We start from the raw sequence: 55,501 nt of genomic DNA on the forward strand, positions 1-55,501 counted from the left end.
AGCAAAATGGTGGAGCAGGTGTGCCAGATTGAACACTATCGCCGGGAGCTCCGCAGTCGTGGACGGGAGCTGGACAGCGAAACGGCGGCGAGAGAGTGGATTGAACGCTTCGGCAGCCAGTTTGCGGATATCTTTTCTGGCCCCCACTGACGAGTTTTAGCGGGCCGCCGCTCAGGCCTCATCATCCACATCGCTAAGACTGAAATTGGCGCCTTCGATACCGCTCTCAAGGCGCATTCTCACGGCCAGATTATTGCTGGAATCTGCATGGGCCAGAGCCGTCTCCCGGGTGATCTTGCCCTGGTGATAAAGCTCAAGGATGGCCTGGTCGAACGACTGCATGCCCTGTTCCGGGCTTTTTTCCATGATTTCCCGAATGTTTCCCAGCTCTCCCTTGTTGATCATGTCCCGGATAAGCGGGCTTGCCAGCATGACTTCAACGGCGGCGATCCGTTTCTGATCCAGCCCCGGCAGGAGCCGTTGGCCGACAATCGCTTTCAGGTGCATGCTCAAATCCATGAACAGTTCGGTGTGGGCATTTTCCGGGAAGAAATTAACGATGCGCCTTAGGGTCTGATCAACATTGCCAGCGTGCAGGGTGGAGATGCACAGGTGGCCTGTTTCGGCATAGGTGAGCGCGTGCTTCATGGTTTCGCGATCGCGGATCTCGCCAATCATGATCACGTCCGGTGCTTCACGCATGGCCCGGCGCAGGGCCGTTGCGTAGGAGTTGGTATCGGCTCCTACTTCGCGCTGGTTGACGATGCTGCGCCTGTGGCGATGCGTGTACTCGATGGGGTCTTCGATGGTGAGGATGTGGCCGGTACGGGTCTCGTTCCGGTGTTCGATCATCGATGCCAGGGTGGTCGACTTGCCTGAGCCTGTGGCGCCAACCACCAGAATCAGCCCTCTGGGCTGGTTGATCAGGGTCTTCAGGATCGGTGGCAGGCCGAGGCTTTCAATGTCGGGGATGTCCATCCGAAGGTGACGGATAACCACCGCGACTTCCCCGCGCTGGAGGAACACGTTGACCCGAAAGCGCCCCCTGTCTCTGAGACTCAGGGACATGTCCAGTTCTTTCTCCCGCTCGAATTCCGCCTTTTGCTGATCGTGCATGATCGAATAGGCCAGTTCTTTGACGGCGCCGGGCGGCAGGGGTGTCTGGGTGATGGGGTGGCTGTGCCCCTCGACCTTCATGACAACAGGCGAGCCGGTGGTCAGAAACAGGTCTGAAGCCCCTTTTTCGATCATTTCAGTCAGGAAGGCTGCTAAGTCCACGACGGTCCTCGGGGTTGGTGATTTGCAACTGTGATTATTGTAGCCACAACAAAACGAAAGGGGTCAGAACGATTGTTAAATAATTGCCGGGCCTCTGTTCTCTCTTTTTCAAAACATGATCTGTCGTAATCGGTCAAGCTCAAAAGTTTGGTTTTGATGCATGGTGCCTCTTTAAATTTTGTGAGTTTTGCTAAGCAAACTCGGGAGGACTGTGCATGACCCCATTAAAACTGAGTTTCTCTCTCAACGTCGTCTGCGTCGTTTTCCTGATCGGTTTAATGAGTGGTTGCACGGGGGAGAAAGACGTCGCTGAGTCTGACACAGATGCCGATACCCGTGACCAGGGCGAACGGCCTGAGGTCAACCTGAGTGCCGCTGACAAGGTGTGCGATCTGCTTTCCGCCCCAATCAACATTCAACCCATTGAGGGCATCCGTGGGCGGGAGATTGTGGACAGCATCAGCACTATGCTCAAAACCGCACAACTGTCGGATGCGGAATTGCTCGCTTCCACTGTTTGCCTTGAGCACATCACCGCGATCATGGGGGAGTGGTTACTCGCGAACGGGCAGGTTGCGACGCTTGCACCAGACGTATTCTGCGACTTGATACTCTGGCATGCGGTCGAGGAGTTGGAGCACAAGTCGGTGGCGTTCGATGTCTATATTCAGTGCGTGGGAGATCGTGAGTTGCTTCGGCGGGTCATGGTGTTCACTTTCCTGAGTTTTTGTTTCGGCTTGCTAAGACTGCAGTGCCGCCTTCTGTGGTGGGAGAGGAAGCTGCCTTCATTTCGTGATATCCGCGGAACGTTCAAATTTAACTTCGGTAAAAGTGGCGTGATTCGTCACGTTCTGGCGCCTTACCTGAAATTCTTCAGTAAGGACTTCCACCCGAATAACTCGGATGAATCGCACCTGATCCGGCAATGGATGCGGGACTACCCAGAGCTGGCTGAGGCCGTACTGAAGTGATTTCCCGCAGCCAGTGCCAGACCGAACTGACGAAGCCCTAACCCGTGGAAAACGGTGTGGCGGCGGTGAGTAGAGGCTGCCGCCACTCTTTCCTCAAGTCAGATCTGCTTGTAAACGACCTCGGACAGTGCACTGCGGTTGCCATCGGTATCCAGGGTGCGGATGGCAAAGTACCAGGTGCCCGCCGTCAGTTCATCCACCAGCAGCTCGTCCACCGAGGCATCGCCGATGGCGAGGCTGGTGTCCAGGCTGTCGGCGCTGGTGCCGTAGACCACCTCAAAACCTGCGATCTCTCCCATGGCCAGGCTTTCTCCGTTCACCCGGGTCAGTGGCGCGGTCCAGCTCAGCAGGGCAGAGTTCGCTGGCTGGGTCTCGGTTGCTGTGCCGGTCTCGGTTCCCGTCCCGTTATCCGCCACGGTATCGCCGGTATTGTCGCCGCCAGTAGCGCCGGTCTCTGGAGTACCCGTGGCGGTGTCGTTGGTGGCATCGCCGTTATCGGCAACGACGGTTTCGGTGTCGCCATAGACATCGGCAATGGTCTTGAAACGCTGAACGTAGCGGTACTCAACCACCACCAGTTTCTGGCTGATAACGCTGGATTCGACGGTGGTCTGAAGCTCTGATGCCTGCACCGCAGCCGCACTGACCAGGTCCGCCAGGGCCACGTTGAAGCCATCGCCCATCAGACTGAGCTGGCCGGTTTCACTGGCCTGCGCGGTCATGTTGTTGAGGACATCGGAAATGGAGTCCCACTGGGGGTTGTCGTTAACCAGCGCCAGGAAGGCGGCGTTGGTGATCGCTACTTGTACGGCATCAGCTGACACGCTGCTCATCTCGTCAAGTCGGGTCAGATCCGGAGGAGCAAGCCGCAGGGCGCCGGCGCTCAGGCCGAACCAGTTTTCAACGGTGGTGTAGGCACTGGACAAGGCTTCCGGCGACAGGCCGCTGGCATCGCGCGCGGCCAGGGTTACCGCCAGGTGAGTCAGCGGGGTCAGATAGACGGCTTCTGTGGTCAGGTCACCGGCACCGCTGAGAGTAAAGTTGCTGTCCAGAGGCAGAGGCTGGCCAAACGGTACTGGGGCCGCGCCTGCCTGGTCGCACTGAGGCACTACGTCGCAGATCATGCGGGTATTGCCATCGGCGTGAAGTTGCACCAGGGCCCAGCCATCGGACTTGCCCCGCAGTTGCAGCTCATAGCTGCCGTCATCGGCGGTCAGGGTGGGTTTGGTGGTCTGTTTCTGTTGTGTGTAGTAGCCGGCGCTGTCTGCCACCAGACGGCTGGCGGTCACCACACCTTGCTGAATCACGCCTTTCATGGCGGAGCCTGCAATCGCAACGCTTGGTTCAGCCGTGCTCTGAGATTGTGTGGTGTTGGTGCCGGAATCCTGGCCGCAGCCTGAAAGCAGTGCGACTGCCGGGATGAGCCAGAGACCGTGTTTCGCCAATTTGTCGCCGCTATACAGCATAATTTCTCGCCAAATAATTGATGACTTCAAGGGAATCATAGGATCTGGCGATGCCGTTATGTGTGGACTGGTTCCTGTTTTCTGGTTCAGATCCGTCAGGAATTTGGCGCTCACGGAGGGATACATGCTGAGACTAACGGTTACGCAGCCAGATGGGTTAAAAGGTCGGCTAACTCCGTGTTTTTAAAGGACTGTGTTCGTCTGACGCCAGGTGCGTCCGGGACGGTCCGGGGAGCAGGGCGTGGCTGGTGATTACAAATTTAAACAGTGCCCATGCTGTCTGGTTGGGCCTTAAGGCCGCTGGGAGTCGCGGTAGTTGGGGGAAGGCGTGTGATCAGCCTCACGTTCGGGACGAGTCTGTACGCGGAAGGGGGCGCCGTGAGGCTTTCTGAAGGATGCTGAGCGGAAAGCCTAACCTGTACATGCCGGACACCAACGACCGGGCGGGCCTTTATCACCAACACCTAAACAGAAAGGCCGGTAATGGCCGGCCTTTCTGTTTATGACGTGTCCTGACTCCCGCTAACCGCTGGAGCAGGCTTCCTGTCTTGTCGGAGGTTAGGTACGTTCGATCTCCAGAGCCTTTTCGATGGTGCTGAGTTGTTTGCGGGCAAGCGCCAGGTTGGACTTATCACGCTGAAGCACCAGGTAGAAGAACATGGTCGTGCCGACCATGCGGATCAGGTGATACTGACTGTCCAGTGTGATCAGGATGTCTTCAATACGGTCAGTCAGACCCAGTCGGTCGCGAATATTCTTCTTGGCGCGCACCACTTCGGTGTTGCCTGCAGCTGCGAGCTCAAGGTCAAAGCCAGGCTGGCCTGCGTTTCCGAGGCACATGCCACTTTCAAAATCTACGAGAGCCGCACCGACTGAGCCGTCGATTGAGAGGGCTTCTTCCAGTGAATCCTTGATAGTTGCCATGGTTAGCTGAGCTCCAAATGTCGATTATTGGTCTTGTTCATCTGAATACCTCCGGCGCTTTGATTAGCGGCACGGAGAGCTGGTCAGTATGGTGTTTTAAAGGCCTGTGGGCCGCAGCAGTGGATCTGCCCGAACCCTGTGCCCATCGTCCCCGCTGTTGTTGCCGTCGGTCAATACTGCTTCGGCAGATAAAGGGAGGTAATTGGTGTACTAATGAAGGGTTCTTGTTTCTGCTGTAACGGCGGGTAAAAACGGGTAACCGGAGATGGGTTAGGTGACGATGGGGCCTGACATTGGAGAGGATCCGTATCGTGTTCATTGTCGATATTGTGTGACGCAGTTCACAAATGTGACGGGGCCGTCAGTCGATCTGGCCATCGTAGTTGAGTGGCTTTTTTGTTGTGATTCGGGAGCACGTGACACCTTGTCATCGATGAACAACAATAAAAGAGAACACTCATGGACACTAGAACAAAACTGTTGGTGGCCGCTGTTGCGGCTGTACTTTCCGGTTGTGGCGGCGGTGGCAGCGACAGCGACAGCAGCCAGAACCAGGTGCTGGCTCCGGTAGTCGGTCAGGAAACCCACGAGCGCGGTGGTCCCGTTGTGGATCCCGGTCCCGTCGAAATGATTGCCAACGCGGCCATTCAGGTGTTGTCAAACCGTGCGGACCTGGTCAGTGCCGGCGACGCCCTTATCGACATTCACATTCCGCAGCCTGAGGACCGTGACGGAGCAAAACTGTTCCTGAACGGTTCACAGATCCATCCGGAGCTGGTTCCGGTAATCGATCAGGACGGAGTAAGCCGGGCCCTTGTCAGCGGCCTTGCGATAGGTGCGAATGAACTGAAGCTGGTGCTGCCCGGAAACGGCGTTGTCACGGCCAACATTACCAATCACCCGGCCGGTGGTCCGGTGTTCTCGGGGCCTCAGGTCGAGCCATGGACCTGTACGAACGGGGCCGCCGTTGACGACCAGTGTAATCAGCCCCCGCAGTATCAGTTGCAATATGTACCCGCGTCGACCTTTGACCAGTACATGACGAACTTCGACCCCCAGTCGCCGGGTATCCCGAATGCCTTTGTCCCTTACGATTCTGAAAATCCGCCTGCTGACGGGGACATTGCGACGGTCACCACCGATCACGGTGTGACCGTGCCCTACATCGTGCGGATCGAGACCGGGGTGCTCAACCGGGATCGCTACCAGATCATGTCCCTGTTCCAGCCCGACCAGGGCTGGACCGGAACCCATCCCCAGCCTCAGTGGAATGGCAAGGTGCTGATTCACCATGGAGGTAACGTCGGGGTCAGCTTTGCGATGGGCAATCCGCCGAACGGCGACATTTCCGGCACCGCTCCGGATGGCTTTGAGGGCGTGCTGGGCGACAGTATCTCGGTGGCGCTGTCCAAGGGCTTTGTCACGCTCTCTACCGCTCAGGCGAACCTCGGTCACAACGTAAACCTGGTCACGGCGGCTGAGTCGCTGGTGATGAGCAAGGAGCGTATTGTCGAGCAGTATGGTCCCATCCGTTACACCATCGGTACCGGCTGTTCCGGTGGTGCCATTGCTCAGCAGCACATTGCCAATGCATATCCCGGCATCTACCAGGGACTCATCGTTCAATGCTCTTATCCGGATGTCTGGACCACCGCGACCCAGTTTGCCGACTACAACCTGCTCAACGAGTACTTCGGTAACCAGATGCCGGAGTCTCCGGAGGATCTCGCGAGTTTCTTCGAGACCCTGCTGACATCCGAGTACCTGTTGCTGCAATGGCCAGCGCTGTACGGCCATTTGCCGGTCAACCCGGTGGTGTCGGATTTGGCGTTCTTTCCATCAGCGTATCCGGATCAGGAGAGCTGCCCGGGTCTGAACGGCAAGGCGGAGGTCTACCACAAACAGGACCGCCCCGATGGCTTGCGGTGTGGCTTGATTGATTACATGGCAACCCAGTTCGGAACCCGTACGCCGGAGGTGTGGTCACCTAACGAGCAGTTGCTGTCGCGTGGCTTTGGCGGCATCCCGCTAGACAATGTCGGGGTGCAGTATGGCCTGCGTGCGTTGCAGGACGGCACGATTACAGCCGACCAGTTCCTGGCGGTCAATCGTGAGATTGGCGGTTTTGATGTCGATATTGATTATCAGGCAGGGCGCACCGTTGCCGATCCGCTGGCATTGACCAACGCCTATCGTACCGGTGCTATCAATACGGCTGAAAATCTGGCGAACCTGCCGATCATAGACCTGCGCGGACCAGACCCGGGTATTGCCCACGACGCTTATCACTCCTGGCAGACTCGTGCCCGGCTCCAGACGGTTCAGGGCCATGCCCGTAATCACACCATCTGGTACGGTGCCTTCCCGATCGCGGGGGACTCGATCTATGCCACCGAAGCCCTGTATGTCATGGACGACTGGCTTGCCGGTATCGAAGCGGATAACAGCGCTGGAGGCATCGCCGATAAGGTCATCGCAAACAAGCCGCTGGAAGCCCGTGACCGCTGCCTGTCTGTGTCTTCATTGCTCAGTGAGCACGGCCCGTTTGTGCCTTACACCGGAAACCTGCTGACGCCAAACCCCACCTGGACCCAGGCGGACATGCTGGCGTTTCCGGAAGTGCCGGCAGAACTGGGGCAGATTCTGGACATCATGACCGGTCAGGTTTGCGGTTTGGAACTGGGTGATCTGGGCCTGCCGCCGATCATTACCGATCCGCTCAGCCCGATTACCAGCGAAGTGGTCGCGGCACAGCAACTGGTGGTCCAGACGCGCTTTGGAACGCCGCGCACGGTTGCTGGTGATTCCATCGAAACCCTGGCCAACAAGTGCCAGCTCAAACCGGTGGACCCTGCGGATTATCCGGTGAACATCCTGAACGGTACCTACGATTCCGAAGCCATGGCCAGAGAAGTAGCGACAATCTTCCCGGACGGTGTCTGTGACTACAGCAAGCCCGGTGTTGGTACGGTGCCTACTCAGACCTGGCTGCAGTATGGCGGTGAAGCCGAGCGGATTGTCGGGGGCGAGCCCCTGGCAAATAACGCAGATCTGGTCTCTGGTTGGGCAGCGCCTTCGTTTGAGGTCAATCTCGCGCCGAGGAGTGATCTCTGAGCATCGGTTGCTAACCCCCTTTGGAGGCCTGCCTTGTTGCGGCCTCCAGTTCATACCTTTCCTGTAACGCCAGGCCGTATTCCTGATTTACCCGGCATGTAGCCATGCTATGCTTCGTCGTGACCCTGTCATTTACAGTCCATCACCGGGTTACCCGTTTCGCACTGTCGTAGGCAATCCGTGAACGATGATTCCCACGTAAATATCATCCGTCTTCACCTCGCGACGATCACCCAGTTGTTCAATTCGCTGGACCCGTCGCCGTTTGTGGGGCGGGACCTGGATGTGAATGCCGAGTCGTTCATTATAGAATGGGCGGAGGAGCATCCTGCCCACGGTGGATTTCGCCTGGAGATCCAGGTCAACGAGTGTCAGGACGTCGGTGCGGCCCGTGATCGGGTGCTGCGAGCGGTTCGGGCCTATTTCAGTGATCGGGAGCAGGTGGTCCGGCGGGATTTTCGCCGGCTGATGGGCCAGGGTCGTCTGAGTCTGGTGATCGGTCTGGCCTTCCTGGCGGTATGCCTGGGTGTGAGCCGGATGATTGAAAGTCAGGCTCCCGGGAATGGCTTGCTGATTCTGGCCAGTGAGAGTCTGTGGATTGGCGGATGGGTGGCCATGTGGCGGCCCATGGAAATTTTCCTCTACGACTGGTGGCCATTGCTGCGGCGTATCCGTTTGCTGCGGCGGCTTGCGATTATGGATGTCCGGCTTGAGGTGGTGGCGGATTTGTCCCCGCGACCAGGTTAAACATGTTGTCCAAATGACTCGAGGTCAGTTCATGCTTGCACGGATCGCGTTACTGGTTTTTCTGCTCCCACAATGGGCGTTAGCCGAAGATTTATGGGAATTCGACGTCGTGAACCAGACCGGTTACGACATCTATTACGTGTATGCCAGCCATATCAGCGGCGAATGCTGTTTTTGTGATGATGCTCTGGGCGATAACATCCTGGCGAACGGTGAGACCTTCACGCTCTTATTCACTCCTTCCGCCTACCGTTCGCCACGCTTTGACGTCCGCGTTGAAGATGTTGATGGTGATACCTACAGTTTCATGGACGTGGATGTCACCGGGCCAGCGTTGGTGATCACTCTTGATGACCTGGATTGAATCGCAGGAGGCCGTGGGGCGGCTAACCCTGCAAGAGTTGCGTTAGATCAGTCAAACCGTTGCATAAGAAAACTATACTGAGAGTAATAGGCGTCTTAACCGTGGAGGTTAAGAATGATGTCGTTACTCAAGGTGTTTTGCCTGCGCTGTTTATTGGTCCCGTGCGGTGTCAGTGCAATCCTGTCGACGTACGTTCAAGGGGAAAACCTGGTGATTGCTACCGGCGAATGGCCCCCCTACGTGTCTTCGGATCTGGAATATGAAGGGGTGACAGCCCGCATCGTACGGGCTGCCTTTGAGGCTGTTGGGGATACGGTGGATTTCACGTTCTATCCCTGGTCCCGCACCCTGCTGGTATCAGAGGAAGGCGAGGTGGATGCCAGCTTCCCCTGGAGTCATCGTGAGGAGCGGGCAGAACTGCATTTTTACAGCGATCCCATCGGTGAGTATGGTTACGTTTTCTTTCACCTCACCACCACCCCGTTCCGCTGGCAGCGCCTGGAAGATCTGGAAGCACTCACCATCGGGGCCACCTACAGCTACAATTACGGCGATGATTTTATCGAGGGAGCGGAGCGAGGCCTGTACAGAATTGAATGGGCCAGTTCGGATGAGCTGAACTGGCGTAAGCTGATGGCAGGCCGGATCGACCTCTTTCCCCAGGATCGTAAGGCCGGCTATGCCCAGTTGCTGGAGTTGTTTCCTGGCGACTCCCGCTTCAAGGTGACCCATAACCTGCTGCCACTCAAGCCGACGACCACTCTGCACCTGCTTTTACCCAAAAGCATCCCGGAAAGCGCGAACCGGCTTGAACGGTTCAACACCGGACTGCGGATGCTCACCGAGGATGGGCAGATTGAGCGCTATCTGCAGGAGTCCTGGCAGTAAGCCCGCCCAGGGCAGCGCCTGCGTGGTTCGGTTGAAGGTCTGTGAGGTGAACGGGGGGATTATCCTTCCGTATCGGCGAGTGTGAACTATCCTTTGCACATACCCCTTCATTTGTCGGCGATCGCCGTCAAAGAGGTTCAGTTATGGCTATGGTTGCATTGGTACAGCAGGCTCCCGTCATTCTCGATAAGGAAGCAACCCTTGAGAAAGCGGTGGCAATCATCGGGGAACTCGCTGCTCAGGGCGCGGAGCTGATTGTCTTTCCCGAAGCGTTTATCCCTGGCTATCCGGCCTGGATCTGGCGGCTCAGGCCCGGAGGTGACTGGGGAACCAGCGAGACGTTACACAAACGTCTGTACCGGAACTCCGTTGATGTCGGGGCAGGCGACTTGCAGCCGCTGTTCGCGGCTGCGAGGGAGAATCATGTGACGGTGGTCTGCGGATTGAATGAGCTGGACCCGTCAAACAGTCACGCGACGCTTTTCAACTCGGTGGTTGTGATTGGCCCGGAGGGGCGTCTGCTCAATCACCACCGGAAACTCATGCCCACCAATCCCGAGCGTATGGTCTGGGGTTTTGGGGATGGCAGTGGTCTCAACGTTGTCGAAACGCCGGTTGGCCGGGTGGGTGCTCTGGTCTGTTGGGAGAACTACATGCCTCTCGCCCGTTACGCGCTGTATGCGCAGGGCGTTGAGGTCTACATTGCGCCAACGTATGACAGTGGTGAGGGTTGGATTGGTACTATGCAGCACATCGCCCGCGAAGGCCGGTGCTGGGTGCTGTGCTGTGGTGTGGCTATTGAGCGGGCAGATTTGCCCGCGGACTTTCCGGAGCTGGATGCCCTGTATCCGCCGGAGGAGTCCTGGATCAATCCGGGAGATTCATTGATTGTTGCGCCGGGTGGCAGCGTTGTTGCCGGACCTTTGTCGGGAGAGAAGGGCTATGTGCTGTATGACATTGACCTGGAACAGGTCACAACGGCCCGGCGAGCGCTTGATGTGACCGGACACTACTCGCGACCGGATGTGTTTACCCTCGAAGTGAATAAGCTGCGCCAGCAATCCCTCAAAGTGACCGGTATCGATCCGAACCAGACCGGTGGTTCGGATCGTTAAGTGCCTGAGCGCGGCGCGAGGGCCGTGTCCACTCTGAGGCAGAGCCGGTCAGTTTGGCGAGCCCTCACGGGTATCCGGTCCTGTGTTATGCCACCAAAGTTCTTCCAGTGTAACTCTCAGGTCTCATATACACTGATAAAGAGCCTTTGCGAAAGTGGTCGCTCGAAAATAACAAAGAGAGGGAAGAATCATGAGCAAATATCAGGGCAGTTGCTTCTGCGGTACCGTTAAATTCCAGGTGTCTGGCGCGCCAGCCGCGATGGGGTATTGTCACTGCGATTCCTGTCGGCGCTGGTCGGCCGGGCCGGTCAATGCGTTTTCCCTGTGGCCTGCGGATACGCTGGAGATTCTGGCTGGGGAAGACCAGGTCGGCGAGTTCCACCTGACTGAAAAAAGCTACCGTAAATGGTGCCGTCAGTGCGGAGGCCATGTCTTTACCGATCATCCGGGCTTCGGGCTGGTGGATGTGTATGTGGCCAACCTGCCACAGCTGAAGTTTGAACCTGCGCTGCATGTGCACTATCAGGAATCGGTCCTTCCCATTCGGGACGGGTTGCCCAAGATGAAAGACATGCCCGCAGAGATGGGAGGTTCCGGCGAGACTCTACCGGAGTGATGGATTGGTCAGGGGCCGGCCTTTGGATATAACCGGCGACAATCCGGTTCCGGCCGGCGTTCTTGGCGCGGTAACGGCGGGAGGCGCCGCCCGGTGGCGGTCAGAGCTTCACGCAAACAAACAGAGCATTCCCGGAGACGGTATCCCAGGGCACGATGCGCTCATAGTCGTGCTCGAAGATGTGTACCTCAAAGTACGGTGCCAGCATGCTGCGGAGGTCTTCAAATCCCAGCGCGACCATGGGGTGTTCATCATGCCAGGCCTGGGACACATCTCCCGTGGTTCGGGTGATGCTGAGTTTCAGCGACTGGGCGTCGCCCTCGCCCGGGTAGTGCCAGCCAGACCGGAACGTAAAGGTGCTGTTGTTGTGTTCTGTGGTATGGCTGACAAAACGTCGGTTATCGATCCGGTTCTTATCCACCGCGTTGAAACAGAATACGCCGTGGGGGTTCAGTGACTCATGGGCGCTGCGGATACAGGCCGAGAGTTTCTCAAGGCCGGCACTGTAATGAATCGAGTACAGAAAGCAGGTAATCAGGTCGAAGCACTGGTCAAACCGGAAGTCGCACATATCCTGAAGGGCAAAGCTGGCCTCCGGGCAGCGTGAGTGGGCGAAGTCCAGCATCGGCTGGTTAATATCCAGTCCGCTGCTGTGGTAGCCGAAATCAATAAAACGCCGAACATGAGGACCGGTTCCGCAGGCCAGATCAAGGTGGTTGAGCCCCTCGTTGCCGAAAAGCTGATGCAGCCGGCGCACGCCGTTGCTTTGTGCCAGATAGTCGATATCGGCACACATCAGGTCGTAATAGCCCGACAAGTCGGTATACAGGGCATTCTTGGACATGGCTACCTGGCGCGCTGGGCGGCAAATTGAGGGCGCCGTATCGTATAGCAATTGATCAATTGCGGGAAGTAGAACGTCGTTATTCGGCAGGAGGGTGTCCGCCACAACAGCAATCACCGGCGTGATGCCTCAACGCCACCCCGGGTACCCGTCAATAACAGCAGGATTCCTTCCTATGTTTTCCAGGGCGATTGATCATCGCCCCCTGAACTTGGCTTCCCGTCGCTCCAGGAATGACTGGATACCTTCCTTTACATCCTCGCTGGCCATGACCGGTTGCAGGTCCGGGAACAGGCGCTGCTTGGCCACTTCCTGACCTTCACTCACGGCAATCTTGGAGGAGGTGAGACTGCCGCTGACGCCAAGCGGGGCTGCTTTGGCGATTTTCTCAGCGATCTCCAGGGCAACCCTGAATTGCTCGCCTGGTTCGACAAGTTCCTGAATCAGCCCCCACTGGTACGCCTGTTCCGCGGTCCACTCGTCCCCCGTGAGCAGGTAGCGCTGGGCATTGCCCCAGCCAATTTCCCGGGGCAGACGGATCGTGGCGCCGCCGCAGGCAAAGATGCCGCGCTTGACCTCCAGTTGGGCGAAACGGGTGCCCCGGGCGGCCACCCGGATGTCCGTGTTGAGCATCATTTCCACGCCACAGGTGTAGCAGATGCCCTGGGCGGCAAACACCACCGGTTTGCTGAGTCCTTCACCTGCGATATGGAAAGGGTCGAGCTCACCCTCGCCGGGTTCAATGCCGGTACCGTTGGCGAATACTCCGGCCCAGTCATCCAGCTGAAGGCCACTGGTGAAGTGGTTACCCAGTGCGTACACCAGGCCAACGCGCAGGTCCGGATCATGCTGGAGCTGGTAATAGGCACTGGCGATGTCGTGGTACATGGCCCGGTTCATGGCGTTCATCTTGTCCGGGCGATTGAGACCGATCAGCAGGATATGGCTCTGCTTTTCAACCTTGACGAGGCTCATCAGAACCACTCCTTCTTCATGTTGAGGCAGGTATCGTCCTGGTTGCGCAGCAGCACCAGGTCCTGGGCCACGGTGGGCAGTTCCCAGTGGAAGAAATACTGGGCGGCCTGCAGCTTGCCGTTGTAGAAATTACGTTCTTCGTCGTTGCTGGCGGAAACCAGCCCGAGGGAGGCGGCGTTCGCCTGGCGCAGCCACATCCAGGCAACGATGATGTTGCCGAACAGGTGCAGGTAGCAGGAGGCGTTGGCCAGCACCGGGTCCGGGTCGCCGCTCATCAGTGATTTGCCGAGGGTCTGGGTGACCTTGACCGCCTGTTGCAGGGTTTCACTGAGAGACAGGGCCCAGTTCTGGCCGCGTTCGCCAGTGGCGGCTTTCAGGTCTACCTGCATTTCCTGCAGCAGGATCTGCAGGCCGTGGCTCTGGTCCTGCCACAACTTGCGGCCGAGCAGGTCAAGGGCCTGAATGCCGTTGGTGCCTTCGTGGATGGGGTTCAGGCGGTTGTCGCGCCAGCATTGTTCGACCGGATACTCACGGGTATAGCCGGCACCGCCATAGACCTGGATGGCCAGATCGTTGGCCTTGGGGCCGTATTCGGAGGGCCAGGCCTTGATCACCGGGGTTAGCAGGTCAAGCAGCTTGCCTGCTTCCTGTCGTTTTGCTGCATCGGGGTGGGTATGCAGGTCATCCATCAGGCGTGCGCCGTACAGACACAGCGCCAGCCCGCCCTCGCTGTAGGCTTTCTGGGCCAGCAGCATGCGCCGGACATCGGCATGCTCAATGATCGGCACCTGCGCGCTTTCGGGGTTCTTTTCCGATGGTTTGCGGCCCTGGAGGCGGTCCCTGGCGTAGTCCAGGCTGTGCATGTAGCCACGATAGCCAATCACCGCAGCTCCGAGACCGACGCCGATCCGGGCTTCATTCATCATCTGGAACATGTACTTCAGGCCCTGGTGGGGTTCGCCAACCAGGTAGCCGTGGCAGGGGGCATCATCCCCGAAACTGAGGGCGGTCGAGGTCGTACCGCGGTAGCCGAGCTTGTGGATCAGGCCCGCCAGGCTGACCCCATTATGGTCGCCGGAATTGCCGTTCGCATCGACCCGGAACTTGGGTACGACGAACAGGGAAATTCCCTTCACTCCCGCCGGTGCACCTTTGATCTTGGCCAGTACCATGTGAACGATGTTTTCGGTGATGGACTGGTCGCCACCGGAGATAAAGATTTTCGCGCCCTTGATGAGGTAGTGACCCTGCTCCGTCGGAGTGGCAGACGTGCGGATGTCCGCTAGACTGGAGCCAGCATGGGGCTCGGTCAGCGCCATGGTGCCGCTGAAACGGCCTGATAGCATGTGGGGCAGGTAGCGGCTGCGTTGGGAGGCATCGCCAAACACCCGGATCAGGTTGGCTGCGGCGGTGGTCAGGAACGGATAACCCGCGGTACTGGGGTTGGCCGCGGTGAAGAAGCCGTTACAGGCAGCCATCACCGATTCAGGCAACTGCATGCCGCCGAGTTCGTAGTCGTGGCGGCTGGCGATAAATCCGGCCTGGGCATAGGCGTCGAAGGCCTGTTTTACTTCCGGCAGCATCTCAACCTTGCCATCCACGAACCGGGGTTCGTCTTTGTCGGCGGCGCTGTTGTGATTGGCGAACGTTTCCCGTGCCATCTTGTCGGCGGTTTCGATCACCGCGTCGAAGGTATCCTTGCTGTGTTCCTGGAAACGGTCGCGCTGCACCAGTGCCTCGGTATCGAGCACTTCGTAGAGCTGGAAGGTGAGGTCGCGGCGGTCAATCAGGGTATCGGTCATGAGGGGCTCCTTGTTATGGGACTAGACTCTCATACTGGGCGCCTGTCGGGAAACCGGCATTTCTGACATAATCATGGTCGATTTCGCCATCGGTGCCGGGGCTGACGTATCTATGCACACCATTTCTGTCATCGGTTTTGACGGGGCGCTGGCCAGCGCCATCACCGGGATGATTGACCTGTTTCGCCTGGCGGGGGTGACCTGGGCGCGGATTCATCGCGAACCGCCGAGCCCTCATTTCCAGACCCGTTTGCTGACGGCTGACGGAACTCCATGCCGCTGTATCAATGGCCTGACACTGCTGGCCGATGGTGGCTGGCAGGATATCAACCCTCACGACCAGGGCGATCTGTTGGTCATTCCTACCATTGGGGCCCCCATCGAGCAGGTATTGGTCGCGAACCCCGATCTGATCGACTGGTTGGGCACATGTGCTGGCGGTGATCCCGCTGAGGTGCGCCTGGCCAGTAACTGCACCGGGGCTTTCCTGCTGGCGGAAGCGGGGGTGCTGGATGGCCGTCAGGCGACCACCCATTGGGGCTTCAGTCGTCAGTTCCGTCAGCGCTATCCCGCGGTGGAACTGCATCCTGAGAAACTGGTGACGGTGGACGGACCGGTCGCCTGTGCCGGGGGTGGTATGGCCTGGTGGGACCTGGGGATCTATTTGGTGGAGCGGTTTGCCGGCCCCTCGGTGGCGCGGGAACTGGCCAAGGCCTTCGTGATCGACGCCGGGCGCACCAGTCAGGCGCCCTACAGCGTGTTGCAGACCCGTCGCTATCACTCTGACCAGGCGATTCTCAGGCTTCAGGACTGGCTCGAACAGCACTTTCGGGAGCCGGTCTCGCTGGCGGCCATGGCGGAGTGGGCCGGGTTGACTGAACGCTCCCTGTTACGACGGTTCAGACAGGCCACCGGAGACAATCCCACCACCTACCTGCAACTGCTGCGGGTGGAGGAAGCCCGGCGCCGGCTTGAGTCGACATCGGAGAATGTCGAAACCATAACCCGTGGTGCCGGCTACGAGGATGTCAGTTCCTTTAGCCGGTTGTTTCGCAAGCACACGGGGTTGTCTCCGGGGGCCTACCGGGCGCGGTTTCGCTAGCAACACCCGCAATGGCCCGCGGCCGGTTCTTCCTCACTGATGTTTGACGTTCATCTCAATTTCCGCATGGAATACTTCCTCGCCAGCGTCGTCGGTCACGGATACCGGCACCCGAATCATTCCCTCCTGAGTCCAGTCAAGTTCTGATCCGTCAGCGGTGGCGGTCAGGTCGGATTTCGCCTTTTTGAGGTAGCGGACCGACATGCCTGCTGGAATCCAGCGGGCTCCGGGGGGGATGGAGGCGTCGGTGAGCATGCCGCCGGCGAGTTCGGCCATGTTGCACATGGCGATGGCATGCACTGTTTTCAGGTGATTGGTCACCCGGCGACGTTTTTTCATGGTGACGACACAGCGTCCCGGTTCCAGTGTTTTTACCCGCGGGTTAATGCTTGAAAAGTAGGGCGCAGCCAGGCAGACGGCTTGGCTGAAGAGGGTTTTTCCAAAGGGCAGGCGAGTCAGTTGGGTAAAGGTTTTCAAGGTATCCATGGCAGGTGCTCCTATGTGGTGCGCGGTGGAATCCACTAAGCATGCCAGCTGATAGAATAAAGTTCTAGAATTAAATTCTATTATTGATCCTTCGGGTCGTGCTGTCGCTCTCCTGGGGAGCGACGGCCAGGCTTCTCCAGGCCGCTTCGGCAAACGCTTTGGCGTGTTCTTTCGGTGGCGTTTTGACGCGCCCTGACAGCCAGGCCCGACAGTAGTTCTCGGATTGCCCCAATAGCAAGGACGCGTAGATTTCCCGTGGAAGCGGAAGGATCAGGCCTTGTTCAACGCCTTTGGCAAGCCACTCCTGAAGGAATGCGTAACGCCCCTGGTTCTTGGCGGCGAGAGCGTCTTTCCAGGGGTCCTTGGACACGTTGCTTCGGGCCAGGAACAGGAAACGGGCAAGCTCGGGCTCTTGGCAGACCCACGCCATATAGGTCTGAATCAGGTCGGTGAGCGCCTGTTTGACGCTCTTCTCCTGCTGACGTTGGGGCAGCATGACTGCCAGCTGGTCGTCCAGGGCGATGAAATACAGCGCGGCAATCAGCCCTTCTTTGTTTGTGAAGTGGTGGTAAAGGGTGCCAACGCTGGCGCCGGACTGTTGGCGGATGGTGTCAATGGTTGTCGATTCCAGGCCATGCTCAATAAAGCACTGTAATGCGCAGCGCAGGATATGACGTTTATTGGCTTTGCGAGCGCCAGGCTCTACCCGTTCGAATGCATCTTGCACAATGTCTGTTCCAGGCAATCTTGAATGTGAAGGTATTCTAGAAGAAGGCTTTGCCAATCACCGAATCCGGCTTTGTTTTCCCTGGCCCTTAAACGAAAAAAAGGCAGCCGAAGCTGCCTTTTTCAGAGATTGTGTTGTCTAATTACAGAGCAACAACGTTCTCAGCCTGAGGACCTTTCTGGCCCTGAGTTACGGTGAACTCTACCTGCTGGCCTTCAGCCAGGGTCTTGAATCCGCCGCCTTGAATGGCGCTGTAGTGAACGAATACATCAGGACCGCCTTCGCGGGTGATGAAGCCAAAGCCTTTGGATTCGTTGAAGAACTTAACGGTACCGGTAGTAGTAGACATAGATAAAAATCCTGTAATCAATCAAATAATGTGTTGGTGCCCTCGTTGTGACGGCAATGCCAACGGAATGTGGGAACTAATAAACAGGCGTAATCAAAAACAGGACGGGAACTACTACTTCAGAGACGTCTTATTCGTGAATTGCTTTGCTAACTCTTTCCTACGCCGCTAACTGTAACCGGGTTTGCCTGAAATTGCGAAGCTTTTTTTCATAGGCATTTACCGCTAGCCAGAGCAGGGCCATCAACGCAGACGGGGACGGGGTTCTGGAACGCGCTACGGATTGTTCTAGAATGACGGTTTACCCGGCCAGCAACGACTCGAGGTTAATCTGATGATCAACGTCTGTACGGAATCCGAGCTGGCGGACCTGCTGCAGGCTCATTCTGCGGTGCTGTTGCTGTTTGGGGGAGCTCGTTGCGGTGTGTGCCAGGCCATCAAGCCCCAGCTCGAACGCTTGGGGCTGGATGAGTTTCCGCAGCTGGCGACCGCTTACATTGATTGTCAGGAGGCTGCGACAAGTCTTTGCGCGACTCGGAGCATCTTTGCGCTGCCGGTGGTTCAGTTGTGGTTCGATGGTCAGCGGTTTGCGGAGTTTGCCCGGGTGTTTTCCATCGGCCAGGTTCGTGCTGCGCTGGAGCGTCCCTACAGCGCCTTGACCGAAGACTGACGACAGGGTACCTGTTGCACACGGCAACCGGTATGCTGTTTCTGTACCACAGGGACCTGGAACGACAGGCTTTGGATCATCAACAAGTGGAGATCTGTTGTGCGACGTATTTTGGCAGGGATGTTAGCGATTATCGCGTTGTCCAGTCATGCGGACGAGTACCGGTTCGAAGACTATCCGGCTACGGAATCTTCTTCCCGGGTTGTTGAGCAACTGAGGTTGCCGGAGTCCGAGAGCGGATCGGTGTTTGAGATGTTCCTGCAGCGGGCGGTGGGGTCGAGCCCGAATTTTGCCGGAAAGTACGTGCTCACCTATTGGGGGTGTGGCACCAGCTGTCAGCAGGTCGCGGCGATTGATGTTGATAGCGGCGACGTTTTTTACCCCGGCGAGGGAGCGGCTTCCAATGGAGTTTGCTACCAGCTCGACAGTGCCCTTCTCATCGTTAACCCGATCGATAAAGAAGGGGCTGAACAGATTCCGGACTGGTTTCATACCTATTTCTATGAGATGACCGATCAGGGCTTCCGCCTGCTGGGCAAAACCCGGGAAGGGCTGTCATTTGACTGTGGGGCTCCCTGATATCTTCCGCCCGGCAGCCGGTGCGGCCTCTCTCCCCCTGGTAACGCTCATCCAGTCGCGGATGGGGGCGCCGGGTGATGACTCGGCTCATCAGAAGCTCTATCATCCGTGGCACTGGATGTTTCAATCTCACTTCACCCGAGCGATCACTTTCAATGAAGTTCCCTACGGTCACCGTCGTACTGGTTGCAGCCGCACTCGTGTTTGTCCTCTGGAACCAGACCGCTGAACAGCCAGAACCCATCAATCCTGATCGCTTTGCCAATCTGGCCGCCAACCCGGTGGAACGCAGTCTGGTGGTGGATTGGGTGGCAGCGCAGGTGCCTGAGTTGTGTCAGGAGGCCGCTGGGGAAGGCACAGATATTTCCGAATGTCTGGACACCAGCAAACAGCGCTCACCGGCCTGCCGTCGTGAGCTTTATGACCGCTTTCCTTCTCTCATTTCTTCCCAGGCCATGTTCCGGGACCTCACGATTTCAGCGATGAACTGCCTGGTCCCCCGTTCCGGGCGGGTTGAGTGACGTTTCAGTCCAGCTGTCAGTTGAAGTCGAATGCGCTGTCGCTCCAGCTGAGGTGGCAGTAGCCCAGTACCCCATAAGTGTAGGAGTACTGGCAGATTCGGCGTAGTGGCGCGTTCTGGGCGAGCTGAAGCCAGGGGTTAGCGACGGGCCGACCACCCTGGCGGACACTGTGCAGCAAAATGCGTTCAATCAGATAGATACGATCGATTGAGTAGGTACTGCTGTCATTTGCTACGAAGCACAGCTGCAGGCGTTTGCTGGGGACGATGGGGGCGTTAAACAGTCCGCTTACGTAATGTGAAGGGCCAAAGTCCGCGCTAATGGTTGCCTGACCATTCGGCGACTGGTCAGTGGCAACCCAGAACGGGTCGTTGTCGCTGAGGGGGCATCGGTTATTGAACAGGTACTGGTCTGACAGGGCAGAAAAGAAATCGTAATTGGGATTCTTGATCTTCCCCGCGTTGTTTTGCGCTGGCGGGCGAGGGATTGTGCTGGCGGTTAAACATTGCTGCTGTTGCTGCAGCCTGGCGGTTTGAGTGGCCTTGTCCTGCTGCGCAAGGTTACTTGCGTTCACGCTCTGGAGTTGTTGATTGATAAAGTTGGTGAGGCGCGTCCGGTCTCCGGTCAGGCGAAATCTGGCATCCTGGATATAGAGGTTGTGTAACGTTCTCGGAACGATTCGCTTCAGGTCCGCCTGCGTCATGTTTCGTAACGGAGTCCCGTTGGGATTGTAGCGATTGTACAGGTCTTGCCAGTAATGCCGGCGTGCCGACGCAATGGACAAAAAATCCGGGTCAAGGTAAAGGTAGGAGAACTGGTAGTCCATGGTTGCCAGCAGCCGTGGTGCATCCCCCCCAGTGCCGCTGTGCATATCAAGCAGGTCATCAAGCCAGGCCTGTCTTCGGGACGATTGCAGCGCGATGGCATGCCGGCGGGCAATTATCTTACTCGCAAGTCGTTGCTTTCTTTGTTCGTAGGTGGCCATGCCAGTGTGATCCTTACAGTGGCGTGATGAAGGCTGGGCCTGATTCTGGCTCAGGTTGCACTGCCGTCCATGTGCCCCGGGCTTGGGGTTTGATCCAGTTCATGGTCCCGTCCGTTTCCGGAACCTTTTCCGCCGGTCACGGATTTTTCCAGGCCCTTGGCCGCCTGGAGTGCTTCACCGGAGCCAGGCAGCATGAAGTCGGCGACCATCGCCTGGCCGGCTTCGCTATCCAGAACGTCCTCGAACGTTTTCAGAATCTTGCCGTAGATTTCCGCAGATCGTTGGCCTGCGGCTGTGGCGCCATCGCCGCTGATTTGTGCCATCTGGCCAGCCAGTGTGGCGGCTTCCTGCAGGCCAGCCATGTTGCGGAACATGTCGTTCTTCTGCAGCGCGCCCAGTATCTGTCCGATATGGGAAATATCGCCGACAGGCTGTGAACGCAGTTGTGCGATGGCGGCGGCAAAATCGCCCGGCGTCAGGTCCATGCCCTTGGCCCGGTCCCGGGAGTTGAGCGGATTGATCTTGGGCGGGAGGATCGGGATGGGTTCCTCTTTCCAGCGCCAGAATTTGGTTTCGTCGATGGTTTCTGCAGCGTTGGAACGCCCCAGTACGGCCTCCGCAAAGACGCCCGAAGTGGGTACGGCAATTTCCGGGCTGTCTGGGCTGGCGGCGCTTTCGGAAGGGCTGATGAAAGTTTTCATGAAGGTCGTTCGGCTCATTCTGGCCGGATGCTTGGCGTCGTCGGACTCGGTGTCCGTGAAGCCCCAGCGAAAGGCCAGGTAATTGCCGAACAGACCGACCGGCGACGGGTCCACCAGGGACGACAGTGCGCGGCCATCCAGTTTAATACCCTGGAGCAACAGGTAAATGCGGTAGGTGTCGAGTTGCAGCCAGATTTTCTGGGAAAGGATCAGGCTGTGCTTGATCAGGAAATCCTGGATGGGCACAAAGAATATGCCCATCTTCTTGCGCTCGGCCTCGACCTTTCGGGTGAGTTCCTTAACTTGCTGCCTGAGATTCCCTGCCTGCTCTGTCTGCAGGTCTCTGAAATTCTGGACTGTTGAATCGAAATCCCCTTTATTCGGAAGCACGGTCTTGATGGTTTCAAGGTAGCTCTGGGCGACGGGTTCGTCGGCCAACAGGCGTCCCAACGTGGTTATTGCTTGTGTAGCCGCTTTTTTGAACGCCGTGTCATCGACGATGTTTAAGGTTTGCTCAAGCAGATGAACTTCTTTGACAATGGTGTCTCTGTTGTCGAACGCAGTCTGTGTGGCGGCCAGCTCTTGTTGCAGCCGGGCATACTCCTGCTCGGCCAGTTTCTGTTTGGTGCTCTGGGGTGCTTTGAAGTCCGGGTCTGCCAGCGCTTTCAATTCTTCAATTCTAGGCTCCAGATCCGGATATTGCTGGAATAAATGGATGAGTGCCGGCAGCTGTTGACGGACCACATTGATGTCCGAGAAGTCCAGAACCTGCATGGGCAGGAATATGCAGCGATCCCAGGCATCCAGGCGGGTAGTGATGGCATAGGTTTGCAACAGCTCGAAGTATTCGATGTTCAGGGTGTGGCGATGGTTGTAGTTGGCCAGTACCCGGGTGGTCATATTTTCCGCTTCAGACTCCGTCACTTCCTTCACCACAGAGGAGCGACGGGAGCGCAGTGACTGGGACGTCTCGGCGGTTCGCTGGTTGAGCTGATTGCTGGATTCGGCCGCCAGATCCCGTTTGCCGGTACTGAACTGAGCCGTCAGGGCGGTACTGTGGGAAGACGCGCCTGAGGCGGTCACGGAAAAAAGCAGCCCGCCGCCGCTGACGCCCGTCTGGGCGCTGGAGGAAGAGCTGGTAATTTTCGACTGTCCGGCCTGTGCTTCCTCGGCGACCGCTTTCTGGACCTCATTGACCGCCCGGGACTGGTCGATGTCTGCGCTGACGAGCTCTCCCTGTTTAGTGTCTTGAGTGCTGCTCCCCCGGGTCCGGCGGGTCCAGTCCATGATGGCAACCTGCGTCACTTCACCCGGGGCCAGACACACAGAGTGGAGAAGGTTGCCCAGGGCCAGCCCCTTTTGTTGCCAGCTTTGGTGGTGCTTCAACAAGACGCCAAAAGCGATGTTCTTTTCCGGCTGGTTGCCGCATTCGGCGAACGGATCAAAAGGCCCCTGTTGGGGGATGCTGACGTCCCCCTCGGGTTGAGCGGCGGATGTATCAGGCAGCAGCGTATCGAGGATATAGAGTGACTGATAGGTGACCGGCTCGGCGATGGTGCTGGGGCCCAGTTCCGGCTTCAGGTAGTCGTCCATGTCTGAAAACGAAGACGTTTTATCCATAACGTGGCGTGTCCTTTCGTGAAAATCCCTGGGTACGATCTATGTACGGGGCAATCCTGGTCCGGAATTCCCACCGTGCGGCGACGCTGGCTTCAGACTAGTCGTGGATAATGGATCCGGCCAGGCAGCTATTCGCTCATGTGATCCATATCACTATCCAGAATGAGGTGTGCAAAGTCCGCGTGGTCCTGAGCGTGGGCATGAATTTCTTCAGCGGTTCCTGCCATCGCAAGCACCAGTCGTAAAATATCGTTCTCCGACTCGTTCTTGCTCAGTCGTCGCGCCACAATCGCGTCGTATACATCATTGGAAACGGTGATGGTCGTGGACATGGCGGTCTCCTCCGGCACCTCGTTTTCGGCGTGTCATTAGCTCAGTATGGTGTAGCGCGCTGAGAAATCCAGAACAAAGGGCGGGCAGAGAGAGGCAAAAGCAGAAGGTTTCCCGGTGAATCGCGTAGGGTTAGAACAGGCCTATCTGGGGGGGATGATTGTTCAGTTCCAGTCCTGCGACGTCCGGTAGGCGATCACGCAGCAATTCACTCCACAGAGCCGCCAGAGCCAGGGCATCACCATTGTCGGGCATGTGCATGAATATGTAGGGCTGTTGGCCTGCCTCAATCCAGCGGCCTGCCCGTTCCACCCAGGGGGCGAGGAAGTGCCGGTTGCTTTCCAGATCGGGGTGGCCGATATATCGAACGACTGCGGGCGCCTCACCCGGCAGCAGGTGCACCGGAACTCTGGGCTTCTTGCGTTGGGCATCGCGGGTGGCTTCGGTGTCGGGGGCTGCGGAAAACAGCGCGCGGCTATCGAAACAGACCCGGGCAATTCCCCGTTCCCGCAGCCCCCGGTTCAGCGCTCGTTCCTCCTCGCCCTTGCGAAAAAACGCCGGGTGTCGAACCTCCACGGTACAACTCAGGGATTCCGGCAGCGCGTCGGCAAAGTGCCAGAGCCTATCCAGTTGCTCGGGGCCGAACGCGGCTGGCAGCTGCAACAGGAAGGGCCCCAGGACGTCTTCAAGGGGCGCGATGACCTCCAGGAAGTCGTGTACCTGAGTCCCGAGCCCGGTGAGCAGGAGTTCATGAGTGATCGCCCGTGGAAACTTGAGGAGGAAGCGGAAATCATCGGCGACCTGTGACCGCCACTGGCGGCATTGGCTCTGGCTGGGGGTGGCATAGAAAGTAGTGTTGCCTTCCACGCAGTTGAAAACCTGGCTATAGCGCTCAAGGGGGCTGCGGCCGGGAGGTAATCGCGAGTTCCAGTTGGGGTGGTGCCACTGGGGGGCGCCCAGGTAATAGGGGCGTGTCATGGTAAGGGCTCGCCATAGAAATCCAGGGCGGTGAGGGCCGCCCTGATCCGCTCAACCGTTTGATTGCTGAGCTGTCGGTAGTCCGGGTAGGGCGTCAGCAGCAGACGCAATGCCGGGTCAATGGTCACCTCCGGACAGCCCGCCAGTGGCGCCGCCTGGTGGGTCAGGGGGGTAAAACGTCCGAGGTTGTCTTTGCCACCGATCCAGTGCCAGCGGGCATGGTTATTCAATTCCGGGTTGAAGCACAGGGCAGTGTTTTGGAACAGCGGGCCATCGCGGAACTGACGCCAGTCCTCAGCTGCCGGTGACGCTATCTTGGCCAGCAGGGTAACGATCTTGCGCCAGTGATTGGAGTTGGCCATGACCAGAGCCTGGGCGCTGGGGGTGTCTACCAGATGCTCCATATTGTTCGGGCGATGGGGCAGGTACAGAGCCAGGTGGGGCGTGTCGCTACCCAGTCGGTCGGTTTGCGGCATGTACACAGGTCTCACAGGGGCTCGGGCCAGGGAAGGGACTATTGTCCATGCTCACTGCTGTGCCTGCAAACCGGGCACCGATGCCCAGTGCCGGTCGGTGCCTTTGGGTCACCCGTGCGCCACTGGCAGTGGCGACCGCGGCTATGGTTGCAGGTAGTTGACCAGGGCTCGGCTGGCGCGTTTGAACGACCTGGCCAGTATTGCTCGGCCCACCGGTCCACTCAGTTTCAGTGGCAGGGCGGGTTCGTAGGCCACAGTATAGGTAAAGCGGGTGGTGTTGGGGCCCTTGGCCTCCAGTAGGTAATCTTCGACCAGGGTTTTCATGAAGGGCAGGTTGGTGGCGCTGAAGTAAAACGAAAAGCGCCGGTTCTCTTCCCAATTGAAAAAATATTCGTCTGCCTTCAGAGGGCCCAGATGGACGGTCCGGGTAGTGCCAACACCATAGGGTTCCGGACTGGTCCAGGTGACCTTATCGATAACGTGAAACCACTTCGGCCAGGCTTCTCCATCCTTGAAGACCGCAAACACCTGCTCAGGTGTGGCTGGCAGGTCGACAACATTGACTTCCTTGTAGGGCGCGCGATCCAGGTAATCCAGGTGGGCGGGTGTGCAGTTGGGCATGGCGTCTATCTCCTGAGTCAATCGGCTTGCTGGCCGGCCTTGGGCTGACAGGCTGGCTTCACAGTGCTATCGGCCGCCGGTTTTCGCTTCTGGTCGCTGGGCAGATTTTGTAGGCCGGGCAACGGGTGCAGCTCATGGCGGCGGCAATGGGGCAAAGGGTCATGATTGGATTCTCTCATCAGTTGTTCTGGTGTCAGGCGCTGGACGGTTCAGCCTCACGTCCTGAGCAACATGGGCGCCAGAGTCGAAAGGGCAAACTGGCGTGTGCTTTCATCGTCGTTCAGGGCGTTGTGCCCGCCGGGCAGAAGAACGAACGATGAGAAGAGGCGAGCGGCGATGTCGCCGGCAGCGTCGGCATCAAGATGGGTACCCAGACCTTTTGACTGGGCCCAACGAATGGTATTGGCCATAAAACCGGCGCCCAGCCTCAGCAGGGAGTGATCGTTCGCCCTCGCTGCAAAAATCAGGCTGCCCGGCTCATATTGGGTGGTACGGGAAATCACCGGGTGCTCACGGGCAAAGCGCATCGCGGCCACGAATCCCTCAACGAGCAGGGCTTCGGGGTCGTCGATGCCGGCAACGGCTTTTGTGAGGACCTGCATCATCTTGTTCGCTTCCCATACCACCAGCGCGTACGCCAGTTTGTCGCGATTTCCGAAGTGGCGGTAGATGGTCGCCCTGTTCCGGCGACACCGCCTGGCTACCCCCTCAATGGTCAACCCGTGCAGTCCTTGCGCAGCCGCCTCGGCCAGTGCAGCTTCCAAAATCCGTAGCTGCGGAGCTTCGTAACTGATGTCCCGGGCGGTACTCAACAGCTCACTGAAGTTCAGGTTGTGCAAAGGGGGTCTCCATTAGGCAAACTGGAGCAGATTGTTCGTTCCCGGGTCTTTGGGGGCATGGTCCTCAGGCTCGGCGGCTCGCTCTGCTTTGTGCTGATTATACTGCGCTCTCGGTGTTGGTCGATTGGCCGTGGCCCAGGCTTCTGCCGGCGTAACGGTGGTGGGGGATACCGGGGCAATATCAGCGAGGATCGGCGCGACTACCTTGGCGGTGCCTGGTGAGAGGGCTTCAATCATCCTGAGCAGCTGGTTGTCGGGTAGCAAGGCAATGGCCCCTAACAGCGGGCGCATCACCGATATCGCCAGCACATCTTCCAGTGCACTTTGACGAACGCCGCCAAGTTGCCGCATCCAACCGGGCAGGGTGGCGATGGTTGCTTTTCTGAACAGGTATCGCATGGCGGGGCGAAGTGGCTGTAACAGCAGGGGCAGGTCATCAAGCAGGAACGTGGTGGCATCCAGCAGGTGCTGAACGGTTTTTTGGGTGGCTTCCGTAGCCGCCAGGCGCGGCCTCATGCGGGTATAGTAATCGCGCATCTCCTGGCGATTGCGCGGCACGCTTTCAGGGTCGATGGTCTGGAACTCGGCCGCGATACGGCACTCGGCCCAGTATTGGTTTTCCTCTTCCTCGCTGAGCTTTCCAGGGCCAAAAACTTCGTAGGCGAGGAGCACGGAGTGCCATTGTGTCAGGTGGATCCAGAGTTGAGCTTCCGGGTCGTTAGCGTCGTAATAGCCGCCGCTGATGGGTTCCTTGCCGCGGATGTGGCTGTGAATCTTGAGCAGGATATCAGAAGCTTTTACCACGGTCGGGCTGTCGGCAAAGGCCACCGTGGACACATATTGCAGTGTTCGGTCATAGCGGGCTGCAGGGCGCTTCATAACGGCTTCGGTATCGGAGACTGACGCCATCAGGAAAGGCTCATACATCTCGCTGACGACGGTACGCTGAAAGCCGACGGTAAATGAGCTAGGGTAGCGAAACACTTTCCAGGTGACGGATCCAGGTCCAAAAAAACCATAGTTCTCGTAACGTTTTGCTGAGTTTCTGGCGATGGTCTTTGGCATTCGTGAGCCCCTTCTCAAGGAATAAAATGCAACACTATCACCATAAGTGTTGCATTTGTTGCTCCGGGAGGCGGCTGGCCTTATCTGGTCGACAGATGTCCCTCTTGGCGCCTCCTGTGCCCTGATCGCCTGCGCCGCCGATGCCGGTCAGCGCACTTCCATTTTCTTGAGGCGCATGAACAGGCGCAAGACCCTGACATACCCGGTTGGCATCAGCCGAACCAGGAAGTCCTGGGCGGCACCGTCACTGATAAAGATTCGCCCTTTACCTTTCTTCACACCCCGCAGGATCACCTGGGCTGCTTTGGCGGGTTGGGTGCCTTTTTGCAGGGTCTCGTGAAAGCGCTGGGAGCCGGTGTTCTGGTAATCCGCATTGAGGGTGATATCGGTAGCAATGGCGCCGGGGTGCACGGTGTGAAAGCTGATGTGACGAATACCCCGGATCAGGTGCTCAGCGCGGAGACTGTCGGTGAATCCGCGCACCGCGAACTTCGTGGTGCAGTACGGAACCAGGTAGGGGGCGCCGAGAATGCCCTGGCTGCTGGAGATATTGATGATGGCCGCTTCCGGGCGTTGAAGCATATGCTGGTAACAGCTCATCGTGGTGTTGATGACGCCCCAGTAGTTGATATTGGTGATTTTTTCGAAGTCTGAAGGTTTGACCTCACCAAAGGTCAGGTCGCCCAGAGCAACGCCGGCATTGTTGAACAGCAGATCGATGGCGCCGAAGCGCTCAATCACCGTGGCGATAAAGCGGTCCATCGCGTCCTTGTCGGTGATGTCTACGGTTTCGCTGTAATAGCGGGCGCCAAGAGAATCAAGATCCTGTTCGGTTTTCTCGAGCCTGGCGATGTCGCAAAAGGCAACGCTGGCCCCCTGGCGGGCCAGTTCCCTGGCCAGGGCATTGCCGATGCCGTTGCCGCCTCCGCCAGTAACGATGGCAACCTTTCCGGTAAATGACTTCATTATTGAGAGACCTGTCGTTCGGTAGGGGCGGCATTCAGGAAAATCTGGTAGCGCATAGCGGTGGAGGTTGGCGATTCCACCATGGGCATGTGGCCAATGCCATCCAGGATGTCGACCTCGATACCGGGCAGCTTCTCTTTCCACAGCTGAGCGGCACTGACATGAATAATGCGGTCATTAGCGCCCCAGACCAGTAGGGCAGGAGCGGACACCCGCTGGAGTTCCTCGGTTGTCAGCTCACGAGGATAGAATTCTTCAAAAATCTGCCGGTGTCTGTCGCGGTTCTGGATGTAGCCGATTTCCACGGTGTCCAGAACAATGCCCGGCAGATAGGGCGGTTGTTCCATGGTCATCCCGTAGAAATGTTCAAATTCAGCCGGGGTCGATGGCAGGAATGGGTTGCGGCCCTCGGCCCTGAGGGTGTCGGCCTCGCTGGGCACCGGGGAGTGCAGGCCGGCCGGATCAAACAGGGTTACAGTTTTGGTTTCAGCTGGGTAATTGATGGCGAAATCCGCAGCGATAAAACCGCCCATGGAGTTTCCGACAATGTGGGCGGAATCGATATTCAGGGCTGCCATGAGTTTGGCAATACGTTCGGACTGCGCCGCAATGCTGTAGTCCCAGTCGGGTGAAAAACCGGTATCCCCGTGCCCCGCCAGGTCTGGAATGACGACGCGGTACTCGTCGGTGAACGCGCGGGCAAAGCGAATCCAGACGTTCTTGTTTGCCGTGTAACCATGAATCAGGATGAGGGTGTCCCGGCCTTCAAGTTTATTGTCGAAGACGGTGAGACTCATCTCGCCGATATCCACCTGGTCTTGCTCCAGTCCATAGAGGTAAGCCTCGGCAAGCGCGCCGTTGGTGTAAATGAAATCCCCCACCCTGGTGGGGATGAGCACAACAACGGCTGCAAGGATAAGGACAAGGACCAGGCTAAGTCCGATGAATCGTTTCATGGTTTCTCCAGTTCAAAAAAGATGACGCGGTTCGTTGTCTGACTGGGCCGGGTCAGTTGCTGATGGCAACCCTGAGGTTGTTGGCAAAGGTGTGGACCTGCGATTCAAATTCCCGCTCTACAAATGGCTTCGCCATTGACTTAAGCAAACGGGGCACGGGAATGTCCAGTGCGCCACGGACTTCCAGGTGAACCTGGGTGTGCTGGCCAAGGCTCTTCAGCTGGAAAGCACCGTGGATCTGGGAATTGCCGAGACCGGGCAGTGGCTGCCAGAGGATCTGTCCGGAGGCCGGGTCGTTGGAATATTCGACTCCGTAGACTATCTGGTGGGAAAAGCCTTTGGCGTTTATCTCCCTCAGCCGCCACAGCCACTGGTTGTCCTGAAGTTGTTCAAGCCGTTCCAGGGTGGGGTAATGGCTGACGGTTTTTTGTGTGTCCAGGAGATACTCGAACACGGTGTCGTGGTCCGCCTGGATCGACACTTCCGTTTGGGAGTGGATGTTGATCACGGTCATGGGGTTCTCCGGCTTTTGATATTGAATCGACATCATGAACGACGAGTGGATCAAGCGTCTTGCTCAGGCGTGCCGCCGCTTGACCGTGGGTGTCATCCATGACGAATACCGCTCAGGCGAGGCTGTCGGCGCCTGCCGGGTTCACCCGCGGGGCGTCCTGGACCAGACTATGGTGTCCGGGTTTGAAGGTCTTGGCGAGGCGCCGGTAGGTAAAGCTGAAGCCTGGGAACATGGCGATGACATGGCCGCTCTTGCTTTGATACCAGCTGGTGCACCCACCGGCTTTCCAAACCGTTCGGTCCATCTCGGAGTGGATCATGCCGGTATAGTCGGCTTCCGCCTCCTCGGTGACTTCAATGGACTTTGAATCCGTCTTCATAACACTCTGGATGGCTTTGGCGATGTATTCGAGCTGGGCCTCAATGATGAAGATGGCGGAGGTGTGCCCGATCCCGGTGTTTGGCCCGGTCATGATGAACAGGTTGGGGAAACCGGGCAGCGCGGTTCCCAGATACGCCCTTGGGAATTCTTCCCAGGCTTGGGCAATGGTCTGGCCGTTACGACCGGTGACCGGATAGGAGATCACGCCGTCAGTGGCCTGATAGCCGGTGGCATATACGATCAGGTCTACGTCCAGTTGTTGGCCCTGGGTGGTCGTGATGCCCGTGTCGGTAATGGCAGCGATGCCATCCTCCTTGGTATGTACCTGCACATGGGACTGATCCAGTACCGGGTAGAGGGTGCTGGAAAGGATGATTCGTTTGCAGCCAATGGTGTAGTCCGGTGTCAGGGCCGCCTGCAAGGCGGGGGCGGTGATCTGTTGCTTGATGAACCGCTCCGCCTTTTTCTGGGCGAACACGTTAAGCAGCTTCTGGGAGTACTTGAAGCCAACCACCCGGGTTTCCAGTTGCCAGTAAATCAGCGAGCGCAGGAGCTTGTAGAGAGGTTTGATGCCGAGCAGAGTTTGTTCGAATTTGCTGAACTTCCGGTCCGGGCGGGGAAGGACCCAGTGGGGCGTGCGCTGGAACACGTGCAGTTCAGCCACGTCGTTGACCATGGCTGGGATAGCCTGGGCGGCACTGGCGCCGCTGCCGATGATGGCGACCCGCTTGTTGCGGTAGTCGTAGTCCCAGTCCCAGTTGTTGGTGTGGAAACTCTTGCCTTTGAAGCTATCGCGGCCGGGGAAGTTGGGGGTCATCGGGGTACTGAGTGGGCCAGACGCGTTGATCAGAAACTGACCGGAAAACTCGCCCTGGCTGGTGTGGACAACCCATTGCTGTTTACCTTCATCCCAATGAGTGCTTTCGACGTTGGTGCTGGTGCGGGTTTTCTGACGTAACCCGTTTTTGTCGATGACGTGATTGGTGTACTGCTGAAGCTCGGCCTGCTCGGCGAACATCTGGCTCCACGGGTAGGGTTCGGCGGCAATGGAATACAACGGTGACTGCACGTCCACCGCAGCGCCCGGATACGTGTTCTGACACCAGGTGCCTCCCATGAACGGGCGACGCTCGAGAATCACGAAGTCTTCGATTCCGAGCTTTTTCAGCTTCATGGCGGCGCACTGACCGCCGAACCCACTGCCAATAATGATGACGCGATAGCTGTTCATTAGCTTTCCTCAATCAGTTCTGCATTCCCGTGACGGGATTCTTGTTTGGATGAACTCAGAATGGCATGGACCATGGCGGGAGTATTGTCTGAGCGCACCAGCCCATGACCGCAGGTGCCAACGCCGACGGGTTCCGGGGCTTGGCCTGGCAAAGGCTTGCACCACCGCGGTGTGGGGTTGTGGACTCAGGGAGCGCAGATGTTGGCGAGCAGGATGGCGCCGTGAAGACTGGTGTTGGGAGCGGATCAGCTGTCAGGTGTAAGGCTGCGACGATAGACGCCGGGGGCTTCTCCAAACCAGCGTTTGAAGGCCCTGGCAAAACTGCTTTGCTCTGAAAAACCCAGCATGAAGGCGACGTCCAGAAGTGCCAGGTCGGGGGTCTCAATGTATTTGCAGGCCAGATCTTTACGAACCTGGTCAAGCAGATCCTTGAAGCTGCTTTCCCGCTTGTCCAGCTGGCGCTGCAGGGTTCGTCGGGAGACCTGCATTTCCTCAGCGATTTCTTCCAGAGAGGGGGCGCCCCAGGCCAGCTTGTTGGCGATCAGTTGTTTCACTTCAGCCAGCAGTGGATCGGTATCCGCCTGTTCCCCCTGCAGCTCTTGCAGGCGCTTGCGGGCCTGCAGTTCAAGGATTTGTTTGAGCTGCGGATCCGGCGTGGTCAGGTCGAGCTCATTGTACGTCGAATCAAAATAGATTCGTGCCACATCATGGCCATAGGAGGGGGAGACGCCAAACAGGGCTGTCTGTTCGTCGTCATTGGCGGGCCTCCCATAAGGCAGTTCAACGCGACAGGCCTTGTGTTCGGCGCCAACAACCTGGTCCTTCAGTTGAAACCAGCCACCCAGGTGGTATTCATACTCCTGTCGGCTTGGGTGTGGGAGGCCTGGGGGGATCGACAATTCCATGCAGGTCAGTCCTCCCTCGATATGGAACCGGGTGTCCAGTCCATTGCCGACCAGCGACTGGTAGCGGGTGTGCAGGTCGAAGGCTTCCTTGGCCCGGCTGCAGGTCAGCGCGAGCAGGCCGAGAATGCCGACGTGCTGGATTTTCATTTCCTGGCCGGCGTGCAGTCCCACATTGTCGTCGTTGGTGGTCGCGCGGGCGAGCTTGAAGAGGGGGGCGATGTGTTCATGGGCAATACGCAGGTCCGAGTTTTTCAGGTCGGACTCCTGAAGCCCAAGCAATGCCAGCATGCCTGAGCAGTCGAACCCCTGCTGAGCGGTGTAATCAAAGAGAGGACGAAAATAACCCAGGGAGGTCCAGTGCTGTGTTTTTGTTGTCATGGGGCTAATCTTCCAGACTCCTGATTTTTCGTCAACATGAAATCACCCGGCGAGTAGTGCCGGAAGCTGTTCGCTGGCGAAGTCTCTGAACGCCCGGACCCGAACACTGTTGCGCAGGTCTGAATGGCTTAGGAGCCACAACCCGATATCGACGCGAAACCGATCCGGTGCGAGCATTCGCAATGGCGCGCCTTGCGGCACCCGCAGCGGCGATAGCAGACTGACCCCCATACCGGCGTAAACGGCTTCGTAGAGCTCGCTGTAGTTATTGGTTCGCAGCACAATTCGCGCGTCGGGCACCAAGGCCTTCAGGTGCGCCTCTATGCTCCGGTCAGGGTCGCTTCCCGTCCAGATCAGCCAGGACAGCTGTGCGGGGTCAAGGCTGGCGCAACGTTTCAGGTAGTCCTCGTGGCCATAGACTCTCAGAGGCAGGCGCCCGAGCTGACGTCCGATCAGTGTGTCCGGTGGCTGGTCGGTTAAGCGCAGGGCGACATCGGCCTCCATTCGATTGAGGTTGCTAAAGTCGGCGGCGGCAGTGAGCTCAAGGTCGATATTCGGGTAGCGAAGGTGGAACTCCGTCAGAAGCGGGGACAGGTTAAGGATGCCGCTGTCCGGCTTACTGATACGGAGGGTTCCAGAGAGGGCGGTATCGCGACCACGAAACATGCGTTGGATGTCAGTGATCTTGTCATCGATGTGTTGGGCATGGCGTTGCAGTGCCTGCCCATGTTCGGTCAGCCGGTAACCATGGCTGAGGCGGTCGAACAGCCGGATTCCCAGTTCCTGTTCCAGTTTTTCCAGGCGCCGGGCGACCGTGGAATGGTTCACCTGCAGCCGCTTTGCGGCACTGCTCAGTGACCCGGAGTGGGCAACGGCAAGGAAATATTCAAGATGGCTCCAGTTCATCTGTGCATATTTGCACAGACTGTGTGCCGAAGTCGATAATTTACGGGCAGAGAGGGCAGGGGCATACTCCATCACTCAGTGTATGTAAAAGGAGCAATGCCATGGCGATCCTGCCGTTCAAATCCAATCACGAGCCGCTGGCCTTTGACCTTGAGGGGCGGCGGGCACTGGTGATCACCACCAGCCAGCGTACGCTGGATACCCTTGATCCTGTGACCGGTGAGGTGCTGAAGCGTGGAAAGCCGACTGGCGTCTATGCGTCGGAAATGACTGAGCCCTACTATGTTTTCAAGGATTCCGGGCTTCATGTGGATCTGGCCAGTATCCAGGGCGGAGCTATTCCCATTGAGGCCCAGTCGTTATGGCTTCCGGTGCGGACCCGGTATGACAGCCGGTTTCTGAAAGACGAGGTTGCCCGCCATCAAGCTGAACATTCATTGTGTATTGCTGATGTTGATGTCGGGGATTACGACATCCTGTTCATGGCCGGCGGTTGGGGAGCGGCCTATGACCTGATGCAGAGTCCGGCACTGAATGCTCAGATCTCCCAGGCGTACGCCGAGGGCAAGGTTCTGGGCAGCGTCTGTCATGGTGCGCTGGGTTTTATCGGGGCGGTGAAACCGGATGGCAGCCCGTTGGTTGAGGGCGTGAAACTGACCGGCGTCACGAACCGGCAGCTCAAGGCGCTGGGGGTGACCCATACGCCAAAGCACCCGGAAACGGAGCTGCGCAATGCCGGGGCCAGCTACGAGTGGAGTCATCACCGAATCACAGACCTGTTTGCCAATCACATTGCTGTGGATCGTGAGCATGGCATTGTCTCGGCACAGAACCAGAAGGGCGGCGCAGAAGCCGCGGAACAGGCGCTGGCAATGCTGGCCCGACGACTCAGTCGCTGACGGTCAGCGGCAGGGCCGCGGCGAGACGGCCTGGCGGTGGAATGGCTATGCCTGGTTCTGACGCTGGCGGTATTCGCCCGGAGAACAGCCCATCCAGCGCCGGAAGGCTCGGGTAAAGCTGGCGGTGTCGTTATAGCCCAGGTGGATGGCGAGCTCGTCCAGTTTCATCTGGCTGCCATCGAGCATCTGCAGGGCGAGCTGGCGTCGTTCCTCTTCAACCAGGGCGCGGAAGCTGGTGCCCTCCTGATCGAGCCTGCGGCGCAGGCTTCGCGGTGACATGGACACGGCGCGGGCGACTTCATCCAGGGACGCCACCAGCCCGAGTGAACCGAGCAGTTGCTGGCGAACCTGACCCGCTACGTCGTCTGTATGCAGCCGCTGGAGCCGTTGCCGGCATTGATCGTCGAGCATGCGCACCAGGTGAGGGTCATAGGTCGGCAGTGGGCGGTCGGCATCGGCGCTGCGTACCAGGATGACGTTGCGGTCACTGTGATAGCGAGCCTTGAAACCGCACAGCTGTTCGACCTCACGGGCGTCGAATTCCGGGCCACGAAATTCAAGGCCAATGAGTTGCATGTGGGAAAGACTGAGCTCTTTCAGCAGGTTGATACCTGTGGCCATATCCCGGTCGCGGAGAAACTGGCGCAAGTGAGCGGGAATGGGTTCGGCATCCATACCGATACCAAAGCGACCGGGTTCATCGACCGGCACAATGCGGCAGTAGGCGGTGCTCAGCGGCAGGTAGCGTACCGCCAGGGTGACCGCTTCCCGCAGGGTCCGGCTGGTGCGCAGGGCAAACCCCCAGATGCCGAAGGTTGCCAGGTTGTACTGCTGGCCAAGGCGGAAACCGAGCGCGGGGTCATCAGGCAGGGCCAGCATGAGGTTCTCGATCAGCCGCATTTCCTGGCCGCGGGTGATCAGCGCCTCGCCATCCACCAGATCATTGAGGTTGATGCCGGTGCCTTGCAGGCAGGTATCCTGATCCACGCCCAGTGTGGCGGCGAAGCCGATCATGACCTGGGCGATGGTGACGGGATGGAGGATGTTTTCAAAGCTTGGCATGGCAGGCAGTCTATCCCGTCCCCGGGAGTTTGCACAGCCGTGCCTGAGCGTTGGCCGGATATGTCAGGCGAATGGCCATTGCAGCCCTGTCGATGTGGCCTTGCGGCGACTAGATTAGCAGTCAGACTCCCGACGTATCCGAGGTATCACATGTCACAGGATCTGGCTGTACTCAATAAACAGGCAATTGCCGCTGCCAAACAGTATATGGGCCATGTTGCCTGGGTCACGGTAGCCCTGACGCTATTGGTGGTCGGCGGGTTTGTGCTGAACCTGGCCCTCTTCGCTGCAGGGGCCTACGCCTGGTGGGTGGCGTTGCCAATTCTGGCCATACTGACGTATGCCTCCTATACGCCGCTGCATGAGGCCGCCCATGGCAATGTCCATGGCAGTCGGGATGGCCTGAAATGGCTCAATGATCTATGCGGCTATCTGGTGGCACCCATGATTGCCGTGCCCTATGCATCTCATCGCCATGAGCATTTTACCCACCACCGCTACACCAACCAGCCTGACAAGGACCCGGATTATGTGGTCAGCGGCATGTCGCGGGGGCCGGTGAGCTTTATCCTGACCGTTGTGAAATTCCTGTGGGTCCAGAACAGCTTTTTCGTCAAGCATCAGTGGGGCTCCGCATCGTTGAAAGATCGCGTTATTTTTTGCGCGGAAGTTCTGCTGTCTTTGGGCTGGCGGGTGGCATTCCTGGCACTCGTCGATCAGCCCGGTGCGGTGGCGGTAGTGCTGGTGGGCTACCTTGCCGGTGCCCTGTTCACGGCCTACTGGTTTGCCTATCGCCCCCATGTTCCGTATCAGGATTCGGCCCGTTATCGCAATACCAACAGCTTGATCATGCCGCGGTGGATGAAGCCTCTGGAATGGTTCTGGCTGGGGCAGAACCTGCACTCCATTCACCACCTGTTTCCGCGGGTTCCCTTTTACCGCTACCACGCCCTCCATCGTGACATTGAACCGGTCCTGCGTGCTCACGGTACGCCGATTGTCGGCATCTTCAGTCGCAAGTCGGTGTAAGCCCTGCGGCGAGTGCGTTGAAGGCGTACGGTCGGCTTTATGGTTGCGATTCGCTAGAATGTGATTGCCGACCCGGTGTCGGCGATCCACTCAACGAACCAGGAGTTGACCGTCTCGAATGTCCAGTGATCCTCTCAAGGCCCTGTCTGACATGGCCAGCGATGCCCACGCCCGAATTCAGGCGGCCCACCAGCATATTAATCCGGTGGTGAGTGTGCGCCGTGGTATGCGTGATGTTGGTATACCGGCGGATGCGATGACGTTCGACTGCCTGCGTACCCGCCGTCGCATTACCTTGATTCTCCACGACGAGCAGCCCGGGCTGTTGTTGTACCAGTTTGTGACCATCGACGATGAAGTGGCCGACGAGTTCCGCCAGATTGCGCTGGCTGAGGTCAGTGTCGATACCCTGGTGGAGTGGATGCAGAACTATTTCGGCGCTGATGCCTGAGGTCGGGTGCTGGCGGTGCTAACCGCCAATGAGCTGGCGCGGTATTCTTTCAGCCATGCTTTCAGTTCATGCAGCGGCAATGGATGGCAGAGCCAGAATCCCTGGATCTTGTCGCAGCCCATGGCACCGAGCAGACGGATCGTCTCTTCCTTTTCGACGCCTTCAGCCACCACTTCGTAGCCCAGGTTGTGGGCCATGTTGATGGACGTCTGGACGATCACTTTCGAGCCGTCGCTGTCATCGACGTCCAGAAGGAGGGAACGGTCCAGCTTGATCTCCGTCGCCGGCAGGCGTTTGAGATAGGACAGCGATGAATAGCCGCTGCCGAAATCGTCAATTGAGACCCTGAGGCCCGTGCCCGCGAGACTCTGCAGCGCCTCGAGACCGATGACAGGGTCCTCCATAGTGGCCGTTTCCGTCAATTCCAGGGTTAGCTGTCTGGCGTTGACCTTGTGCCGTGCCAGACTGGTCTCAATATGCTTCCTGAGTGCGTCGGATGCCAGATCGCGGGCGGAGATGTTGATTGAGACGCTGAGCTCGGGATCAGCGGCCAGAAGGGGGGCAAGGTCCCGGGCTCCCCGCTCAATGGCCCAGCGGGTGAGCTGGGTAACGACGCCGGTTTCTTCTGCCAGGGGAATGAAGTCACTCGGGCAGACAGCACCCCGCTCAGGGTGACGCCAGCGGATCAGAGCTTCCAGGCCGACAATGCGTCCGCTGCTCAGACAGGCCTTGGGCTGATAGTAGAGTTCGGTCTGATCGTTCTGAAGTGCTTCCCGCAGATCCGACATCAGGGTTAGCCGACTTTCACTGTAGATGTCGTGGGCTTTGGAATACAAACCGGTTTCGTGCTGACCGTGGGGCGTGATCTCCATGCCGACGTGGGCATTGCGGATCAGTTGGGCGGCATTGTCGCCATGGGCGGGATAACTGGCGGCACCATACCTGGGATGAAGTTCTATGGCCAGGTCATCTTGCAGCACGGGTTCCGACAACAGCTTGAGGGTGCTGTCCAGTCCCTGGAAATTATCGGCAACCCCGCTGGCATTGACCAGAATGCCAAAGGCGTCGCCTGACAGTTGATAAACACGTTCTTCCCGCCCCAGCTCGTCAGGGGAGCTCATCACAAATGGCAGTCCGGACGCCAGCAGACTCATCTGCTCGGCGAGACGTTTGAGCAGACGTTCGCTGCGAGTCAGGCCCAGTGTCCGGTTAATCTCATCCAGCCGGGTGATGCGGGCCACGCCGACCATATAGTGACCTCCCGGATTTTGCTGCAGCTCCCGGTTGACCATGAGTTCAAAGCGGTTGCGGTTGGGCAGGCCGGTGACCGGGTCATGAGTCATCGCTTGGGTCAGCTTCTGATGGGCCTCATTACGAGCTTCTTCCTGGCGCAGACGACCGGCCTGAGCGCTGATTTTCTCTTCCCGCTCCCGGTAAAGACGATCGGCCAGGGCGAGGGTCAGGATAAAGGCTTCCAGACCCGAGCCAATCTGCATGGCATTTTCGGTGAATATATTTTCCGGCAGAAGGCCTAACGCCCGCCCGGCGGTGGCCAGCACCCCAACGGTCAGAGGCGTCCAGGCGATCGTGAAGAAAGCGCCCGCGCGGACACCGGCAGCCCAGGAAACCGGGCCGGCAAGAAAGAGCAGCAGGAAGTAGATGATCGCGGACGTAGCTGACAACTTGACGGCGGCGTTGTAGCCCATGAACTGGGCGGCGATGAGGAAGAAAATCTCGAAAACGAGCATCATCCTCAGGGCTACGTCCATTTTTGGGGTGTAAGTCCTTGTTTTCAGAAGTTCGCGACAGAACAGAATGGAAAACAGTGCCAGTAAGGGCATCGATACCAGCAGCGCCCGAGCGTGGATGCCGGGGAACTGGGGGTAGAAGATCTGAAAACTGTAGCCCTTGATGGATGCGAAAAACAGAAGGTACCCGGCAATAGCCAGGGCGTAATACAGATACAGCTTCTCGCGCAGGGTCAGGAAAACCGCCAGGTTGATCAGCAGGATAACCGTCAGGCTGCCGTAGTAGAAAAAGTGAAGTTTCTGTTCGTTGGAGGCGGCGCCAAAGAAGTCGTTTTCACGCCAGAGTTGCAGCGGCAAAATCATCGAGCCCGCAGTCTTGACCCGGATATAGAGGATTTTCTGCTGCTCTGGATCAAGGTCGAACCGCAGCAGCATATTGGGGTGATCCACGTCCCTTGGGTAAAAGGGCAGAGTGTCGCCGGTGCGAAGCTCACGGACCTGCCGGTTCCCTGAGAAAACGTAGAAACGCACATCATCGAGCTGTGAATAGGCGAGCTCAGCCACCAGATTGGTATGCTCGCGGGTCTGGTTGCGGACCGCCACGCGCAGCCAGTAGGCCGACGGGGTGATGCCAAACGTAGCGCTGCCGGACTCCTCCAGTTGCCACTGGTTATCGGTGAGCGTCAGCACCCGGGCGATGTCGGCCTGGGCTTCCGCATCTTCCCAGTAGTGGAACAGGGAGGCCACCGGTGCGGTCCCGGTGACAGGGATCACGGGTAGCTCGGCCCTGGCCGATGCCGAGGCACACCAGAGTGTCAGTGCGAGTAACACACGAAGCATTTGGCAATACATCGTCGTCAGCCAGTCACAGGGGAGTCCGGGGCGTTCGGGTGCACAGAGCGTACTGATAGACCATCATTTGTATTTGGCTACCGATTACCGAGTCAAGGCGCATGCGTTTTCCGTTTGTTGTTATGATTCTTCGCAGTATTGAACATCCTATCGCCCTGTCCCCCTTAAATTGAACCTTTTTCATGTAGAAAATTGTGTATGACGGGCGCAGGGCGGTACCACGTGGAAGAGCCGGTTTGAAAACTCTGATTATTGTCCTGGTGGTGCTGTTTCTGGCGTTGCTGATCCTGGTGCCGGTACTGGAGAAACTGTCGGGCAAGGGGGGGTGGACGCCCAACCCCGGAATGACCCGGTGGATTTTCCCGCTGATGGCACTGGTGCTTCTGCTACAGTTGTTTCGGCATTATTTCGGTTAGCCCACTGGGGGCTGACCGCAGCTTTCCCCAAACTGATTGAACGAGGAGTCGTCATGTCCCAGAACACGGTATGGATCACCGGTGCATCGTCCGGCATAGGTGAAGCCCTGGCGCTGCGCTTTGCCCGGGCCGGTGCAAATGTTGTGCTTTCCGCCAGACGTGAAAACGAATTGCAGCGGGTGGCAGAGCGGTGCGGTGCCGACGACCGGGTGCTGGTGTTGCCGCTGGACGTCACGGACTGGGACGCCCTGCCTGCGGCGGTAGAGGCGGTTCTTGACCGTTTTGGTGCCATCGATCTGCTGGTCAATAACGCTGGCGTATCCCAGCGATCCCTGTGCAAGGATACGGATATGGCCGTCTACCGGCAGCTGATGGAGGTAGACGTGATGGGACAGATTGCCCTGACCAAGGCGGTGTTGCCTCACATGCTGGAACGGGGTTCGGGCCACTTGGCCGTGACCGCCAGTGTTGCCGGCAAGGTCGGCGTTCCTCTGCGTACCGGTTACTGTGCGGCCAAGCACGCGGTGATGGGGTTCTTTGATGCCCTGCGGGCGGAAGTGGAAGATCAGGGCATTGCCGTCTCCACCATTGTGCCGGGGTTTATCCAGACTGACGTGTCACGTAATGCGCTGTCAGCGGACGGCTCCGCTTTTGGCAAGGTCGACGAGGATATCGCCGATGGCATGGACGTCGACGAATGTGCCGAGGTGATCTTTAAGGGGCTTACGGCCGGCAAACGGGAGATCCCGGTAGGCAAGGGTAAAGAGATGGCGGCGCTCTGGATCAAGCGATTCACCCCTGAGCTGATGTTCCGCATTGCCCGCGCTCGCAGCTGACGACTGCACCCCGGTAAGTTGTTGATTCAATGCTGGACGCCAGGCCGAAAAGCTTAGTAACTGTCACGTAATGGAACCTTTTGCTGCCGTCGTTCGTTGAGGTTAATGCCATAACAACAAAAACGGACGACACTCTATGATCAATCGAACGTACGCATTCGGCGTTGCGGCAGCAACACTTTTGCTTTCCGGCTGCTTTGGCGGCGGCGGAGGCGGCGACAGCAGCCCCCAGGCAACACCACCTGTGACCGATAACCGGGTTGCGGTAGACCAGCAACTCTACCGGGCCACCCTGACCCGAACGTCCTTTGGAATCCCTCACATCAAGGCGGATGATTTCGCCGGCATGGGTTATGCCTATGGCTATGCCCAGGCTGAAGACAACCTGTGCCTGCTGGCGGAAGACACGCTCACCATCCGAGGCTTGCGGTCCCGCTATCTCGGTGCCGACGGGGTATTCAACATTCCTGCCAATGGCACCACCACCACCAACCTGAACGCCGACTTCTTCTGGCGTTTTGCGGCGACACCTGACGCCATTGCGCCGCTTAAAACGGAGAGTGACCCTGAGGTGCTCGAGGCCTCGTCGGGCTACGTCGATGGTTTCAACCGCTACCTCGAGGAAATCCGCTCCGGTGAGCATTCGGGCCGGCATCAGGCCTGTCGGGACGCCGACTGGCTGCTGCCGATGGAAGACGATGACATGTACCGCCGTTATTTCCGTCTGGCGGTGTTGGCGAGTTCCTCGGTATTTGTCGAAGGCATTGCCACCGCTGCGCCCCCGGCATTGCCCGACCTGAACCTGCCGGTCGCTGAGGATCTCTTGACGCAGCTCGAAGCCGCAGGCGCAGGAGACAGTGAACCGCTGCCGTTCCCGCTGGGCGAATTATCGATCGGCAGTAACATGTACGGTCTGTCGGCGGGCGCGAGCCAGACCGGAGAGTCCATCCTCTTCGGCAACCCTCATTTTCCCTGGCAAAAAACCGAGCGCCTGTACCTGGCGCACCTGAAGGTGGGTGATGATGCCGAAATCATGGGGGCAGCGCTGTATGGCTTGCCGGCGGTGCTGATCGGGTTCAACGAGCACTTTGCCTGGAGCCATACGGTCTCTACGGCGTACCGCTTCACGTTTTATGAGTTAACCCTGAATCCGCTCAATCCGACCCAGTACTTGTATGAGGGTGAGTACATCGACATGACCCGGGAAGAGGTGTCGGTGGACAAGCTGGAGGCCGATGGTTCTGTCACTACCGAGACCCGGACCCTGTATCGCTCCAAGTATGGCCCGATGCTGAATTTCTCCGTGTCCGGGGTGCCGGTACTGAACTGGTCTTCGCTCAAGGCCTACACCCTGCGGGATGCCAACGCGGAAAATTCCCGCCTGCTTAACCAGTTCTTCCGCTGGAACCGGGCCGACAGTTTCGAGGAGTTCGTCAGTCTCCATGGCAGCGTACTGGGCGTTCCCTGGGTCAATACGGTGGCAACCGGTCCGGGCAAGCAGGCCTATTACGGCGACCTGACGGTGGTGCCGAACGTTCCGGATGCTAAAGTCACTGAATGTACGACGGCGCTGTCACCGGTCTTTGATCAGCTCGCCACTGGGTTGCCTGTCCTCGACGGTTCCCGGGCTGCGTGTGAGTGGGATTCCGATGCCGATGCCCCGGCTGAGGGGGTCTTTGGTCCGGGCAACCTGCCGTCAATGCTGCGTGACGACTGGGTGCATAACTGCAACGACAGCTACTGGATCACGAACCCGGACCAGCCGCTGACCGGCTTCGCCGCTATCATTGGTGATGAAGAAACGCCCCGTACCCTGCGTACCCGCAAATGCATGCAGCAGGTGATCCAGCGTCTGGACGGCAGCGATGGCTTGCCGGGCGGTACAGGTTTTGACCTGGCGAACCTGCAGCAAACGGTACTGAGCAGCGAACTGTTGTCAGAACAGATGGCGCGCCAGCAAGTACTGGATGCTTATTGCCCCCTGGGTACCCTGATGAGCAGCAGCGGTTCGCCAGTGAATATCACCGAGGCCTGCGAGGTGTTGAGTGCCTGGGACGGTACCCACAACGTGACGTCAGTGGGTGGTCATATCTGGCGGGAGTTCTGGCGTAACCTGAACCCGTTACCGGTGGAGTCTCCGGACAAGTGGCTGACGCCGTTCGATCCGGCCGACCCGGTCAATACACCGGCCAACCTCAATGTACTCAGCCCGCTGGTGCAGGCGGCCTTCGCCGACGGAGTTAAAAGGATCCAGGATTCTCCCATTGCCATGGATGCCACCATGGGGGATATCCAGGTCTCGGGTATCCATGAGACGCCCATTCCGGTGTTTGGTGGTGAGGGCTTTGAAGGTAGCTTCACCATTGCGAGCAGCCGTTCCGATGACCTCAGCGACGGAACCTACGATGTGACATTTGGCAACAGTTACATCCAGACGGTGACCTGGCGTGAGGACGGGACGCCGCTGGCGGAAGGTTTCGTGACCTATTCCCAGTCCACCGATCCGGCTTCGCCCTGGTTCAGTGACATGACCGAAGCCTACTCGCAGAAACGCTGGATCCGCTTCCCGTGGACCGACCGCGAAATTGCGGCAGATCCTAACCAGGTTCGCTATCAGCTGGTTGAGCTGGCTATTCCATAAACAGCCTTCGAGCTGACATAAGGCGCCGATTGCCGGGTCACCAGGCAATCGGCGTACTCTTCATTCAGGGGCCCGCGTTCCACGCCGGCCCCTTCTTCATGCGGGTAAGCTTGGTATTATCCTTAACCGGACAGATGCGCAGCAGCGAATGAACCGGTAAGGTACGGGAAATCCTGCGATGACTTAACAACAACGAGAGGAATGGCCAATGTCAGAACTGGTGACTTACCAACTCGAAGACGGCGTGGCGATACTGACCCTGAACAATGGCAAGGTCAACGCTATCAGTCATGAAGCCCTGGCGGCTCTTAACAGTGCCCTCGACCGGGCAGAACAGGACCAGGCTGTGGTTGTAATGACCGGCCAGCCCGGGATTTTCTCCGGCGGCTATGACCTGAAGGAAATGCAGAAAGGTGTGGCTGAGGCTCTGGCGTTGGTGAAGGTGGGCTCGGAGATGCTCCGTCGTCTCTCCACGTTTCCGTTCCCGGTTATAGCCGCCTGCAGTGGTCACGCCATTGCCCAAGGCGCGTTCATTCTGCTCGCCTCCGACTACCGCCTTGGCGTACAGGGCAGCTTTAAACTTGGGCTCAACGAGGTTGCGATTGGGATGACCATGCCACACATCCTTATTGAGGTTGCCCGGCAGCGGCTGGCCCCGGCGCACTTCCATCGTGCGGTGTGCACGGCCGAGATCTACGGCCCAGAGGGCGCTGTCGACGCAGGTTTCCTTGATGAACTGACTGCCCCCGAGGAGCTGCTGTCGAGGGCGAAGGCTCAGGCGAAGCAATTCCAGTCTCTGAACATGACGGCGTTCCGCCAAACCAAGCTCCGGGTCAATGCCGGATACCTGGCGTTGCTGGATGAGTGTATGGCAAAGGACTTTGCAGGCCCTGGCCTGTAGGGCCGCCGGCGGGCTTTCACCGCAGGTGTCGGGGTCTTCAATATGACAGTTTCAGGAGTTTGATCCATGGCGTTTGAAATTTATCAGGACATCGGTCATGACATTATCCGGATAGACACCGGCATGGTGCGAGAAGGCCTGGCGGCCTGCTACCTGCTGAAAGGGGGCGATGACTACGCCGTCATCGAGACCGGCACCCATAACACCGTGCCGAGAATCCTGGCGCTGCTGGACGACAAGGGCATCGGGCCCGGGCAGGTCAAGTTTGTGATTCCCACCCACGTACACCTGGATCATGCGGGTGGCGTTGGCGGACTGATGCAGGCATTGCCCAACGCCACCCTGCTGATTCACCCCAGAGGCGCCCGGCATATGATCGATCCTTCCAGATTGAAGGCCGGTTCACTGGCGGTGTATGGCGAGCAACTGTTCGCCACCATCTACGGTGACGTCATTCCGGTCGAGGAGTCCCGGGTGCGGATCATGGAAGACGGTGATGAGGTTGCGGTGGGGGACCGACGTCTGGTGTTCTACGATACGCCTGGCCACGCCCGCCATCATTTCTGCGTCTACGATCCGGCGTCAGACGGCATCTTCAGCGGAGATACCTTCGGTCTCAGCTATCCGTCGCTCACCACGGAAAACGGTCCGTTTATCCTGCCTACTACCACACCGGTGCAGTTTGACCCTGAGGCACTCAAAGACTCGATCCGAAAACTGCTGGCACTGCAGCCGGAGCGCATGTACCTGACCCACTACGGGTGTGTGGAGCACCCTGCGGTCCTGGGGGAGCGACTGCTGTCCATGGTGGATGACTTTGTCGCCCTGGCCGAAGACGTTGCCAGTACCACGGAGGGGGACGCACTCGAGGCGGGGCTGATGACCGCAATGACCGAATACCTGGGCCGGTGCCTTGAGGCGCATGGCTGTCAGTTGTCGAAGGCCCAGCTGCAAACCGCGCTGGGTATGGATATCCAGCTCAACAGTCAGGGGCTGGCTGTGTGGCTGCGGTCACGGGCGGTCAGCTGATGATCATGCAGGGGCGGGGCGGCTGCTTTCTCATCCCGACTCGGCGCTTCGCCGCAGGGGCCTGACTATTTCCAGTCTTCGTCCTTCGGTTCACGGGCTTCAAGTTCTGCCTGACGTTTGCGGATTTTCTCCAGCGTGTCATCGGAAAGGCGATGGCTGTGAGCGGAATCCCACAGCAGGAAGAGACTGCCGACGATCATGCCGAGGGCAACGAGTAAAATGATCCATCCGCTGATGGGCATGGCGGGAACTCCCTGGTTAATCCTGTATGGCTTATAGTGAATCACCGTATCCCTGATCGACAACCGGTGACCGGAACGAATCTTATGTCCTTTAACCACATTTACGATATGGCAGTGGCCCGCAAAGGCGGTGAAGCTGCATTGCAGGCGCTGTTACCGGACGTGGCGGCCCCGGGGGTGTTGAGTGAAACCAGTGATGACCGCTACCTCTCAGCACTGACCCGTTGTGTGTTCAACGCCGGCTTTGTCTGGCGGGTGATTGAGAACAAATGGCCGGGTTTCGAGGCCGCCTTTGAAGGCTTTGTACCGCTTTACTGGCAGCAGGTGCCACCGGAAGTGCTGGAACGGCTGGCCAGCGATGAACGTATTGTCCGCAATATGCAGAAGATCCGCACGGTGCCGGACAATGCGCGGATGGTCGTCGATGCAGCCCGTGAGCACGGGAGTTTCGGTGCATTTCTGGAGCAATGGACGTCGGCCGATCAGATCGGGCTGCTGCAGTGGCTGAAGCGCAACGGTGCCCGACTGGGCGGTAACACGGCCCAGTATTTCCTGCGCCAGGTAGGTTGGGATGGCTTCGTACTGTCGCGGGACGTAATCGCCGGTCTGCGCAGAGAAGGGCTACTGGATGCCAGCCCCTCCAGCAAAAAGGGACTGGAGCAGACCCAGAAAGCATTCAATGATTGGCATCGGCAGAGTGGAATGCCCTACAGCCATCTGTCCAGGATCCTCGCTTACAGTGTGGGCGACTAAGCGTATACCTGGCTTTTGTTCTGACGGTATTCGCTGGGTGTCAGACCGGTCCAGCGTTTGAAAGCCTTGCGGAAGTTGGCCGCTTCAGAAAAGCCCACCTGGGCGGCGACTTCCTCGACGGGCAGGTCTGGCTGATCGAGGAACTGTTTGGCCAGGGTGCAGCGAATCTCATCCACTACCGCCTGATAGCTTCTGTTCTCCGTGGCAAGTTGCCGGTGCAGGGTGCGTGTCGACATGCCAACCTGTTGGGCCAAATCCTCCGCCGACGGAAACTTCCCGCGCTGACTCAGGCACACCTTCCGAATCTGCTCAACAAGCTTGGAATCGGTCGGGAGGCTGGCCATCAGCTGGTCGCAGAGGTCTGCGGTGATAGAGGCGGTAATCGGATTGGCATTGGGGCAGGACTCGGCGAGTATACTGGCCTCAAAACGCCATTCCATAATGTCGCTGCTAAACGTCACCGGGCAGCCGAAGACTTCCTCGTAACGCTGCCAATACTCTGGTGCGGGATACGGCAGATGCAGGCTTTTGGACGGCAGGTTGTCCTCAAGAATCCAGTACGCGAGTTTCTGGATGGATGTCAGCCAGAACTCTGTGGCCATCGGCAGCAAGTCACCCAAGGGCATCATCTAAAGCCCGGTAAATACCCCTTCATCGCCTTCGAGATGGAACGATTTCTCAAACACGGGGCCCAGCAATCGAACGTGCCGTACGCCAAAGTCAACGGCTTCGCCAAAGGTGCGGCTGCTCAGCACAGCATAGCCATAGATCCCGAAATCACTGATTCGTTGATGTTGTCCTGCAAGCAAGGCGCTGTCGGGCTTGACCATGGATTGCTGCATGTTCCGGAAAATCTGGACTTTCTGCTGGTGCGAAATACGGGTGTTGGGATCGTTGATTGTTGCTAAAGACAGGTCCGTTCCTGTCAGCAGCCTGGCGGGGTCAACCCCTTGTGCGTCAAGTTCCTTTACCAGTGCCGACAGGCCCAGGGTGCTGTACTGCCGCACCTGGAGATCACGCCCATATGAGCCTTTTATTATTGTGTTCATGGTTCGCTGTCCTGTTGCGCTATGGCCGAAATTAACCCCCTGGGGGACAGTTTTCAACCTCGTCGGTGCGGGGCGCTGGAAGAATGCTGTGGTGAAGACCCGGTTGCCGTTTCCGGGGGCGAAGGCGACGCAGCGCGCACGTTCTCCGGGCCCGCCGGCATCAGAACGTGCGTGCAAACATCCGTAGTGCGGCTCTGCGAATTGCCAATGGCAGAGTTTCAATGCCGGCCACCCGGGCATGCTTTCCTGCACGACATGCCCTTCGGTGGCTCTGGCCATTCAGGTGTGGGTTCGTACCCCGGCCGTCAGATTCAGCGCCTTGCGTTAAGGCTGTGCCTGGGTAAGAACGGACCTTGTTGTGATGACTGCCGTTCAGGTGGTCATTCGGAGAGGTGTTGGCGCATTTGGGCCGCAGCCTGCAGCATCAGGGCTTCCTCAGCACTGCTCGGCGTCATGGCTGATGCCTGCTCCAGCAGTTCCCGGGCGGCTTCCTGGCCATCATCGTCATACACTTTCAGCTTGGCCCGTGCGTACTCGTAGTAAACGCCCGGATAGTCGGGGGTAAGTTGCAGCGCCTGCTGGAACAGGGACTCCATGGTCGAGGCCTTGGCTCCGTACGTCATGCGGGCAACGAATCCTCCGGCTTTCTCAATGATGCCGGACTGAACGCCTGCCATCAGGGTGATGGCGTAGATGTTGTTGGGGTCTTCGTCCAGCAGCTCCTCCAGGTTTTCCAGAACATCGGAGGTAAAGCCGGTGCCCATGGCTTCAGTCGCGGACAGGCCTTCCAGAATGCGAGCCTTGCCGTAGGCGCGACCAAAGCGGATCATGGGATGATCCGGTGCCATCGGGAGTATTTCGTTGGTGCGGCTGACCACTTCTTCCAACAGGGTCCGGCGCTCTGCTTCATCCTTCACAATCAGGGTCGCGTACAACGCCTGGGCATAGAGCCCGGGGAAATAACCGGCCGGGCCCAGGTTGAGGCCCAGATCGCGGGCCTCACGGAACTGGCCGTTGAACAGCAGGCTCCAGGCGCGGCGAAGCTCGGTGGCATAGGCGTCAAAATGATCGCTCAGTTCGCCCTCGCTGAGATGGGCCAGCTGCGGTTGTGATGCCGCGACTGACTGGAGGTGGGTCCGGGTATAGTCGTACAGGTCGGGCCAGCGTTCGGCGTCGGCCTTCAGGCTCTGTGCGGTTGGCAGTGGGCCGCGAAAACCATCGGTTAATGCCTGCCAGTGTTCACCCAGGTTCTGTTCACTGTATGCGAAGCGGGTCAGCTCTGGCGGATAGGGTTGCCAGCGCTCACCGGCAACGGCGTGAATGCCGAAAAACAGGCAGGCGGTAAACATCAAAAACTTCACACGCATGAGGGCTGTCCTCTTGTTATTTTGCAGGGCGGATGGCTTGGCCAGCAAGAAGAACACAGACTGGTCGGGCAGACATTGGCAGTAATGGCGTTGGTCATTGCAACACAGCCAGTTGGAGCAGGATTATGGCCGCTTCCGTTTTTGTCCATGGCGGCATGTTAATCTGGGGCTCTCAAACCCTTCACGCATATTCCTGAAAAAAGGTTCCGTCCATGCGCAGCATGTCCAGCGACATCGTTGCAAGGCCCATTAACTGGTCCGTGCTGAAAACCCTGTTCCCCTACCTGCTTGAGTTCCGGGTCCGCATTGCCCTTGCGGTGTTGTGCCTGGTTCTGGCCAAGCTCGCCAGTGTCGGGCTGCCGTTTATCCTCAAATACATTGTGGATGATCTGGATGCGGCGGGGGCCAGCCAGCTGTTGACCCTGCCCTTGGGGTTGCTGCTCGCTTACGGTGTGGTGCGCTTTTCCAATGTACTGTTCGGGGAGTTGCGGGACACCCTGTTTGGGCGGGTGACGGAAAGGGCCATGCGCAGGGTAGGGCTGGCGGTGTTCCAGCATCTGCATGCGCTGGATCTGGACTTTCATCTCAACCGGCGCACTGGAGGCCTGTCCCGGGATATTGAACGCGGGACCAATGGGATCAGCTTCCTGCTGCGCTTCATGGTGTTCAATATCCTGCCGACCCTGCTGGAAATTGGCATGGTGATCGGCCTGCTGCTGTGGAACTACGACGTCTGGTTCGCCGTCATTGTCGCGATGTCCGTGGTGGCCTATGTGGGCTTTTCGGTGCTGGCCACCGAATGGCGGCTGGTCTTCATTCGTGAAGCCAACGAAGCGGAATCCTCCAGCAGTACCCGGGCCATCGACAGCCTGCTCAATTACGAGACCGTGAAGTACTTCACCAATGAACGCTTTGAGGCTGACAATTACGACGAAAACCTGGCCCGGTGGGAGCAGGCCCGGCGCAAGAACCGGCTGTCGCTGTTTGCCCTCAATGGCGGTCAGTCACTCATCATTGCTGCGGCCGTGACCGCCGCCATGGTGCTGGCGGCGGTCAGAGTCACCGATGGCAGCATGACCATCGGTGATTTCGTGCTGATCAATGCGTTTATGATGCAGGTGTTCATGCCGCTGAATTTTCTCGGCTTTGTGTACCGGGAAATGAAAGGGGCGATGACCAATATCGAGAATATGTTTGGCCTGTTGCAGGTGCGCCCGAAGGTGGCGGACCCTGACGGTGCGGCCGAGTTGCAGGTGACGAAAGGCGAGATCGAGTTTCGGGACGTACGCTTTGCCTACAGCGAGACCCGCGAGATCGTTCGTGGCGCCAGCTTTCGTGTGCCGTCGAGACAGAAGGTGGCTATTGTCGGCAGCAGCGGGGCAGGTAAGTCCACGCTGTTCAAGCTGCTGTTCCGATTCTACGACGTCAGCGGGGGCGAGATCTGCATAGATGGCCAGAGGATCGATCGGGTCAGCCAGACTTCCCTGCGCCGCCAGATTGGCGTGGTGCCCCAGGATACCGTGTTATTCAACACCAGCATTTTCGAGAATGTCCGCTACGGTCGCATCGATGCCAGTGACGATGAGGTCTGGGAAGCCATTCGCCTGGCCTATCTGGCCGAGTTCATTGCGGAGTTGCCGGACAAGGAAAATACCCGGGTCGGTGAGCGCGGACTCAAACTCTCCGGTGGCGAGAAACAGCGGGTCTCAATTGCCCGGGCGTTGCTCAAGCAGCCACCGATCATGGTGTTCGATGAAGCCACGTCCTCGCTGGACAGCCATTCCGAGAAGGTCATCCTGCAGGCCATTCGCGACATTTCCCACCACCAGACCACGCTGGTCATTGCCCATCGCCTGTCCACCATCATGGATGCCGACCGTATTGTCGTGCTGGACCGGGGCCGGGTTGCAGAAGAGGGCAGTCACAGTGAACTGCTGGCTCTTGGTGGGCTCTATGCCCACCTTTGGGAAGTTCAGCAGCAGGAGCGGGAGGATGCCCCCGGGGTGCCCTGACCGGGTGAGGCAAGTGGCGATTTTGGTGCCCCCGGGGCCTATCTGCACTGCCAATGGGCGGAATGGCAATCTGACCTGATTTGCCACGCGCTCTGACCTCATCTGCTGCCCTGTCCGCTGGCCCCGGCCCCATACTCTGTCGCGCATAGGAGCGTATCCAGCGGAAGTTTCCCGCCATGAGGACAGAGCGATGACGACACACGAAAGGCAGCCGGCGCCGGCTGAACAATCCCCGAACGAACCGGGCCCCGCCGCAACCTGCGCACAGGACTCCAGCGCAGTAGTTTCTCCGGTGGAGTCCGGCGGCGGCAGCCTGCTGCCGTTATCGGAACAGCTGGCAGGTCAGCGTTTTGCCCGTGACATCAACGCCAAGATTGATGATGTGGAGGACCAGGTCCAGTTCCTGGTGGCAGCGTTTTCCCGTTCTCAGCAAGCGCTGAAGGGCGTGATGGCTGATATGCAGTCCCAGGCGAAAGCAATGACATCGGAAATCGAGCGTGTCATGGGGCTGGTCAGTGACGCTTCGGGGGTGCAGGAGGCGCGGGTGGCGCAGTTGGAGGAGCGTCTTAAGTCCTCGGTCAGCGCACTGAATGAGTGTCTTGCCAGCGTGGATGATCAGCTCCAGGCGCACCAGGGTGACATCGCTCAGGTCAAGCTGGAGGTGGATGATTCCCACGCTCGTCTGGTGAACCGGATTCAGACCCTGGAAACCGACATCACCAACAACCTTGAGGATCTGGCGCGGCAGGACGCACGCCATGAAACTGCATTGTCAGCACTGGCTGAGGAAGCTCGCCGTGGTTTTGCTGCCCGCGAACAGGCGCATTCAGAGCTGAAGATGGTGCAGCAGGACCAGCTGGGCAACCAGCAGGCGATGGCAGACCACCTGGCCAGTTTGCAGAGCCAGACCGACACCCAGGCTGACGGGCTGGCGTTGCTGGAAACCGAAACCGAGGACTACCAGCGCCAGAATCGCAGGGATCTTCGTCTGTTTGCCGGTATCAGTGCGGCCGTCGCGGCGGTGTTTGCCGGCGTGCTGATTTATCTGGAGCATTCACCGTCAAGGGACGCCGGGCAGTTGCAGGCGCAACTCTCAGCGATGGATGCTCAGGTTGGCGAACTGGAAGCCTCGGCGGCCGCGTCCGAGCAGCAGTTTGTGTTCGTTGCAGCAAACCAGCAGGGCTCAGTGGCAAAGCTGGACGATCTGGAGTCCCGTTTTGGCGGTCTGGAGCGTGCGGTCATTGCGGCAGGCCAGCTGCATGCGGATGAGTCAGAAAACCTGGCCGCCATTGCCAGTAAGGTTGCGGCTCTTGAATTGAGTCTTTACGGCGAGGCAGAGGAAAGCCCATTGGCGACACCGGCGCTGACCATCGAAACGAGCGACTGGGTGGCCGAGCGTGATCCGGGGCATTACAGCATTCAGTTGCTGGGGGCTTATCGTGAGGGTTCGATCATCGCCTACGCCAACGAGAATGCCCGGGTGCTCGGTCAGTATCCGTTGTCAGCCACCCAGAGCGAATACCGTGGACGGAGCTGGTACAACCTGTTCTACGGCGACTTTGCGACGTTCAGCGAAGCTCTGTCAGCACTTGATGCCCTGCCTCCAGGCCTGCGGGATAACGGTCCCTGGATTCGCACCCTATCGTCCATTCAGGCTTCTGCTCAGCAGTAACTCGGCGCGGGCAGCAACCCTGCAGGGGAGGATTCCGGGTCATGCCCGGGCCACCCCGGGAGGATGTCAGGCCACGTACTCAATCTCGTGGCCGCGCAGGCGATCAATGCCCCGGCTGAGCCGGGTCAGGCCCAGGTTGACCGGGAACAGCACCAGGCTTTTCAGGGTGTCCCGCAGCATGATGGTCCGTGGGAGGCCGTCGTAGATATTCATATAGGCGCCCGCCATAGCCACAAAGGAACGCGACAGGTGCAGGTAATCGCTGCGAATGACAATGCCCAGTTGGTAGGTGTTTGACATCAGCTGCATGCTGGTCTGCATACGGCGGTGCAGGCCCGGCAGGCCTTCCCGCCAGAGGGTCAGTAGAATGTCGTCGGTGAGCGGGGAGACGTCCCGGCGGTTGAGGGTGTCCTGCAGCCGCTCAATAATCAGGTCGCGCCGTTCCCGGTTTTCTTCCGGCTGGGTGCTCATGTTGATGAGGATGTCGGCCAGGGCTTCGGGTTCTGCCACCAAGACATTGATCAGGTAATCCCGTACCAGCCCCCATTTACCCTGCATATCCACCGCGTTGCCCCAGTCGATCAGGTGCAGTTCGGCATCCGGTGAGACCATGATGTTACCGGGGTGGAGGTCGCCGTGGAGCTCGTTGTAAATGAAAATGTGCTCAAGCAGGGTGAACAGGAAGTTCTCCCCCAGAGTGCGCTGGAAACGACGGCGTTCACGGCCCTGAAGGTTGCGGATGGCTTCCTTGATGGACACGGCGTCATCCACATACTCCATTTCCAGAATACGGCTGGTGGAGAGGTAAACGTCGGGGACGTGCCAGACTTTCGCCTGGTTGGCGCGTTTGGCGAATCGTCTCTGGATGGCCGCTTCATCTTCGAAATTCAGTTCCTGCTCGAAGCCGCGGGTGAATTCCTTGACCTGATCTGACAGTGCATGCAGGAAAGGTAGCAGCTTGGAGTGGGGAGCCCAGAACTGACTGCTGACCAGCATCAGCTCAATGGCCAGGTTGCCCATCTGGAATTCTCGCTCCAGGTTGTGACGGGCAACTTTCACGATGATGGGCTGTAAACGTTCCACGCCATTGTCATCAACCACCGGTTTCTTGGCCAGGTACACCGAACCGATGGAGCCCGATCGCAGTGGCTTGTCGACGGCAAACTGGAAGTAGATTTCCGTAGGAAGTTTGCCAAAACAGTCGAGGAAGGCTTCGTTGACTTCATCCGGGGTCATCGGGTCGACGTCCTGCTGGAACACCTCCAGCTCCCGGGCGATTTCTTCCGGCAGGAAGTCGGCATTGGCAGCGGCAACCTGAGCCATCTTGATGAACAGCGGGCCGAACTCACGCACCATTCTGGCCACAATCTGGGCCTGGGTGGAGAAATCCTTCGGGTCGGTTTGCAGGAACGGCCGGATATAGCGGATGGCCTTGATCTGCCGGCGCAGGATTACCAGATCCCGGCGCAGCACCGTAACCTTGCGCCCCATGTCGGTCAGACCTTCCTGATTGGCCTTGCGGAGGTCCTTGAGGCGGTTGATCAGCTCGACAATCAGCGGTTCGTAAGTGCGCAGCACCAGCCGGATGATGTCCAGGTTAAGCTCGATCAGCCCTTTCAGTTCGGGCGCCGCCAGCAGCTCGTGGAAAAAGCCCCAGAATTCGTTAACGATGCTTTCCGGAACTTCAATCGGACTTCGGGTGACGACCTGACCCACCACAAACCGGATCAGGTTCTCGGTGGTGTCTTCGTTGGGAATCAGCCGGTATTTGCGCAGCGCACGGGTGAGGGTGCGGGACTGTTCATTCAGTGGGTGTTCGTACAACGAGGTAAACAGCTCGTCGAGGGCGAGCCCCAGCTGGTCGCGCTTGATCGGCTCGTTGTTCGCCAGCAGCGTCGCGACCGGCCAGAACGCCTGGGGGATTCTGATCGTTCTGGTGGTAAAGTTGCCGACACCACGGATCATGCTGCCCGTCCGGTCTTTGAGGGCCGGAAGGCTGATCTGAATGATTTTGTCTTGGTCCTGATTGGCCATGTTTTACGCTGATTGGGATAGGGGAAATGAAGTGGCTACTATGCCAGATTTAGTGTAGCCCGTGACGTTTTTTCGGGCCTAATTGCTAATGGTGGCGAATTCAAATTTGTGATCAGGCTGAAATTGCCCGGGTGTTCCGGGTGGCGTGTTGATACTCCGACTGCTGAGCCATCAAGGAGACCGTTTTGGACATGAACGATGACATTTGCCAGATTGATGACATCCTGGGGCCCTGGCAATCCGTTATTGGCAGGGATTTTCAGGGCTATCGCAATCATGTTGTGCGGATGGTCACGTTCTGCCAAAGGCTGAGAGTCTGTCGCCGAGAAGACGTACAGAAGCTGGTAATAGCCGGGTGTTTTCACGACATCGGCCTGTGGACCCGTGACACCCTGGATTATCTGCCGCCCTCGTTACCGCCGGCGGCGGAGTACCTGGCCGCGAATGGCCTGTCAGACTGGCTGCCGGAGATTGAGCAGATGATTCTGCTGCACCACAAGCTTCGTCCGGTTGAGGATGGGCTTTCACCATTGGTTGAATTGTTTCGCCAGGGGGACCTGGTGGACTTTTCCCTGGGTCGGGTGTGCTTCAGTCTGTCTCGTGCGGAAGTCCGGGAGGTTCAGGGGCAATACCCCAATGCGGGTTTTCACCGGATGCTGCTGCGTCGCTCATGGCGCTGGTTCCTCAGGCATCCGCTGAATCCCGCGCCAATGATGAAGTGGTAACCGGGACGGCTTCCCTGCTCAGGGTTATTGCCGGTCCCGCTGGTAACGCCCCGAGCGAATATCCTGCCAGCTGACGTTCCAGGGTGAGGATATCCACAGCAGGATCGCCTGCATCAGGCTCGGCGGCTGGAGAGCGGGCTCTGACGTAACTGGGGGCGTGTCCGAGTCCGTCCCTGATACTGTGGGCGATTCGCAGGGTGCCGGGTCAGCTGACGGGTCCGCCGGGTGGGCATCTGGCTGGGGCGACGGAGGAACCGGAACGGCCTGCTCGACAAAACTGGCCGCCTCAATCGGCAGCGGCAACTCGCTGATACTCAAGCCGGCCTGCAGATGCCGGAGATTGTCCTGGAGACCGGAGAGCATTTGGCTCATCAGCGTACGCATGGCTTCCGG

General features: G+C 58.4%; 54 protein-coding genes and 1 pseudogene (2 of these 55 cut by a window edge). 24 read left to right on the forward strand and 31 right to left on the reverse strand.

Translation table 11 applies throughout. The annotated features are described in order from the left end of the window. A protein-coding gene (locus BLV11_RS02770; RefSeq protein WP_175528263.1) for a PilZ domain-containing protein crosses the window boundary here: on the forward strand, nucleotides 1–150 show its 3' portion. The gene continues 273 nt to the left of window position 1, outside the view; the window shows 150 of its 423 coding nt (coding positions 274–423); the start codon falls outside the window, past its left edge; its stop codon occupies nucleotides 148–150. Between the two features lie 21 nt (nucleotides 151–171). On the opposite strand, the gene BLV11_RS02775 is transcribed toward BLV11_RS02770, so the two are convergent. After that, on the reverse strand, nucleotides 172–1,278 hold the full coding sequence (locus tag BLV11_RS02775) for a PilT/PilU family type 4a pilus ATPase (RefSeq protein WP_091811435.1): 1,107 nt from the start codon (nucleotides 1,276–1,278) through the stop codon (nucleotides 172–174). Nucleotides 1,279–1,493: 215 nt separating this feature from the next. Between BLV11_RS02775 and BLV11_RS02780 the strand changes: the two genes are divergently transcribed. Beyond that, nucleotides 1,494–2,249 carry a metal-dependent hydrolase gene (locus BLV11_RS02780; RefSeq protein ID WP_091811436.1) on the forward strand — a complete coding sequence of 252 codons (756 nt, stop codon included), beginning with the start codon at nucleotides 1,494–1,496 and terminating at the stop codon, nucleotides 2,247–2,249. A 98-nt stretch (nucleotides 2,250–2,347) separates the two neighbouring features. On the opposite strand, the gene BLV11_RS02785 is transcribed toward BLV11_RS02780, so the two are convergent. Together BLV11_RS02785 and BLV11_RS02790 are read right to left on the reverse strand one after the other, a co-directional pair. Further along, a complete protein-coding gene (locus tag BLV11_RS02785; RefSeq protein ID WP_245725893.1) occupies nucleotides 2,348–3,565 on the reverse strand; it encodes a fibronectin type III domain-containing protein in 1,218 nt (405 codons plus the stop codon). A gap of 708 nt (nucleotides 3,566–4,273) precedes the next feature. Continuing rightward, the gene (locus BLV11_RS02790; protein WP_091811437.1) at nucleotides 4,274–4,639 is read right to left on the reverse strand and encodes a hypothetical protein; all 366 of its coding nucleotides are present in this window, start codon (nucleotides 4,637–4,639) and stop codon (nucleotides 4,274–4,276) included. A 459-nt stretch (nucleotides 4,640–5,098) separates the two neighbouring features. Here BLV11_RS02790 and BLV11_RS02795 point away from each other — a divergent pair, with 459 nt between their 5' ends. The 6 genes from BLV11_RS02795 to BLV11_RS02820 all read left to right on the forward strand — a co-directional run bounded on the left by BLV11_RS02795 (nucleotide 5,099) and on the right by BLV11_RS02820 (nucleotide 11,483). Then, nucleotides 5,099–7,753 (forward strand): DUF6351 family protein, encoded by a 2,655-nt coding sequence (locus BLV11_RS02795; RefSeq protein WP_091811438.1) that lies wholly within the window; start codon nucleotides 5,099–5,101, stop codon nucleotides 7,751–7,753. 180 nt (nucleotides 7,754–7,933) lie between these two features. After that, nucleotides 7,934–8,500, forward strand: a complete 567-nt coding sequence (locus BLV11_RS02800) for a hypothetical protein (protein ID WP_091811439.1) — start codon at nucleotides 7,934–7,936, stop codon at nucleotides 8,498–8,500. A gap of 31 nt (nucleotides 8,501–8,531) precedes the next feature. After that, nucleotides 8,532–8,864: a hypothetical protein gene (locus BLV11_RS02805; protein ID WP_139173197.1), complete on the forward strand. Its 333-nt coding sequence runs from the start codon at nucleotides 8,532–8,534 to the stop codon at nucleotides 8,862–8,864. Between the two features lie 114 nt (nucleotides 8,865–8,978). Continuing rightward, the gene (locus BLV11_RS02810) at nucleotides 8,979–9,752 is read left to right on the forward strand and encodes a substrate-binding periplasmic protein (RefSeq protein ID WP_217634524.1); all 774 of its coding nucleotides are present in this window, start codon (nucleotides 8,979–8,981) and stop codon (nucleotides 9,750–9,752) included. A 143-nt stretch (nucleotides 9,753–9,895) separates the two neighbouring features. Beyond that, on the forward strand, nucleotides 9,896–10,867 hold the full coding sequence (locus tag BLV11_RS02815) for a carbon-nitrogen hydrolase family protein (RefSeq protein WP_091811441.1): 972 nt from the start codon (nucleotides 9,896–9,898) through the stop codon (nucleotides 10,865–10,867). Nucleotides 10,868–11,057: 190 nt separating this feature from the next. Next, nucleotides 11,058–11,483 (forward strand): GFA family protein, encoded by a 426-nt coding sequence (locus BLV11_RS02820; RefSeq protein WP_091811442.1) that lies wholly within the window; start codon nucleotides 11,058–11,060, stop codon nucleotides 11,481–11,483. A gap of 100 nt (nucleotides 11,484–11,583) precedes the next feature. Here BLV11_RS02820 and BLV11_RS02825 read toward each other — a convergent pair whose 3' ends face one another. The 3 genes from BLV11_RS02825 to BLV11_RS02835 form a co-directional block, all read right to left on the reverse strand. Beyond that, on the reverse strand, nucleotides 11,584–12,327 hold the full coding sequence (locus tag BLV11_RS02825) for a class I SAM-dependent DNA methyltransferase (RefSeq protein ID WP_091811443.1): 744 nt from the start codon (nucleotides 12,325–12,327) through the stop codon (nucleotides 11,584–11,586). Nucleotides 12,328–12,522: 195 nt separating this feature from the next. Beyond that, the gene (locus BLV11_RS02830) at nucleotides 12,523–13,302 is read right to left on the reverse strand and encodes a crotonase/enoyl-CoA hydratase family protein (protein ID WP_091811444.1); all 780 of its coding nucleotides are present in this window, start codon (nucleotides 13,300–13,302) and stop codon (nucleotides 12,523–12,525) included. After that, nucleotides 13,302–15,104, reverse strand: coding sequence for an acyl-CoA dehydrogenase (locus BLV11_RS02835; protein WP_091811445.1), 1,803 nt, complete (start codon nucleotides 15,102–15,104; stop codon nucleotides 13,302–13,304). Before BLV11_RS02835 ends, BLV11_RS02830 begins: the two co-directional genes overlap by 1 nt. 73 nt (nucleotides 15,105–15,177) lie before the next feature. Between BLV11_RS02835 and BLV11_RS02840 the strand changes: the two genes are divergently transcribed. Then, the gene (locus BLV11_RS02840) at nucleotides 15,178–16,206 is read left to right on the forward strand and encodes a GlxA family transcriptional regulator (protein ID WP_245725894.1); all 1,029 of its coding nucleotides are present in this window, start codon (nucleotides 15,178–15,180) and stop codon (nucleotides 16,204–16,206) included. Between the two features lie 33 nt (nucleotides 16,207–16,239). Here the strand turns inward: BLV11_RS02840 and BLV11_RS02845 are convergent, their stop codons facing one another. The 3 genes from BLV11_RS02845 to BLV11_RS02855 form a co-directional block, all read right to left on the reverse strand. Continuing rightward, nucleotides 16,240–16,692 (reverse strand): hotdog fold domain-containing protein, encoded by a 453-nt coding sequence (locus tag BLV11_RS02845; RefSeq protein ID WP_091811446.1) that lies wholly within the window; start codon nucleotides 16,690–16,692, stop codon nucleotides 16,240–16,242. A gap of 70 nt (nucleotides 16,693–16,762) precedes the next feature. Beyond that, complete coding sequence (locus BLV11_RS02850) at nucleotides 16,763–17,419, reverse strand: TetR/AcrR family transcriptional regulator (protein ID WP_091811447.1); 657 nt, start codon at nucleotides 17,417–17,419, stop codon at nucleotides 16,763–16,765. A 142-nt stretch (nucleotides 17,420–17,561) separates the two neighbouring features. Then, nucleotides 17,562–17,768, reverse strand: a complete 207-nt coding sequence (locus tag BLV11_RS02855) for a cold-shock protein (protein ID WP_091811448.1) — start codon at nucleotides 17,766–17,768, stop codon at nucleotides 17,562–17,564. A gap of 334 nt (nucleotides 17,769–18,102) precedes the next feature. Here BLV11_RS02855 and BLV11_RS02860 point away from each other — a divergent pair, with 334 nt between their 5' ends. From BLV11_RS02860 to BLV11_RS02870, 3 genes are all read left to right on the forward strand, one after another. Beyond that, nucleotides 18,103–18,438, forward strand: coding sequence for a thioredoxin family protein (locus BLV11_RS02860; RefSeq protein WP_091811449.1), 336 nt, complete (start codon nucleotides 18,103–18,105; stop codon nucleotides 18,436–18,438). 99 nt (nucleotides 18,439–18,537) lie between these two features. Then, complete coding sequence (locus tag BLV11_RS02865) at nucleotides 18,538–19,017, forward strand: hypothetical protein (protein WP_139173198.1); 480 nt, start codon at nucleotides 18,538–18,540, stop codon at nucleotides 19,015–19,017. Between the two features lie 155 nt (nucleotides 19,018–19,172). Further along, nucleotides 19,173–19,538 (forward strand): hypothetical protein, encoded by a 366-nt coding sequence (locus BLV11_RS02870; protein ID WP_091811451.1) that lies wholly within the window; start codon nucleotides 19,173–19,175, stop codon nucleotides 19,536–19,538. Between the two features lie 16 nt (nucleotides 19,539–19,554). Here the strand turns inward: BLV11_RS02870 and BLV11_RS02875 are convergent, their stop codons facing one another. The 14 genes from BLV11_RS02875 to BLV11_RS02940 form a co-directional block, all read right to left on the reverse strand. Then, entirely contained in the window at nucleotides 19,555–20,523 is a 969-nt protein-coding gene (locus BLV11_RS02875) for a hypothetical protein (protein ID WP_091811452.1), read from the reverse strand. 50 nt (nucleotides 20,524–20,573) lie between these two features. Further along, nucleotides 20,574–22,844 (reverse strand): hypothetical protein, encoded by a 2,271-nt coding sequence (locus BLV11_RS02880; RefSeq protein WP_091811453.1) that lies wholly within the window; start codon nucleotides 22,842–22,844, stop codon nucleotides 20,574–20,576. A 128-nt stretch (nucleotides 22,845–22,972) separates the two neighbouring features. Then, on the reverse strand, nucleotides 22,973–23,176 hold the full coding sequence (locus BLV11_RS02885; protein WP_091811454.1) for a hypothetical protein: 204 nt from the start codon (nucleotides 23,174–23,176) through the stop codon (nucleotides 22,973–22,975). Nucleotides 23,177–23,306: 130 nt separating this feature from the next. Further along, complete coding sequence (locus tag BLV11_RS02890; RefSeq protein ID WP_091811455.1) at nucleotides 23,307–24,152, reverse strand: DUF72 domain-containing protein; 846 nt, start codon at nucleotides 24,150–24,152, stop codon at nucleotides 23,307–23,309. Then, nucleotides 24,149–24,628, reverse strand: coding sequence for a DUF6942 family protein (locus BLV11_RS02895; protein ID WP_091811456.1), 480 nt, complete (start codon nucleotides 24,626–24,628; stop codon nucleotides 24,149–24,151). The genes BLV11_RS02890 and BLV11_RS02895 overlap by 4 nt, the downstream gene beginning before the upstream one ends. Before the next feature lie 141 nt (nucleotides 24,629–24,769). Beyond that, on the reverse strand, nucleotides 24,770–25,249 hold the full coding sequence (locus BLV11_RS02900; protein ID WP_091811457.1) for an SRPBCC family protein: 480 nt from the start codon (nucleotides 25,247–25,249) through the stop codon (nucleotides 24,770–24,772). Nucleotides 25,250–25,464: 215 nt separating this feature from the next. Then, the gene (locus BLV11_RS02905) at nucleotides 25,465–26,088 is read right to left on the reverse strand and encodes a TetR/AcrR family transcriptional regulator (protein ID WP_091811458.1); all 624 of its coding nucleotides are present in this window, start codon (nucleotides 26,086–26,088) and stop codon (nucleotides 25,465–25,467) included. Between the two features lie 12 nt (nucleotides 26,089–26,100). Then, nucleotides 26,101–27,153 (reverse strand): oxygenase MpaB family protein, encoded by a 1,053-nt coding sequence (locus BLV11_RS02910; protein ID WP_091811459.1) that lies wholly within the window; start codon nucleotides 27,151–27,153, stop codon nucleotides 26,101–26,103. A 147-nt stretch (nucleotides 27,154–27,300) separates the two neighbouring features. Next, the gene (locus BLV11_RS02915; protein ID WP_091811460.1) at nucleotides 27,301–28,119 is read right to left on the reverse strand and encodes an SDR family NAD(P)-dependent oxidoreductase; all 819 of its coding nucleotides are present in this window, start codon (nucleotides 28,117–28,119) and stop codon (nucleotides 27,301–27,303) included. After that, a complete protein-coding gene (locus BLV11_RS02920; protein WP_091811461.1) occupies nucleotides 28,119–29,075 on the reverse strand; it encodes an alpha/beta fold hydrolase in 957 nt (318 codons plus the stop codon). The genes BLV11_RS02915 and BLV11_RS02920 overlap by 1 nt, the downstream gene beginning before the upstream one ends. 52 nt (nucleotides 29,076–29,127) lie before the next feature. After that, the gene (locus BLV11_RS02925; protein WP_091811462.1) at nucleotides 29,128–29,589 is read right to left on the reverse strand and encodes an SRPBCC family protein; all 462 of its coding nucleotides are present in this window, start codon (nucleotides 29,587–29,589) and stop codon (nucleotides 29,128–29,130) included. Between the two features lie 112 nt (nucleotides 29,590–29,701). Further along, nucleotides 29,702–31,201: a flavin-containing monooxygenase gene (locus BLV11_RS02930; RefSeq protein WP_091811463.1), complete on the reverse strand. Its 1,500-nt coding sequence runs from the start codon at nucleotides 31,199–31,201 to the stop codon at nucleotides 29,702–29,704. Nucleotides 31,202–31,446: 245 nt separating this feature from the next. After that, a complete protein-coding gene (locus BLV11_RS02935; protein ID WP_091811464.1) occupies nucleotides 31,447–32,484 on the reverse strand; it encodes an AraC family transcriptional regulator in 1,038 nt (345 codons plus the stop codon). Between the two features lie 42 nt (nucleotides 32,485–32,526). After that, nucleotides 32,527–33,390, reverse strand: a complete 864-nt coding sequence (locus BLV11_RS02940; RefSeq protein WP_175528264.1) for a LysR family transcriptional regulator — start codon at nucleotides 33,388–33,390, stop codon at nucleotides 32,527–32,529. 101 nt (nucleotides 33,391–33,491) lie between these two features. Here BLV11_RS02940 and BLV11_RS02945 point away from each other — a divergent pair, with 101 nt between their 5' ends. Then, entirely contained in the window at nucleotides 33,492–34,289 is a 798-nt protein-coding gene (locus BLV11_RS02945) for a type 1 glutamine amidotransferase domain-containing protein (RefSeq protein WP_091811466.1), read from the forward strand. Between the two features lie 45 nt (nucleotides 34,290–34,334). Here the strand turns inward: BLV11_RS02945 and BLV11_RS02950 are convergent, their stop codons facing one another. Further along, nucleotides 34,335–35,351, reverse strand: a complete 1,017-nt coding sequence (locus tag BLV11_RS02950; RefSeq protein WP_091811467.1) for an AraC family transcriptional regulator — start codon at nucleotides 35,349–35,351, stop codon at nucleotides 34,335–34,337. Nucleotides 35,352–35,501: 150 nt separating this feature from the next. Between BLV11_RS02950 and BLV11_RS02955 the strand changes: the two genes are divergently transcribed. Together BLV11_RS02955 and BLV11_RS02960 are read left to right on the forward strand one after the other, a co-directional pair. Further along, nucleotides 35,502–36,380, forward strand: a complete 879-nt coding sequence (locus BLV11_RS02955) for a fatty acid desaturase family protein (protein WP_091811468.1) — start codon at nucleotides 35,502–35,504, stop codon at nucleotides 36,378–36,380. A 118-nt stretch (nucleotides 36,381–36,498) separates the two neighbouring features. After that, the gene (locus tag BLV11_RS02960) at nucleotides 36,499–36,831 is read left to right on the forward strand and encodes a hypothetical protein (RefSeq protein WP_091811469.1); all 333 of its coding nucleotides are present in this window, start codon (nucleotides 36,499–36,501) and stop codon (nucleotides 36,829–36,831) included. On the opposite strand, the gene BLV11_RS02965 is transcribed toward BLV11_RS02960, so the two are convergent. After that, on the reverse strand, nucleotides 36,810–39,419 hold the full coding sequence (locus BLV11_RS02965; protein WP_245725895.1) for an EAL domain-containing protein: 2,610 nt from the start codon (nucleotides 39,417–39,419) through the stop codon (nucleotides 36,810–36,812). The two genes, BLV11_RS02960 and BLV11_RS02965, sit on opposite strands and share 22 nt — an antisense overlap. 248 nt (nucleotides 39,420–39,667) lie before the next feature. On the opposite strand from BLV11_RS02965, the gene BLV11_RS02970 reads away from it, so the two are divergent. From BLV11_RS02970 to BLV11_RS02990, 5 genes are all read left to right on the forward strand, one after another. Next, complete coding sequence (locus BLV11_RS02970; RefSeq protein WP_091811471.1) at nucleotides 39,668–39,847, forward strand: hypothetical protein; 180 nt, start codon at nucleotides 39,668–39,670, stop codon at nucleotides 39,845–39,847. Between the two features lie 53 nt (nucleotides 39,848–39,900). Beyond that, entirely contained in the window at nucleotides 39,901–40,683 is a 783-nt protein-coding gene (locus BLV11_RS02975; RefSeq protein ID WP_091811472.1) for an SDR family oxidoreductase, read from the forward strand. 136 nt (nucleotides 40,684–40,819) lie between these two features. After that, complete coding sequence (locus tag BLV11_RS02980) at nucleotides 40,820–43,324, forward strand: penicillin acylase family protein (RefSeq protein ID WP_091811473.1); 2,505 nt, start codon at nucleotides 40,820–40,822, stop codon at nucleotides 43,322–43,324. A gap of 208 nt (nucleotides 43,325–43,532) precedes the next feature. Continuing rightward, nucleotides 43,533–44,225: a crotonase/enoyl-CoA hydratase family protein gene (locus BLV11_RS02985; protein WP_091811474.1), complete on the forward strand. Its 693-nt coding sequence runs from the start codon at nucleotides 43,533–43,535 to the stop codon at nucleotides 44,223–44,225. A gap of 66 nt (nucleotides 44,226–44,291) precedes the next feature. Further along, on the forward strand, nucleotides 44,292–45,254 hold the full coding sequence (locus tag BLV11_RS02990) for an MBL fold metallo-hydrolase (RefSeq protein WP_091811475.1): 963 nt from the start codon (nucleotides 44,292–44,294) through the stop codon (nucleotides 45,252–45,254). Nucleotides 45,255–45,319: 65 nt separating this feature from the next. Here the strand turns inward: BLV11_RS02990 and BLV11_RS02995 are convergent, their stop codons facing one another. Continuing rightward, a complete protein-coding gene (locus BLV11_RS02995) occupies nucleotides 45,320–45,496 on the reverse strand; it encodes a DUF2897 family protein (protein ID WP_091811476.1) in 177 nt (58 codons plus the stop codon). Between the two features lie 84 nt (nucleotides 45,497–45,580). Between BLV11_RS02995 and BLV11_RS03000 the strand changes: the two genes are divergently transcribed. Then, entirely contained in the window at nucleotides 45,581–46,249 is a 669-nt protein-coding gene (locus tag BLV11_RS03000; RefSeq protein WP_091811477.1) for a DNA-3-methyladenine glycosylase I, read from the forward strand. On the opposite strand, the gene BLV11_RS18450 is transcribed toward BLV11_RS03000, so the two are convergent. From BLV11_RS18450 to BLV11_RS03015, 3 genes and pseudogenes are all read right to left on the reverse strand, one after another. Beyond that, nucleotides 46,246–46,689, reverse strand: a complete 444-nt coding sequence (locus BLV11_RS18450; RefSeq protein ID WP_342707414.1) for a helix-turn-helix domain-containing protein — start codon at nucleotides 46,687–46,689, stop codon at nucleotides 46,246–46,248. The genes BLV11_RS03000 and BLV11_RS18450 overlap by 4 nt on opposite strands. Beyond that, nucleotides 46,666–47,577: pseudogene (locus BLV11_RS18280) on the reverse strand (AraC family transcriptional regulator); the annotation flags it as partial. The gene BLV11_RS18450 and the pseudogene BLV11_RS18280, both read right to left, overlap by 24 nt. 101 nt (nucleotides 47,578–47,678) lie before the next feature. After that, entirely contained in the window at nucleotides 47,679–48,665 is a 987-nt protein-coding gene (locus BLV11_RS03015; protein ID WP_091811480.1) for a tetratricopeptide repeat protein, read from the reverse strand. A 212-nt stretch (nucleotides 48,666–48,877) separates the two neighbouring features. Here BLV11_RS03015 and BLV11_RS03020 point away from each other — a divergent pair, with 212 nt between their 5' ends. Both BLV11_RS03020 and BLV11_RS03025 read left to right on the forward strand, forming a co-directional pair. Beyond that, the gene (locus BLV11_RS03020) at nucleotides 48,878–50,677 is read left to right on the forward strand and encodes an ABCB family ABC transporter ATP-binding protein/permease (RefSeq protein ID WP_091811481.1); all 1,800 of its coding nucleotides are present in this window, start codon (nucleotides 48,878–48,880) and stop codon (nucleotides 50,675–50,677) included. Between the two features lie 190 nt (nucleotides 50,678–50,867). Beyond that, nucleotides 50,868–52,349, forward strand: a complete 1,482-nt coding sequence (locus tag BLV11_RS03025; RefSeq protein ID WP_091811482.1) for an SPOR domain-containing protein — start codon at nucleotides 50,868–50,870, stop codon at nucleotides 52,347–52,349. Between the two features lie 66 nt (nucleotides 52,350–52,415). Here BLV11_RS03025 and BLV11_RS03030 read toward each other — a convergent pair whose 3' ends face one another. Further along, on the reverse strand, nucleotides 52,416–54,383 hold the full coding sequence (locus tag BLV11_RS03030; RefSeq protein ID WP_091811483.1) for an AarF/UbiB family protein: 1,968 nt from the start codon (nucleotides 54,381–54,383) through the stop codon (nucleotides 52,416–52,418). Nucleotides 54,384–54,574: 191 nt separating this feature from the next. Between BLV11_RS03030 and BLV11_RS03035 the strand changes: the two genes are divergently transcribed. Beyond that, nucleotides 54,575–55,108 carry an HD domain-containing protein gene (locus BLV11_RS03035; RefSeq protein WP_091811484.1) on the forward strand — a complete coding sequence of 178 codons (534 nt, stop codon included), beginning with the start codon at nucleotides 54,575–54,577 and terminating at the stop codon, nucleotides 55,106–55,108. 24 nt (nucleotides 55,109–55,132) lie between these two features. Here the strand turns inward: BLV11_RS03035 and BLV11_RS03040 are convergent, their stop codons facing one another. After that, nucleotides 55,133–55,501, reverse strand: partial view of a hypothetical protein gene (locus BLV11_RS03040; RefSeq protein ID WP_139173200.1) — the end only. Its footprint extends 579 nt past the window's final position; only the last 369 of its 948 coding nucleotides appear in the window; the start codon falls outside the window, past its right edge — the gene reads right to left on this strand; it ends in the stop codon at nucleotides 55,133–55,135.

Source organism: Marinobacter mobilis (assembly GCF_900106945.1).
Taxonomy (GTDB): Bacteria; Pseudomonadota; Gammaproteobacteria; order Pseudomonadales; family Oleiphilaceae; genus Marinobacter; species Marinobacter mobilis.

Bases quoted from the DNA above. Each gene is read 5' to 3' on its own strand.
- BLV11_RS02990 (WP_091811475.1), top strand. From the start codon at position 44,292: ATGGCGTTTGAAATTTATCAGGACATCGGTCATGACATTATCCGGATA.
- BLV11_RS02915 (WP_091811460.1), bottom strand. From the start codon at position 28,119: ATGAAGTCATTTACCGGAAAGGTTGCCATCGTTACTGGCGGAGGCGGC.
- BLV11_RS02785 (WP_245725893.1), bottom strand. From the start codon at position 3,565: ATGAAAGGCGTGATTCAGCAAGGTGTGGTGACCGCCAGCCGTCTGGTG.
- BLV11_RS02860 (WP_091811449.1), top strand. From the start codon at position 18,103: ATGATCAACGTCTGTACGGAATCCGAGCTGGCGGACCTGCTGCAGGCT.
- BLV11_RS02890 (WP_091811455.1), bottom strand. From the start codon at position 24,152: ATGACACGCCCCTATTACCTGGGCGCCCCCCAGTGGCACCACCCCAAC.
- BLV11_RS02995 (WP_091811476.1), bottom strand. From the start codon at position 45,496: ATGCCCATCAGCGGATGGATCATTTTACTCGTTGCCCTCGGCATGATC.
- BLV11_RS02835 (WP_091811445.1), bottom strand. From the start codon at position 15,104: ATGACCGATACCCTGATTGACCGCCGCGACCTCACCTTCCAGCTCTAC.
- BLV11_RS02960 (WP_091811469.1), top strand. From the start codon at position 36,499: ATGTCCAGTGATCCTCTCAAGGCCCTGTCTGACATGGCCAGCGATGCC.
- BLV11_RS02955 (WP_091811468.1), top strand. From the start codon at position 35,502: ATGTCACAGGATCTGGCTGTACTCAATAAACAGGCAATTGCCGCTGCC.
- BLV11_RS02855 (WP_091811448.1), bottom strand. From the start codon at position 17,768: ATGTCTACTACTACCGGTACCGTTAAGTTCTTCAACGAATCCAAAGGC.
- BLV11_RS02820 (WP_091811442.1), top strand. From the start codon at position 11,058: ATGAGCAAATATCAGGGCAGTTGCTTCTGCGGTACCGTTAAATTCCAG.
- BLV11_RS02985 (WP_091811474.1), top strand. From the start codon at position 43,533: ATGTCAGAACTGGTGACTTACCAACTCGAAGACGGCGTGGCGATACTG.
- BLV11_RS02895 (WP_091811456.1), bottom strand. From the start codon at position 24,628: ATGCCGCAAACCGACCGACTGGGTAGCGACACGCCCCACCTGGCTCTG.
- BLV11_RS02940 (WP_175528264.1), bottom strand. From the start codon at position 33,390: ATGAACTGGAGCCATCTTGAATATTTCCTTGCCGTTGCCCACTCCGGG.
- BLV11_RS02950 (WP_091811467.1), bottom strand. From the start codon at position 35,351: ATGCCAAGCTTTGAAAACATCCTCCATCCCGTCACCATCGCCCAGGTC.
- BLV11_RS02810 (WP_217634524.1), top strand. From the start codon at position 8,979: ATGATGTCGTTACTCAAGGTGTTTTGCCTGCGCTGTTTATTGGTCCCG.
- BLV11_RS02945 (WP_091811466.1), top strand. From the start codon at position 33,492: ATGGCGATCCTGCCGTTCAAATCCAATCACGAGCCGCTGGCCTTTGAC.
- BLV11_RS02900 (WP_091811457.1), bottom strand. From the start codon at position 25,249: ATGCCCAACTGCACACCCGCCCACCTGGATTACCTGGATCGCGCGCCC.
- BLV11_RS03020 (WP_091811481.1), top strand. From the start codon at position 48,878: ATGCGCAGCATGTCCAGCGACATCGTTGCAAGGCCCATTAACTGGTCC.
- BLV11_RS02780 (WP_091811436.1), top strand. From the start codon at position 1,494: ATGACCCCATTAAAACTGAGTTTCTCTCTCAACGTCGTCTGCGTCGTT.
- BLV11_RS03025 (WP_091811482.1), top strand. From the start codon at position 50,868: ATGACGACACACGAAAGGCAGCCGGCGCCGGCTGAACAATCCCCGAAC.
- BLV11_RS02975 (WP_091811472.1), top strand. From the start codon at position 39,901: ATGTCCCAGAACACGGTATGGATCACCGGTGCATCGTCCGGCATAGGT.
- BLV11_RS03030 (WP_091811483.1), bottom strand. From the start codon at position 54,383: ATGGCCAATCAGGACCAAGACAAAATCATTCAGATCAGCCTTCCGGCC.
- BLV11_RS02870 (WP_091811451.1), top strand. From the start codon at position 19,173: ATGAAGTTCCCTACGGTCACCGTCGTACTGGTTGCAGCCGCACTCGTG.
- BLV11_RS02795 (WP_091811438.1), top strand. From the start codon at position 5,099: ATGGACACTAGAACAAAACTGTTGGTGGCCGCTGTTGCGGCTGTACTT.
- BLV11_RS03000 (WP_091811477.1), top strand. From the start codon at position 45,581: ATGTCCTTTAACCACATTTACGATATGGCAGTGGCCCGCAAAGGCGGT.
- BLV11_RS02920 (WP_091811461.1), bottom strand. From the start codon at position 29,075: ATGAAACGATTCATCGGACTTAGCCTGGTCCTTGTCCTTATCCTTGCA.
- BLV11_RS02930 (WP_091811463.1), bottom strand. From the start codon at position 31,201: ATGAACAGCTATCGCGTCATCATTATTGGCAGTGGGTTCGGCGGTCAG.
- BLV11_RS02830 (WP_091811444.1), bottom strand. From the start codon at position 13,302: ATGAGCCTCGTCAAGGTTGAAAAGCAGAGCCATATCCTGCTGATCGGT.
- BLV11_RS02805 (WP_139173197.1), top strand. From the start codon at position 8,532: ATGCTTGCACGGATCGCGTTACTGGTTTTTCTGCTCCCACAATGGGCG.
- BLV11_RS03035 (WP_091811484.1), top strand. From the start codon at position 54,575: ATGAACGATGACATTTGCCAGATTGATGACATCCTGGGGCCCTGGCAA.
- BLV11_RS02815 (WP_091811441.1), top strand. From the start codon at position 9,896: ATGGCTATGGTTGCATTGGTACAGCAGGCTCCCGTCATTCTCGATAAG.
- BLV11_RS02910 (WP_091811459.1), bottom strand. From the start codon at position 27,153: ATGCCAAAGACCATCGCCAGAAACTCAGCAAAACGTTACGAGAACTAT.
- BLV11_RS18450 (WP_342707414.1), bottom strand. From the start codon at position 46,689: ATGGAATGGCGTTTTGAGGCCAGTATACTCGCCGAGTCCTGCCCCAAT.
- BLV11_RS02790 (WP_091811437.1), bottom strand. From the start codon at position 4,639: ATGGCAACTATCAAGGATTCACTGGAAGAAGCCCTCTCAATCGACGGC.
- BLV11_RS02880 (WP_091811453.1), bottom strand. From the start codon at position 22,844: ATGGATAAAACGTCTTCGTTTTCAGACATGGACGACTACCTGAAGCCG.
- BLV11_RS02875 (WP_091811452.1), bottom strand. From the start codon at position 20,523: ATGGCCACCTACGAACAAAGAAAGCAACGACTTGCGAGTAAGATAATT.
- BLV11_RS02885 (WP_091811454.1), bottom strand. From the start codon at position 23,176: ATGTCCACGACCATCACCGTTTCCAATGATGTATACGACGCGATTGTG.
- BLV11_RS02935 (WP_091811464.1), bottom strand. From the start codon at position 32,484: ATGACAACAAAAACACAGCACTGGACCTCCCTGGGTTATTTTCGTCCT.
- BLV11_RS03015 (WP_091811480.1), bottom strand. From the start codon at position 48,665: ATGCGTGTGAAGTTTTTGATGTTTACCGCCTGCCTGTTTTTCGGCATT.
- BLV11_RS02965 (WP_245725895.1), bottom strand. From the start codon at position 39,419: ATGCTTCGTGTGTTACTCGCACTGACACTCTGGTGTGCCTCGGCATCG.
- BLV11_RS02825 (WP_091811443.1), bottom strand. From the start codon at position 12,327: ATGTCCAAGAATGCCCTGTATACCGACTTGTCGGGCTATTACGACCTG.
- BLV11_RS02980 (WP_091811473.1), top strand. From the start codon at position 40,820: ATGATCAATCGAACGTACGCATTCGGCGTTGCGGCAGCAACACTTTTG.
- BLV11_RS02840 (WP_245725894.1), top strand. From the start codon at position 15,178: ATGGTCGATTTCGCCATCGGTGCCGGGGCTGACGTATCTATGCACACC.
- BLV11_RS02845 (WP_091811446.1), bottom strand. From the start codon at position 16,692: ATGGATACCTTGAAAACCTTTACCCAACTGACTCGCCTGCCCTTTGGA.
- BLV11_RS02925 (WP_091811462.1), bottom strand. From the start codon at position 29,589: ATGACCGTGATCAACATCCACTCCCAAACGGAAGTGTCGATCCAGGCG.